This is a genomic window from bacterium (genome assembly GCA_026129405.1).
Classification (GTDB): domain Bacteria; phylum Desulfobacterota; class Binatia; order DP-6; family DP-6; genus JAHCID01.
Map to the genome: position 1 here is coordinate 112,622 of JAHCID010000003.1, position 55,577 is coordinate 168,198.

The window sequence follows — 55,577 nt, forward strand, 5'->3', positions numbered from 1 at the left end:
AGCAGCGGGACCAGGCTGCGCCCCTGGACGTAGGCGGGCGCCGGCACGCCGACGAGGTCGAGGATCGTGGGCGTGAGGTCGAGGAGGCGCACCGGGGCATCGATGCGCAGGCCCGCCGGCAGGCGGCCCGGCCAGCGCAGCACGAGCGGCACGTGGAGCGTGTGGCGCCAGAGGTCGTCGTGCAGGAAGGCGCCGTGCTCGGCGAACGCCTCGCCGTGGTCGGAGGTGAAGACGACGAGCGTCTCGCGCCGGGGATCGCGCGCCGCGAGGTCGGCGAGCAGACGCGCGAGCGTCAGGTCGTCCATGTGGCGGATGCCGGCCTCGTAGAGGCGGTGCACGAACGCGACCGCGCGCGGGTCGGTGGGGTCGACGTCCTTCCAGAAGAGCGCGTGCGCCTGCTCCCAGTTCTCGGCGCCGCGGCGGATGGCGCGCACGGCGTCGAGGATGGGGCCGCGATAGTCGGGGTCGAACTGGTCGATCCAGCCGGGGGGCGGCGTGTAGGGATCGTGGATCTCGAAGCTGTGGAAGAAGAGGAAGACCGGCCGGCGCCCGCCGGCATTGCCGGCGATCCAGCGCTGGGCGCGGGCTAGAGGCTTCGTGTGCCGGTAGACCTCGAAGCCGTGCTCGAAGCCGCGCGAGGCGTGCATCGGGCCGCCGTCGGTGAAGGCGACGGTGCGCCAGCCGGCGTTGCGCAGCAGCTCGGCGAGCGTGTGCAGGCGCGGGTTCAGCACCGGCTCGGCGGTGGCGCCTTCCCACATGGTGACGCCGTGCACGGCCGGGTAGACGCCGGTCAGCATCGTCATGTGCGACGGCGTCGTCTTCGGCGCCTGGCTGAGGACGTCGCTGAAGAGCACGCCCTCGGCGGCGAGGCGGGCGTCGAAGGTCGGGCTGGTCGGCCGCGGATTGCCGTACGCCCCGAGGCCGTCGGCGCGCAGCGTGTCGATCGAGACGAGGACGACGTTCGGTCCGTCCGGCACCGGCGGCACGATCGCGGCGGCGGCGCGCAGCAGCGCCGCGACCGCAGCACCGCGACCGCGCGCCGCCGCTCGCGGCGGGCGCCGGGCGCGGCCGCGCCACCAGCGCCAGGCCAGCGCGAGCACGACGAGCACGCCGGCGCAGGCCGGCGCGAGGCGGTCGAACCACCACACGCCGGCGTCGAGCGTGAGCCAGCGCAGCCCGTCGCTCCACCAGGCGCCGCGCTCGGCGGCGCGCGCCGCCGCGGCGCCGGCGAGCGGCAGCGCGAGCACGACGCCGGCCGCGGCGGGACGGAGGAGGCCGCGCAGCAGGCCGCGGGACGACGCGCGCGGCCGGCTCACCCCGCCGCCCTCCTCCGCAGCGCGCGCACGAGCGGCGCGGGCAGGACGAGCGCCGCCCACGCGGCCAGCGCAGCCGTTGCCGAGGGCGCTGCCCGGATGCTCGCGCAGCGCCCGCGCCGCCAGCCGCGGCCGGCGCCGCGCGCGGGCTCGGCGGCCGCGGCCCACCAGAGATGCCGTGCGCGCACGGCGGCGCGGCCGATGCCGGCGGCGCGGGCCGTGGTCGGATCCGCCCAGTGCTTGTCGATCACGGCGAGGGCGCTGGCGAGGACGCGCGCGCGCGGCGTGTTCGCGTCGTGGATGCGGTAGCACACCAGATCCTCGTCGACGCCGACGACGGCGCGCCCGCGTGCGAGGCGCAGCCAGAGGTCCCAGTCCTCGCAGCCGAGGACGGGGAGCGTGGCGTCGAAGCCGGCGAGCGCCTCCACGAGGGCGCGCGGGGCGACGACGGAGGCGAGGATCAGCACGTTGCCGCGCGCCAGCTCGGCGAAGGCGTCGCCGGCGAGCGGACGCGGCGGCTTGTGCTCCGGCAGCGGCCGGCCGGCGGCATCGACGAAGCGCGCCCGCGTCCAGCAGAGCGCGGCGCCGGGGACGCGCTCCAGCGCCGCCAGCTGCCGCTCCAGCTTCGCCGGCAACCAGGTGTCGTCGGCGTCGAGGAACGCGAGCCACGGCGCGCGCGCGGCGGCGACGCCGCGATTGCGGGCGCCGGCGCGCTCCAGACGCGGCCCCGGCAGGTGGCGCACGCGCGCGTCGGCGGCGGCGTGGCGTGCGACGATGGTGGGCGTGTCGTCGGTGGAGCCGTCGTCGATCACCAGCAGCTCCCAGTCGGGACGCGTCTGCGCGCGCACGCTGGCGATGGTCTCGTCGAGCCAGCGGCCGCCGTCGTGCGTCGCGAGGACGACGCTCACCGCCGGCGTCACGGCCGCGGCCGTCCCGTGAGGCGGTCGCGCACGTCGAGGGCGAGGCGGACGAACGGGTTGCCGTAGACGCGGTCGAGGAGCGTCGAGACGGTGGCGAGCTCGGCGTGCACGCCGGCGACCGCGGCGGCGACGTGCTCGCGGTAGAGCGCCTCGTGCTTGTGGACGAGCCGGGTCACCAGGCCCGCGGTGCGCCCGCTCGCGCGCACGCCCGCCTCGCGGCTGTCGGGCCGGCGGTTGTACCAGCACAGCACCTCCGGGACGGCCTGGCCGCGCCAGCCGCGCGCCGCGGCGCGGATCCAGAAGTCCCAGTCCTCGCCGGTCTCGTGGAACGCGGGGTCGAAGCCGCCGACCTCCTCCCAGAGCTCGCGGCGGAAGAGGGTCGCGACGTGCACGGTGCAGCGCACGAGGAGGTCCGGGATGGCGAAGGCGCCGGTGCGCCAGACGCCGCGATGCGCGCCCGTGAGGCCGACCCAGGGATGGACGACGCCGAGGCTCGGGTCGGCGGCGAGGACGGGGACGGTGCGCTCGAGGTAGCGGGGCTCGAGCCAGTCGTCGGCGTCGAGCGGCAGGATGAAGCGGCCGCGGGCCTCGGCGATGGCGCGGTTGCGGGCGGCGGACGGCCCCGCGTTCTCCTGGCGCACGAGACGCACGCCGGGCCCGGCCGCGGCGGCGTCGAGCCGGCGGCGGGTCTCGTCGCGACGCGAGCCGTCGTCGACGATGACGAGCTCGCGGTCGGCGAAGGTCTGGGCGGCGACGCTGCCGAGCGCGCGCGCGAGCGCGGGGCCGGGATCGAGCACCGGCATGACGATCGACACGGTGGGCGCGCTCACGCCGCGCTCCGCAGCGCGCGCAGGCGCGGCATCGCGCGCAGCAGCCCGCGCAGGTAGCCCCATGCCTCGCGGCGGCGGCACTCGCGCGCGAAGCGGCCCGCGTCGATCGGCTCGCGCGGCGCGTACGGCAGGGTGAGGAAGCTCGCGCCGTAGAGCCAGCGCAGGCGCCAGAGCGCCCGCAGGACGCCGCGGTTGCGCAGGATGAAGACGGCGGCCGACTGTCCGCCGGTGCTGGCGCGGCGGAGCATCCAGGCCGGCGAGATGCGCTCGGGCAGCACGACGTGGTCGACGACCGCGTCGGGCAGGTAGAGGATCGTGCCGCCCGCGTGCTCGAGGCGGTAGCAGAGGTCGGTCTCGTCGTGCACGAGCTGATGGCGGCCGCGTGGGCCGACGAGACGCGAGAAGCCCCCGCGCGCGCGGGCGGCGTCGGCACGGAAGGCGATGTTCGCGCCGTAGGGGTAGTCGGCCTGGCCGTAGCGGATCGGGTGGGCGGCGGGCCCCTGGTCGTAGGCGCTCAGCTGGCCGTGCAGCGTCGGATCGAGCCAGGCGGGCGCTGCGCCGGGAAAGCGGAGGACGATGCGGCCGCCGGCGGCGACGACGTCCGGGTCGTCGAACCCGGCGAGCAGGGCGGCGAGCCAGCCGGGCCGCGGGACGGCGTCGTCGTCGAGGTAGACGACGACGGCGCCGCGTGCCTCGGCGAGGCCGCGGTTGCGCGCCGCGGAGAGGCCGAGCTCGGGCTCGTGGACGCTGCGTAGGCCGGCGCCGAGGCGGCGGCCGAGGTCGGCGAGGAGGGCCGGCGTGCCGTCGGTCGAGGCGTTGTCGACGACGAGCACCTCGGCGCCGAGCGCGCGCGCCTGTGCGTGGGCATGGGTGACGGCCGTCGCCAGCACGTCGGCGCGGTCGTGGGTGCAGACGACGACGGTGGCCCGGGGAACGCTCATGCGGCGCGCAGACGGCGAAGGTGCCAGGCGACGCCGCGCGCCGCCAGCAGCCCGAACCCGGCGCCGATGGCTGCCCAGCCGCGAAGCGACCCGATCGGGGCGGCGGTGCCGGCGTCGGGGCGGGCGCCGCGGGGCGGCTGCGCCAGCACGCGCTCGTAGATGGCGTCGTGCCCGGCGGCGACCGCGTCCCAGTCGAAACGCTCCTGGACCAGCTGGCGGCCGGCGTTGCCGAGCCGCAGCGCGAGGGCGGGATCGTCGAGGAGGCGCTGCGCGGCGCCGGCGACGTCGGCGCCGCCGTCGGCGATGGCGAGGTGCTTCCAGGACTCGGCGCCGAGGCCCTCGGCGCCGATCGTGGTCGTCACCAGCGGGCGGGCCATGGCGAGGGCCTCGAGCACCTTGCCGCGCATGCCGGTCCCGAAGCGCACGGGGGCGACGACGACGCGCGCGGTGGCGAGATGCGGGCGCAGATCGGCGACGCTGCCCAGCACCTCGACGCGGCCCTGCTGCGCGAGCCCGCCGACGGCGCGCTCGGCGTCGCGGCCGAGCACGCGCAGCGTGACCGAGCGGGCCATGCGCGGAAGCACGTCGCGCACCAGGAAGCGGACGGCGTCGGCGTTGGGCGGATGGCCGAAGTTGCCGACGAAGAGGAGGTCGGTGGTCGGTGTGCCGCGCACGGGCGACGGCCGGAACTCGGCGCAGTCGACCCCGACCGGGCTGACCGACAGCGCGAGCCCGGGGCGGAAGCGTCGCAGGCGGGCGGCGTCCTCGGGCGACATGGCGATCACGTGGTCGGCGGCGGCGACCGCGCGCAGCTCGAAGTCGAGCTCGCGCAGATAGCGGTGCAGGAGCACCGCGCCGAAGCGGGGAGGGCGTCCGAGCGCCCGCCACAGCGGCCCCTCCTGCGCGAACGCGATCTGGTGCACGGTGAGGATCGTCGGCACCGGCGAGGGCGGCATCAGGTTGCCCATCTCGCTGTACTCGTACTGCACCAGATCGAAGGCGTCGGCCGCGAGGCGCGCCGCGATCGCGTCGCGCAGCGCCGGGTCCGCGAAGCCGCCGGCGACCGTCTGCGGCAGCAGCGCCCAGGGGTCGTCGGGCGCATAGGGCGTCTTCGCGATCCGGTGGACCGCCGCGAGCCCGGGCGGCAGCACGGCGTCGGCGGCGCCCGCGTCCTCGGGGTCGACGAACGCGAGCAGGGTCACGCGATGCCGGGTCGCGAGCCGCGCGAGCAGCGCCCAGAAACGCTCGCGCGCGGCCGAGACGCCACGCCGCGGGAGGTTGGGCGTCACCCAGAGGAGACGGAGTTCCCGGGGCATCGGGCGCAGCGAAGGTAGCGGAGGGGCCCGAGGGCGGCAAACCGCGGGGCGCCGGCGCGGCCACGCTCGGGGCGGTGGGATGCCGGTTGCGTGCGCGCGGCGCGGATACTAGATGCGCCTCGGCCGCGCGCCGCACGCGCGGCCGAGGGGTGCATGGGCGGGCGTCTTCTGCGGGCGACGGTCGGACTCTTCGTGGTGTTCGCGACCGCGCTGGCCCTGGTCGTCCCGCCGTTCGAGATGCCCGACGAGCCGGCCCACGTCGCCTACGTGAGCTTCGTCGGCACGCGGCTCGCGTTGCCGAACCAGGGGGATCCGGCGGCACGTGTCGAAGGGCAGGGGCACCAGGCGCCGCTCTACTACGTCCTCGCGAGCACGCTCGTCTGGCTGGCGACCGGCGACGGACGGCTGGAGGTCGTGCGCGCCGAGAACGTCGCGCACGCGTGGCACGGCGGCGCGCGCTACGACGTGCCCCTCTACCGCAGCGACGACACGAATCGCTTCCCCTCGCCGCGGGACCGGCTGGCGTTCTACGGGCTGCGCCTCGTGTCGGTCGCGCTCGGGGCGGCGACGGTGGCCTGCGTGGGCCTCGCGGCGGGGCTGATGCTCGGCGCGGAGGCCGGCGCCGTCGCCGCGCTCCTCGTCGCCACGCTGCCGCAGTTCGCCGCCGTCGCCGCGGCCGTCACCGCCGACGACCTCGCCCAGCTGCTCGCGGCGCTGTTCGCCTGGCAGCTGCTCGTGGGGCTCTCCCGGGGCGGCGACCCGCGCGCGGGTACGCGGGCAGGCGTGTTCCTCGGGCTCGCGCTGCTCACCAAGAAGACGGCGCTCTGTCTCGTGCCTGGCGTTCCGCTCGCGCTGGCCGGCGGCGTCGTGCTCGGCCGGCTCGACGGCAGGGCGGCGCTGCGTCTCGGCCTCCGCGTGCTCGCGATAGGCCTCGTCGTGGTGGCGCCATGGTTGGCCCGCAACCAGCTCCTCTACGGCGATCCGCTCGGCAGCGCGATGGAGCGGGCGACGCTGCATGCGCTCGTCGACGAGAAGGCGTTCGGCGATCCGTGGTGGTGGACGACGTTCGCCCCGTGGACGGCGGCGTCGTTCGTCGGCGTCCTCGGCTGGCTGAACCTGTGGCTGCCGCGGCCGGTCTACTGGGGCTACGCGGGCCTCGCGCTCGTCGCCGTCGTCGGGCTCGCCCTGCGTGCGGCGCGCCCGCGGCGGGAGGACGTCGCCCTCGCCGTCGCGGCGGGGTTCGTGCTCCTCAGCGTCGCCGGCGTGGTGCACTTGAATCGCACCTTCCCGCAGCCGCAGGGACGCTACCTCTTCGTCGTCATGCCGTTCCTCGCGACGCTGGCCGCCGCCGGTCTCGTCGAGGTGGGGCGGCGGGTGCGGCTCGACGCGACGGCGCTGTGGTGCCTCCTGCTCGGGCCGCTCCTCGTCGTCGACGCGGTGACGGTCTGGCGGGTGGTGCGCTTCTTCGCGCCGGCTTGACCGCGCGGGAGACCGATCGTAGGACACTCGCCCGGTGTACGACTTCACGGCGGCGTACGCGGTGGCCGAGGGCATCCCCGGGTGGCTGATGCCGAACGAGGCAGAAGCGCTCTATCGCCTCGGCTTCGAGTCGACCGGCGATCTGGTCGAGGTGGGCAGCTACTTCGGCAAGTCGACGTTCCTGATCGCCCGCGGCATGGCCGACGCCGGGCGCGACGACCATCGCCTCGTCTCCATCGACGTCCACTATCGCGGCGTCGATGCGGCCACGCAGCGGCCCCAGGTGTTCGCGGAGGACGCGCCCACCTACCTCCTGCGCACCATGCGCGAGCAGCGGCTCGACCACATCGTGATGCACCTGGTGGGCTGGTCGCACGTCGCCGTCACCTACGTCGACTTCGCGACCGTCGACGCGGTCTTCATCGACGGCGGGCACGAGTACGAGGACGTGCGACGCGACTTCCTCGCGGTGCGTGCCCGCGTGCGCGCCGGGACGCGCATCCTCTTCCACGACTACAATCCCGAGTTCCCCGGCGTGGTGCGCGCGGTCGATGAGGCGGTGCGCACCGATCCGGGCTTCGAGTACCTCGGGCTCACGCACTCGTTGTTCGACTGCCGCATGCGGACGGGGGCGGAACGGGGCGAGCGGGGCGTGCTCGCCGTGCTCGAGCAGCGCGTCTGGGCGGCCGAGGGCGCGGAGCGCCGCCTGCGCGACGCGCTCGAGGTCGAGCAGCAGTCGCATCGCGACACCCGCGCGGCGTTCGACGCCCTGCGCGATTCGACCAGCTGGCGCGTGACGGCGCCGCTGCGCTGGAGCCTGGACCGCCTGCGCGGCCGATGAGCGGGCGGCGCGCGGCGGCGCTCCGGGTGGCCATCGGCGTCGCGGCCCTCGCCTACGTCGCCCACGTCACGACGCTCGCCGGCGGCGGCGATCTCTGGCGCTATCCGTACGTCCACGCGGACTCGTGGGACTGGCTCGCGAACGGGCTGCGGTGGAGCGGGGTGCCCGTCCACTCGACCTGGCGCGCACCGCTCAACCCGCTCGTCTACGCCGCGCTGTGGAGCCACGGGCTCGAGCACGCGATCCCCTGGCTGGCGCCGCTCGGCTTCGCGGCGATCCTGGTCGGCCTGCTGACGATCGGCTGGGCGGCGCTGGGACCCGCGGCGGCGGCGGGGGCGCTGCTGGTCGCGAGCAACCACCTGCTCCTCGCGCACGCGCTCACGATCGGCAGCGACGTCCTCTCGGCAGGTCTCGGCCTGCTCGGCCTGCTCGCGCTGTGCGTGGCGATGGAGCGTCGCGCGGCGGGGTGGCTCTACGTCGCCTCGGCGGGGCTCGTGCTCGGGTTCCTCACCCAGCCGTCGACGCCGTTCCTCGCGCCGGCGTGCGCCGCCGTCGTGCTCTACGACGCGCGGGCGCGGCGGTGGGTCGGTCTCGACGGCGTGCGCTGGCTGCTGCGGCGCCGGCACGCGTGGGGCGCGCTGGCGCTGGGGGTCGGCCTGCTCGCCGCCGTGGCGTGCCTGCGGCGGCTGCTCATCGGCACGTGGACGACGCCGAGCTCGATCGGGCGACCGGTGGTCTTCGGGCTCGATCACGCGGCGTTCTACGGCTGGTGCACGCTCGGGGCCCTCGGCATCCCGGCGGCCGTGCTGGCCGGGTTCGGCGTCGTCTCCGGCCTGCGCCACGCGGAGCGCCGCCGGGCGACGTTGGCGCTGGTGGGCGCGGTGGCGGGCATGGTCGCGCTCTTCGGCTTCGCGTACGACTGGCGCGACAACCGCTTCGTCGTCTACTGGGCCGCGCCGGGCCTCCTCCTCGCCGGGCTCGGCGTCACGCGGCTGCCGCTCGCGGCGGCGCTGCCCGCCCTGGCCGCGGCCGTCGTCTGGGGCAACCTGACGGCACGCGCCGCCGGCGGCCCTCCGGGGCATGCGGCGGCGATCGTGCTCGCGCCGCATCGGGTCTGGGAGATCGCCTATCATGCGACCGGGACGACGACGGCGGTGGTGGCGACCGACCGTCCCGCGTACCCGTTCGCGCGCCGCGTGCGGCGCTGGGTGCGTCGCCAGCAGCGCCGGTTCGCGAATCCCGCGCGCGACGGGATCGTCTTCGCGGAGCGCCGGTACGCGGTCGCGGCCGGCGCGGCGCGGCATCTGGGGCCGAACCAGACGCTCTTCCTGCACGTCGGCCCCGACGAGGATCCGACCTACGTCTACGTGCTGCAGAACCAGATGGCGCTGTGGAGCGGCCACCCGGCGCAGGCCACGCGCCTCGGCGTGCCGGCGGCGGCGGCGGTGCTCGCCGATCCGACCGCGATCGTCGTCCTGCGGCGGGCGGAGCTCGACCGCCTGCGCGCCGAGCATATCGTGGCACCGGACGTGACCGTGCTCGACGACGGCGCGGCCTGGATGCTGATCGGCCTCGGTCCCGGCCGCGGGGCTCAGGGGCGGGCGCGGAACTCGCGCACGATGTCGTCGAGCGAGCGCGTGATCCCCCAGCCCGGATAGTCGGCCTGGAGGCGGCGCAGGTCGCTGATGTAGCAGACGTGGTCGCCGACGCGGTTCTGGTCGACGTACTCGACGGCGAGCTTGCGGCCGTAGAGATCCTCGAAGCGCGCGATCGCCTCGCGCATCGAGACGCTGTTCCCGCGGCCGCCCCCGAGGTTGTAGACCGCGGCGACCCGCGGCTTCTCGTAGAAGGCGAGGAACGCGGTGCACACGTCGTAGGAGTGGATGTTGTCGCGGACCTGCTTCCCCGCGTAGCCGTAGATGCGGTACGGCCGGCCCTCGCGCACGCAACGGGCGAGGTAGGCGAGAAAGCCGTGCAGCTCGGCACCGGAGTGGTTCGGACCGGTGAGGCAGCCGCCGCGGTAGCAGACGGTCGGGATGCCGAAGTAGCGGCCGTACTCCTGCACCATGACGTCGGCGGCGAGCTTCGAGGCGCCGAACAGGCTGTGCAGGCAGGCATCGACGCGGCACGACTCGGCGATGCCGTGCCGGTCTTCCGCGCGCGCGTAGTCCCAGCGCGTGTCGAGCTCGACGAGCGGCAGCTCGTTCGGCGCGTCGCCGTACACCTTGTTCGTCGACATGAAGACGAACGGCGATTCGGGACAGCTGCGGCGCACGGCCTCGAGCAGGTTCAGCGTGCCCGTGGCGTTGGTCTCGAAGTCGTCGAAGGGGCGGTCCTTGGCGAGGTCGTGCGACGGCTGGGCGGCGGCGTGGATCACCAGCGCGGGACGCAGCGCCGCCACCAGAGCGGCGATGGCGGCGCGGTCGCGGATGTCGAGGGCGTGGTGCGTGAAGCGGGTGGTGACGGCGCGCAGGCGCTCGAGGTTCCAGGTCGTGTCGCCGTCGGGGCCGAAGAACTCGCGGCGCATGTTGTTGTCGACGCCGTGGACCTCCCATCCGCGCGCATCGAAGAACGCCACGGCCTCGGAGCCGATGAGGCCGCTGCTGCCGGTGATGAGTGCCCGCCGCATGTGCCGCCAGCCTGTACCGGAGCCTCGCCCGGGCGGGCAACCGCGGCGCGCATCGTCAGGGCGCGAGCGGCTCGACCCGGACCCAGTCGGCGAGGCGCTCGCGCCGGCGCGTGCCGGTCGCATCGCGTGCGGTCAGCCACACGCCGCCGGCCGCGCCGTCGGGGAGCCGGGGCGAGACGTCGCCGCGCGTGCGCACGAGGAGGTAGGTGCCTGCCGGACGCAAGATCACCGCGTCGTCCTCCACGCCGGCCTCGAGGGCGGCGGCGCCGCCGAGCGCGACGACGGCACGCGCGCGCCAGCGCGCGCGTCGCGGCGTCGCCAGCCCGCAGGGGCGCGTCGGGCGCGACGCTCAGCACCGCACGCAGGGCGGCGGTGCAGACGACGACGCGGGCGAGCGCGAGCGTGCGTCCGACCGGGACCACGGCGAGCGCCTCGCGTCGATTCCCGGCGACCGCCTCCGCCGCCGGCGGGGCGCTCGACGCCGCGCTGACGAAGACGGCGTCGGGAAGGGGCGTGGCGGCGTCGGCGACCAGGGCGACGAGCCAGCGCGCGTCCGGCGGCAGCCGGCGGCGGGGGCGCAGCTTGCCGCCGGTGGACGTGCTCACCACCTCGCCGACGGCGCGGTCGTCGAGCGCGATCGCGAGCTCGTCGAGCGTGCCGACGGGGATCGCGGCGGCGGGCACGTCCGGCGGTGAGGTCGCGACCAGGCGCAGGGGCGGCGGCGACGGCGGAGCGCCGGTGAGGAGGTCTGCGACCCGCACGGCCAGCCAGCGATTGCCGAACGGGCTCAGGTGGCCGCCGGGTGCGAAGTACGGGAAGCCGGGCGGCAGGACGATCGGGGTGGTGCGCACGTCCGGCCACGCGGAATCGGCGACCGCGGCGAAGACCCCGCCGGTGTGGAGCAGGTCGAGCGGGCGCTCGGGCGTCGCGAGCCGCCGGAGCAGCGGCGGGTAGGTTACGCGCGCCTCCGCATCGGCGGTCGCGGCGCCGGCGAAGAACGGATTCGGGAGCGTGCGCCCGGCGGGCACGAGGGCGCGCAGGAACGCGGGCGGGCGTCGAAGCGGAGATAGCGCCAGGTCGGCAGGAACGCCTGGTAGCGGGCGATGCGCTCGGCGAGCGTGGCGCCCGGCGGATCGACGATGCGCACGTCGTCGCCGTCGGCGACGAAGCGCGCGTGGACGGCACGGTCGGCGTCCCACGGCGGCGTGAACGCCCAGTCGCGCTCGGGCCAGAACCAGTGGGCGAAGAGGACGGTGCGCCCGACCTGCCAGCGGGCGGCGGTCGCCGCGTGCAGGATCGCGGTCTGATGGAGGCCGTAGCCCGGGACGCCGAAGTCGAGCACCTCGACGTCGCGCACGCCGCGCGCGTGCAGCTCCGCCCCGAGCTGGGCGGGGAACTCGAACCCGTCCGCGACCTCCGTTCCCCACGTGAGGGAGTCGCCGTAGCAGCCGATCCGGCGTACGCCCGCCGGCGGGACGGGCGGGAAGTTCGCGAAGGACGACGCCCGACGGGCCGGCGCGTGCAGCCACCCGAGCCGCGCCACCGTGGCGTCGTCGATCCCGGCGATAGTGCGGTCGGCAGGCGGGCGGGCGGGGCGCACCCGGCCGAGCCAGCGCCGGTGCAGGCACCAGACGACGGCGACGACGACGCACAGCCATGCCGCGTAGACGAGGTGCGCCGGCAGCCGACGGCCGAAGCCCACGGCTCAGCCCTCGGGCCCCCGCAGCGGCCCGCTCACGAGGCCGCGTGCCGCGAGCTCGCTCTGCGCCTTGCCGAAGCCGTCCGCCGTCTGCGCCGTCCGGCACCACGCGAGCAGCTCGCGCAGGCCGTCCTCCCAGGAGACGCGCGGGGCGAAGCCGAGCAGCGCCCGCGCGCGTCCGACGTCGGCGGTGCAGTGGCGGACGTCGCCGCTGCGGAACTGGCCGGTGACGTCCGGCTGGAGGTCGTCGCGCCCGGTGAGGGTCGCGAGCTCGCGGGCGATCGCGGCGATCGGATGGGCGCCGCCGCCGCCGAGGTTCAGCACGGTGCCGTCGGCGGCGTCGGTGCCCAGCACCTGGAGCACCGTCGCGACGACGTCGTGGACCGAGATGAAGTCGCGCGACTGGCCGCCGTCCTCGTAGACGACCGGCCGCTGCCCGGCGAGCAGGCGGGCGAGGAAGATCGCGAGCACGCCGGTGTAGGGGTTCGCGAGCGACTGGCGCGGGCCGTAGACGTTGAAGAGGCGCAGGCAGACGGCGGGGAAGCCGTAGGTGGAAGCGAGCGAGAGGATCAGCTCCTCCTGCCAGCGCTTGGTGAGCGCATAGACGTTGCGCGCGAGGAGGGCGGCGTCCTCGGGCGTCGGCGCGGGCTCGAGGCGCTCGCCGGTCTCCGGACAGACGGGCTCCCAGCCGCGCCGCGCGATGTCGTCCTCGGTGCGGATCGGCACGCGCAGCCGGCGGCCGTCGGACGCCCGGCGGTAGCAGCCCTCGCCGTAGCCGGTCATCGAGGTGAAGCACACGAGCTTGCGCAGCGGACGCTTCGCGTCCGCGATGCATTGCAGCAGCGTGGCCGTGCCGCGCACGTTCACGTCGACGTAGTGCTCGACGCGATAGAGCGACTGCCCGACGCCGACGGCGGCGGCGGCATGGAGGACGGCGTCGACGCCGGCGAGCGCGCGGGCGCAGGCGTCCCGGTCGCGGACGTCGCCGACCTGGAGCTCCGCCGCCTTCGGCAGCCACGGCGGCGGCCCGTCCGGGTGCACCTGCGGATCGAGGACGTCGAGGATGCGGACGTCGTGTCCGGCGGCGAGGAAGCGGTCGACGGCGAAGGAGCCGATGAAGCCGGCGCCGCCGGTGACGAGGATGCGCATGGTCGAGCGCGGGTCTACCGCGCCGCGTCCGCGCGTCGCAACGCCATGCGGGCCTGATTCGGATTTGCAAACCACGGGGGGCTCGTCTAGCGAAGCCGGCGATGCGCCTGTCCGTGGTGATCCCGGCGCGGAACGAGGCCGGGAACCTCGGACCGACGCTCGACGCGATCCGTGCGCGCCTGCGCCAGGAGGGCATCGCCTACGAGCTCGTGGTGGTCGACGACGGCAGCACCGACCCGACGGGCGACGAGGTGGCGGCGCGCGCCGCCGACGATCCCGGCGTCCGGCTGGTGCGCAACGCCGGCCCGCACGGCTTCGGCTACGCCGTGCGCTGCGGGCTCGACGCCTTCACCGGCGACGCCGTCGCGATCATGATGGCCGACGGTTCCGACAGCCCCGACGACCTCGTGCGCTACTACTACGTCCTGCGCGACCGCGCCGAGTGCGCCTTCGGGTCACGCTTCGTGCGGGGGGGACGGGTCGAGGGCTATCCCCGGCACAAGCTGATCGTGAACCGGGCGGCGAACTGGTTCATCAAGGTGCTGTTCCGCCTGCCGTACAACGACGTCACCAACGCCTTCAAAGGCTACCGGGCGAACGTGATCCACGGCTGCCGGCCGCTGCTCTCGCCGCACTTCAACCTCACCGTGGAGCTGCCGCTGAAGGCGGTCGTGCGCGGCTACTCGTTCGCGACGCTCCCGATCTCGTGGCGGCAGCGCAGGCTCGGCGTGTCGAGCCTGAAGCTCCAGGAGCAAGGCAGCCGCTATCTCTTCATCGTCCTCTCGGTGTGGCTCGAGAAGATGCTGACGCGCGGCGACTATCGGCGCGCCGACGGCGGGCGCGTGGCGCCGGCGCCGGGTGCCGCGTCGCCGTTGCCGGACCCGGACGCGTCTGATACCCCCGCTCGCACGTGAAGCCGTCGCTGCTGCGCGCGGTGCGCGAGCTGGTCCAGTACCGCAGCCTGCTCGGGGTGCTGGTCGCACGCGATCTGAAGGTGCGTTACAAGCGCTCCGTCCTCGGCGTCGCCTGGACGATGCTGAACCCGCTGCTGATGATGATCGTGTTCGCGATCGTCTTCGCGCACGTGTTCCGCTTCTCGATCGAGCACTTCACGATCTACTTCCTGTCGGCCTACATCCTCTGGAACTTCGTCTCCCAGACGACGTCCTGGTCGACGGCGTGCCTGATCGGCAACGCGTCGCTGATCCGCAAGATATACGTCCCCAAGGCGATCTTCATCCTGGCGACGGTGCTCTCGGGGCTCGTGAACCTGGTCGTCTCCCTGATCCCGCTGGCGGCGATCATGCTCTGGGTGCAGCACCCGATCACCCCGGCCGTGCTGTTCCTCCCGGTGGCGATCGTGCTCGCCACCGCCTTCGCGCTCGGCATCTCGTTCCTGCTCGCGCCGATCTGCATGGAGTTCAACGACGCGGTGCAGATCTACGCCGCGCTCCTGATGGTGTGGATGTACCTGACGCCCATCATCTACCCGATCGACGTCGTCCCCGAGCAGTATCGCTGGCTCATGTACGCGAACCCGCTCTACCCGATCGTCGAGATCTTCCGCCGGCCGATCTTCGACGGCGCGCTGCCTTCGATCGCGCTGGTGGCGCGCTCGGCGGCGTGGAGCTTCGGACTGCTCGTCTTCGGCTGGTGGGTGTTCGAACGCCGGTCCGATCGCATCGCCTACCTGGTCTGAGCCGTGGACGCGCCCGTCGTCGTCTCCGTCGAGAACGTCTCGGTGCGCTACGTCGTGCCGCACCAGCGCATCCCGACGCTGAAGGAGTTCGCCATCCGCTGGCTGCGCGGACAGGTGGAGTGGCGTGAGCACCGCGCGCTCGACGAGGTGTCGCTCACGGTCCGGCAGGGCGAGGCGGTCGCGATCCTCGGACGCAACGGCGCCGGCAAGACGACGCTGCTGAAGGTCGTCGCGCGCGTGCTGCGGCCGCGCCAGGGCACGGTGTCCGTTCGCGGTCGCCTGGTGCCGCTCCTCGAGCTGGGGGCCGGCTTCGATCCGGAGCTGTCGGGGCGGGAGAACGTCTTCCTGAACGGCGCCATGCTCGGGCACTCGCGCCGCTACATGGCCGAGCGCTACCGCGACATCGTCCAGTTCGCGGAGCTCGAGGAGTTCATCGACGCGCCCCTGCGCACGTACTCGACCGGCATGGTCACGCGGCTCGGCTTCGCGATCGCCACCGACGTCGACCCCGACGTCCTGCTGCTCGACGAGGTGCTCTCGGTGGGCGACGTCGGCTTCCAGCAGAAGTGCATGGACCGCATGAACGGCTTTCGCCGCCAGGGCGTGACGTTCATCCTCGTGTCGCACGCGCTCGCCACGGTGCGCGAGCTCTGCCAGCGCGCGGTGTGGATCGACGCGGGCCGCATCGTCATGGACGGCCCGGTGCGCGAGGTGACGGACGCGTTCGCGGCGCACATGCACGCGGCCCAGGGGCGCGAGGTGCCCGTGGGCGCGACGCGCGCGAGCGGCTGACGCCGTCGGCGCAGGGCGGCCGCGCGCATGCAGGGTCGGATCGCGGCGCCGATCGCCCCCCGCGTCTTGCGCAATACCCGCGTTTCCGGTTTTTCCCCCGCATGCCCACCTACACGACGACGACCGTCCCCGCCGGCGACCCGATCCGCATCCGCGACGGGAAGCTCGAGGTGCCCGACCGCCCCATCATTCCCTTCATCGAGGGCGACGGCACCGGGCCGGACATCTGGCGTGCGAGCCAGCTCGTCTTCGACGCGGCGGTCGAGAAGGCGTTCGGCGGCAAGAAGAAGATCGCCTGGATGGAGGTGCTGGCGGGCGAGAAGGCGTTCAACCGGCACGACGACTGGCTGCCGGAGGACACCGTCGCCGCGTTCAAGGAGTTCCTCGTCGGCATCAAGGGTCCGCTGACGACGCCCGTCGGCGGCGGCATCCGCTCGCTCAACGTGACGCTGCGCCAGGTGCTCGACCTCTACGTCTGCCTGCGCCCGGTGCGTTGGTTCACCGGCGTGCCGAGCCCGGTGAAGCGGCCCGACCAGGTCGACATGGTGATCTTCCGCGAGAACACCGAGGACATCTATGCCGGCGTCGAGTGGGCGGCGGACACGGCGGAGGTGAGGAAGGTCATCGCGTTCCTGCAGAACGAGATGGGCGTCACGAAGATCCGCTTCCCCGAGACCAGCGGCATCGGCGTGAAGCCGATCTCGCGCGAGGGGACGGAGCGCCTGGCCCGGGCCGCGATCGAGTACGCCCTGCGCCACGACCGGCGGAGCGTGACCTTCGTCCACAAGGGCAACATCATGAAGTTCACCGAGGGCGCGTTCCGCGACTGGGGCTACGGCCTCGCGGTGCGCGAGTACCGCGACCGCTGCGTCACCGAGCGGGAGAGCTGGATCCTCGGCAACAAGGAGGGGAAGGCCGACCTCTCGGTCGAGGCGAACGCCAAGGAGATCGACCCCGGCTACGACATGATGACGCCGGACCAGCAGGCGAAGGTCCGCAAGGACGTCGAGGCCGCGCTGGCGCTCTGGCCGACGCACGGCGAGGGCCAGTGGAAGCGGAAGCTCCTCGTGCGCGACGCCATCGCCGACATCACGCTCCAGCAGGTGCTGACGCGGCCGAAGGAGTTCGACGTCATCGCGACGCCGAATCTGAACGGCGACTACCTCTCCGACGCGCTCGCCGCGCAGGTCGGCGGCATCGGCATCGCGCCGGGCGGCAACATCAACTACGTCACCGGGCACGCGATCTTCGAGGCGACGCACGGTACGGCGCCGAAGTACGCGAACCTCGACAAGGTGAACCCGGGCTCGGTGATCCTCTCCGGCGAGATGATGTTCCGTCACCTCGGCTGGGACGGCGTCGCCGACCGCATCGTCAAGGGCGTCGAGGGCGCGATCGGCGCCAAGACCGTCACCTACGACTTCCACCGCCTGATGGAGGGTGCGACGCTGGCCTCGTGCTCCGGCTTCGCGAAGGAGATCGTGAAGCACATGTGAGCGCGCGGGTGCGGGCGGCGCCCGCGCCCGGCGGCGTCACGGCTGCGGCGTCAGCGTCGCCTGCACCGAGACGGTGCAGCCGATGCCGGTGGTGACGTGGTGGAAGCCGGTGAGCGTCGCCGCCGTCCCGCCCGTCGTCGGGTGGACGCGCAGCACCCAGTAGCCGGGGCTGCTCCCGGTCTGGTTGTAGAAGAGATCGGGCGTCGAGATCGGGTCCGCCGCCGCCGCGACCCCCTGGTGCACCGACGGCGTGCCGCCGCCGGGCGGCGTGCGCACGGCGTAGACGCGCTGGGCGACGTTCTGCGTGTTCTGCCACGACAGGGCGACGCCCTCCGCGCCGAGCAACGCCGAGCAGGTCTCGACGCTGAGCTTGCCGAAAGCGGGCAGGTCGAGGACGACCGGACGCTGGCCGTGCGTCGGCGTCGCCAGGGCGGCGCGGGAGATGGTCACCGTGCTGCCCGCGGGCCCCTCCGGCCCCTGGGGTCCGACGACGCCGAATCCGGACATGTCGACCTCGCGCTCGCGGCCGCGGCAGTAGAGGTCGCGTACCTTCACCGCGCCCTTGGGCGTGCGGCAGAACACCTGGAGGCTGGTCTGGGCGTCGGCGGGGGCGGGACGCCCGGAAGCGAGGAGCAGGGCGGCGAGGAGGAGCAACGGCATCGCTCCTGTCTGACCGGGACGGGGTTCCGCATGCAAGCACGATCCGCTCGGTGCGGCGCACGGAGCGCAGATGCCCGGGAGGCAGCCACGCGCTTCGCCCGGTCGCGCGCGCCGACCGGGCCGCACCGCGCCGGAGATGCCTCCGCGCCCGGTTCGGGCTAGAGTGCGATCGCGATGGCTGGACGGTGGGGTGGCAGGGCGGTGGGGGCCGGAGTGCTGGCGGTCATGGCGGTGGGATGCGGGACGCCCGCCCCGAAACGCGTCGCGGTCGGCGTGCCGGACGAGCCGACGGCGGCAGCGGTCGCCGACGCCATGGATCCGGCGGTCGATCCGTGCAGGGACTTCTGGCGCTACGCCTGTGGCGGCTGGATCGACCGCACGCCGATCCCGCCCGACGAGGCGCGCTGGTTCCGCAGCTTCTCGGAGGTCCAGCAGCGCAACCGCGAGGTCCTGCGCGCGGTGATGGAGGAAGCCGCGAACGCCGGCGGCGACGCCGACCGCCAGCGCGTCGGTGCGTTCTGGGCGAGCTGCATGGACGAGCCCGCCATCGAGGCCGCCGGCGCGCGGCCGCTCGAGCCGGCGCTCGGCACGATCGCGGCGATGACCGATCCGGCGGCCCTCATGACCATCGTCGGGCTGCTCCAGCGCGAGGGCGTGCCGGCGCTCTTCAGCCTGGGCGTCGGACCGGACCCGCGCGACCCGTCGCGCGTCATCGCCAGCGTCGGGCAGGGCGGCCTCGGCCTCCCGGACCGCGAGTACTACATGGGCAGCGATCCGCGCACGCGGCAGATCCTCCCGGTGTACGAGCGGCACGTGGCCGGCATGCTGACGCTGCTCGGCGACGCGCCCGGCGACGCCGTGCGCAGCGCCCGGCGCATCCTCTCGCTCGAGAGCCAGCTGGCGCGTGCGGCGCGCCCGCGCGCGGCGCTGCGCGACCCGGAGGCGACGTACCATCGCGTCGACCGCGCCACGCTGGCGGGCCTCGCGCCGATCCTCGACTGGGACGGCTACTTCGCGGCCGCGGGCTATCCGCGCATCCGCGACATCAACGTCACCACGCCGGAGTACTTCCGCGCCCTCGAGCGCATCGTGCGCAGCACGCCGCCGGACGTCTGGCGCGACTATCTGCGCTGGGCGCTCGTGCGCACGCGGGCGAGCCAGCTGCCGGCGACGTTCGACCAGGCCAACTTCGCCTTCTACGGCACCTTCCTCTCCGGCCGCCGCGAGCAGCCGCCGCGCTGGAAGCGCTGCGTGGACACCACCTCGGCGGGGCTCGAGGACCTCGTCGGCAAGCTCTACGTCGCGCGCGCGTTCTCGCCCGAGAGCCGCGCGGCCGCGCGCGAGATGGTCGACGACGTCACCGCCGCCTTCGACGAGCTGCTCCCGGGCGTCGCCTGGATGGACGCGGCGACGCGCGCGGTCGCGCTCGGCAAGGCGCTCGCGGTGAACAAGAAGATCGGCTACCCGGACACGCTGCGCGACTATGCGCGGCTGCGCCTGCGCCCGACGGCGTACTACGACAACTTCGTGGCCGTCAGCACGTTCGACTTCGACGACGAGCTGGCGCGGGTCGGCGGTCCGACGGATCGTGCCCGCTGGGAGCTCGGGCCGCAGGTGGTGAACGCCTACTACAACCCGGTGCTGAACGAGATCGTCTTTCCCGCCGGCATCCTCCAGCCGCCGTTCTTCGAGGAGCCGCGTCACCCGGCGCTCAACTACGGCGCGATCGGCGCGGTCGTCGGCCACGAGCTGACCCACGGCTTCGACGATCAGGGCCGCAAGTACGACGCGCAGGGCGTCCTGCGTCCGTGGTGGGCGCCGCAGGTCGCGCAGGGCTTCGTGCAGGCGGCGGCGTGCGTGAACACGGCCTGGAGCGCGTACGAGATCGAGCCCGGCCTGCACGTGAACGGGCCGCTCACCCTCGGCGAGGACATCGCCGATCTCGCCGGCGTGAAGCTCGCGCACCGCGCCTACGACCTGCGGCGCGCGCGCGGCGTGCCGCCGTCGCCGGTGCCGGGCCTCACCGACGAGCAGCTGTTCTTCGTCGCCTATGCGCAGGTGTGGTGCAGCGTGGCGACGCCCGAGGCGGAGCGCATGCTGGCGCTGACCGATCCGCATGCCCCGGCGCGGGTGCGCGTCCTCGCGACGCTGGCGCACACGCCGTCGTTCGCGGAGGCCTTCCAGTGCAGGGCCGGCGCACCGATGCGTGCGAACCCCGTCTGCACCGTCTGGTAGCCGCGCGCCCGCATGGGGGCCCGCATGCCCCGTGGGATGGAACGCCGCTCGCAACCCTCCGCCCGCAGCGCGCCGGACCCCAGCCGGCGCGGGCGCGCGGGCGCGGCGCGGTGACGCTTTACCGTCACCGGCGGCCACTCCTGCACGCGACGGGAGGACGACGTGGCTCAGGCGGTACGGCGGTGGACGCAACGGCGGTGGACGGTGGCGGTCGCCGGCCTGGTGCTGGCGCACGGCGCCTGCAGCGGCCCGGCGGCGCAGGCGGCAGAGAGCATCGCACCCAAGGACGTGGCGGTGGCGGCGGGCGGCGGGCTGCTCGTCGGCAACGCCGTGCGCGTGGTCGTCGGCGGCACCGCGGTGAACGCCCCGATCGCGGCGCGCGGCAGCGTGGTCCTCGACGAACGGGCCGTCGTCGGCGACGTGCACGCCGGCATGGGCTTCAAGGCGAAGCTCCTCGCGCGCGTGAGCGGCGACGTCGTCGTGCGCCGCGGCGGGCTCCAGATCTCGAACCAGGTCCAGGTGAGCGGCGCGCTCCTGGTGAGCGGCCCCGTCGTCCTCGGCCTCGGGGCCCGCGTCGCCGGTGCGGTGGTGTCCGCGGACGGCAGCGTGAAGATCGGCCGCCTGGCGGACGTCGACGGCGACGTCTACGCCGGCGGCGATCTGCGCGGCGACAAGGACGCGCGCGTCGGCAGCGCCGGCACCGTCGTCGCGGTGCGGGGCGACGCCGTGATCCGCGATCGCTCCGACTGGTGGGGGACGATCCGTCATGCGGGGAGCCTCAGGTTCCTCGGCGGGCGCCCGCGGCTCCACGGCGGCGTCGAGCCGGTGGCCGCGAGCATGCTTCCCGCGCCCGCCGATCCGGACTGGACGTTCGCGGGCAGCGAGCTGCGCGTCGCGCCGCCGGGACGGGACGACGTCGTGGTCGCGTCCGGCACGACGCGGACGCTGGAGCCCGGCGCGTGGGGCACGCTCACGCTCGCGCAGCGGGCCACGGTCCGCCTGCAGCCGGGTGCCTATGCCTTCGCGGGAATCGCCGCCGCCTCGGACGCGCGGGTCGTCGTCGACCCGGGCGTCGCGCCGGCGCGCGTGACCATCGACGTGCGCGGCGCGGCGCAGCTCGGCCGCCGGGTGCGCATGACGCTCGTCGCGGGCACACCGCTCGAGGCTGCGTCACGCATCGTGACCCGTAGCGGCGGGCCGTTCCGGCTCGACCAGGACGGGGTCTGGATCGGCACCGTGCGGGCGCGGACAGGCCTCGTCTTCGGGAAGCACGTGAGCCTCACGGGCGCGGCGTGGAGCGCCTCGTCGGTGCAGGTCGGCCGCGACAGCGTGGTGGCCTGGGTGCCGAACCCGGACGCCTGGTAGGCGCCGGTCTCGACCTCCGTCGGGGAACGCCCGGTCGGCCTTGCGCCGCCCGGGCGTTTCTTGTTTGAGGTGTCGATTCACCCCGCGTCCGGGGCGCTCGTGCGTCCGGGACCGACCACACCGGAGACGAGGAGCGGAAGCATGGCTCGCAAGAAGATCGCACTGATCGGCGCCGGCATGATCGGCGGCACCCTCGCGCACCTGTGCGCGCTGAAGGGCCTCGGCGACGTCGTCCTCTTCGACGTGGTGGAGGGCCTCCCGCAGGGGAAGGCGCTCGACCTCGCCGCGGCGGGCCCCGTCGAGGGCTTCGACTGCACCCTTACGGGCACCAACGACTACGCCGACATCGCGGGCGCCGACGTCTGCATCGTCACCGCCGGCGTGGCGCGCAAGCCCGGCATGAGCCGCGACGATCTCCTCGGCATCAACGCCAAGATCATCAAGACCGTCGCCGAGAGCATCAAGCAGCATGCGCCGAACGCGTTCGTGATCGTGGTCTCGAACCCGCTCGACGCGATGGTGACGCTGATGAAGCGCCTGACGGGTTTCCCCAAGCACCGCGTCGTCGGCATGGCCGGCGTGCTCGACTCGGGCCGCTACCGCACCTTCCTCGCGTGGGAGCTCGGCGTCTCGGTGCAGAGCGTGCAGGCGATGGTCCTCGGCGGTCACGGCGACGACATGGTGCCGATCCGCAGCCACACCACGGTGAACGGCATCCCGATCGCGTCGCTCGTCGAGGCGGGCCGTCTCGACGCGATCGAGAAGCGCGTGCGCGGCGCCGGCGGCGAGGTCGTGGCGCTCCTCAAGACCGGCTCGGCGTACTACTCGCCGGCGCACTCGGCGATCCAGATGGCCGAGGCGTATCTCTTCGACAAGAAGCAGGTCCTGCCGGCCGCGGCGCTGCTCGAGGGCGAGTACGGCCTCCAGGGCCTCTACGTCGGCGTGCCGGTGCAGATCGGCGCGGGCGGGGTCGAGAAGGTGTTCGAGATCCAGCTCACCGCCGACGAGAGGAAGGCGCTCGACGTCTCTGCGTCGCACGTCGCGGAGCTGGTGGAGGCGACCGACAAGGTGCTGGCCCAGGCATGAACATCCACGAGCATCAGGCGAAGGAGATCCTGCGGCGCTACGGCGTCGCGACGTTGAAGGGCACGCCGGCCTTCAGCGTCGACGAGGCGGTGGCGGCGGCGAAGGAGCTGGGTTTCCCCTGCGTGGTGAAGGCGCAGATCCACGCCGGCGGCCGCGGCAAGGCGGGCGGCGTCAAGGTGTGCAGGGACGAGGCGTCGGTGAAGGCCGTCGCCACCGAGCTGCTCGGCAAGACGCTGGTCACGCACCAGACCGGTCCGCAGGGGCGCGTCGTCCGGCGGCTCTTCGTCGAGCAGGGCTGCGACATCGCGCGCGAGCTCTACGTCGGCATGGTCGTCGACCGCGGCAGCGGGCGCGTCACGCTGATGGCGTCGACGGAAGGCGGCGTCGAGATCGAGGAGGTCGCCGCGAGGGCGCCGGAGAAGATCCTGCGCGAGACCATCGACCCGCTCCTCGGCCTCACCGGCTTCCAGGCGCGGCGCGTGGCGTTCGCGCTCGGCCTCGGCGCCAAGGAGCACCTCGGCAAGGCCGTCGCCTTCCTGCAGGGGCTCGGCAAGGCCTTCGTCGACAGCGACTGCTCGATGGCCGAGATCAATCCGCTCGTCGTGACCAGGGGCGGCGACGTCGTCGCGCTCGACGCCAAGATCGGCTTCGATCCCAACGCGCTCTTCCGCCACCCCGACCTGAAGGCGCTGAACGATCCGAACGAGCAGGACCCGCGCGAGCTCGAGGCCGCGAAGTTCGACCTCAGCTACATCGCGCTCGACGGCAACATCGGCTGCATGGTGAACGGCGCGGGTCTCGCGATGGCCACCATGGACTCGGTGAAGGCCGCGGGCGGCGAGCCGGCGAACTTCCTCGACGTCGGCGGCGGCGCCAACACCGAGAAGGTGAAGGCGGCGTTCAAGATCATCCTCTCCGACGCCGCGGTGAGGGCGATCTTCATCAACATCTTCGGCGGCATCCTGCGCTGCGACGTCCTCGCCGAGGGCGTGGTCGCGGCGGCGAAGGAGGTGGGGCTGAAGGTCCCGCTGGTCGTCCGCATGGAAGGCACGAACGTGGATCAGGGCAGGAAGATCCTGGCCGAGTCCGGCCTCGACATCATCAACGCCGCCGACATGAAGGAAGGCGCCGAGAAGGCCGTGGCGGCCCTTCGGAGGGCCTCCTGATGTCGGTCCTCGTCTCCAAGGCGACGCGCGTCCTCACCCAGGGCATCACCGGAGCCACCGGCCAGCTGCATACGCGGCTGTGCAAGGAGTACGGCACGCAGATGGTCGCGGGCGTCACGCCCGGCCGCGGCGGCACCGACTTCGAGGGCATCCCGATCTTCGACACCGTCGCGCAGGCGGTGCGGGAGACCGGCGCCGACGCCTCGGTGATCTACGTCCCGCCGGCCGGCGCCGCCGACGCCATCCTCGAGGCCGCCGACGCCGGCATCCCACTCGTCATCTGCATCACCGAGGGCGTGCCGGTGCTCGACATGGTGCGCGTCGATCGTGCGCTTCGGGGCGGCAAGACCCGCCTCATCGGGCCGAACTGCCCCGGCGTCATCACGCCCGGCGAGTGCAAGATCGGCATCATGCCGGGCTACATCCACGAGCCCGGCCGCGTCGGCGTGGTGTCGCGCAGCGGTACGCTCACGTACGAGGCCGTCTACCAGCTGAGCCAGCTCGGCATCGGCCAGTCGACCTGCATCGGCATCGGCGGCGATCCCATCATCGGCACCGGCTTCATCGACGCGCTCACCCTCTTCAACGGCGACCCGGGCACCGACGGCATCATCATGATCGGCGAGATCGGCGGCTCGGCGGAGGAGGAGGCCGCGGCCTTCATCCAGGCCAACGTGAAGAAGCCGGTCGTCAGCTTCATCGCCGGCCAGACCGCGCCGAAGGGCAAGCGGATGGGCCATGCCGGCGCCATCATCGCCGGGGGCAAGGGCACGGCGGCCGAGAAGATGGCCGCGCTCGAGGCCGCCGGCGTCACCATGTCGACGAGCCCTGCGCGTCTCGGGGCGACCATGCAGGACGCACTCCGAAAGGCAGGAAAGCTGTGATGGAACGGACCTTCTTCATCGTGAAGCCCGACGCGGTCCGCAAGCGCGTCCTCGGCAAGGTGCTGGCCATGATCGAGGACAGCGGCCTCACCATCGTCGGCGGGCGCATGACCCGGCTCTCCGAGGATCAGGCGCAGCGCTTCTACTACGTCCACCGCGAGCGGCCGTTCTACGGCGACCTCGTTCGGTTCATGACCTCGGGCCCGGTGTTCGTCGGCGTGCTCGAGGGCGAGGGCGCGATCAAGCGCTGGCGCGACCTCATGGGGCCGACCGACTCGCAGAAGGCGCCCAAGGGGACCATCCGCGGCGAGTTCGGTACCGACGTCGAGCAGAACGCGTCGCACGGCTCGGATGCCCCGGAGACCGCGAAGGTCGAGATCGCCTTCTTCTTCCCGGGACACGAGCTGGCAGGCGCGACCGCCGCGCCCTGACGCCTGTCCACCTTCTTCCTCGCCGCGGCCCTGTTCGGGGCGATGGCGGTGTGCGTGCGCCTCGCCGTACCCGCCCTCACCCCGATGCAGGTGGCGTTCGTCCGCTTCGCGGGGTCGTTCGTGGTGCTCGTCCTGGCGGCGCGCGGGCGGGCGCTGCTGCCGCGGCGGGCGAGCTGGCCGCCGCTCGTCCTGCGTGCGCTCCTCGGGGCGACGGCGATCACCTGCTACTATGTCGGCATCGAGCGCGCCGGGGCGGGGCTCGCGACGCTGCTGCACGCGACCTATCCGGTGTGGACGGCGCTGCTCGCGGCGGCGTTCCTGCGCGAGCCGTTCACGGGGCGGATCGCCGTCGCGCTGGCGCTGAACCTCGTGGGTGCGGCGCTCGCGATCCGCGGCGAGGCGGTGCTGCGGCCGGAGGCCTTCGTCGGCGGCCTCATGGCGCTCGTCGGCGGCGTGCTCGCGGGCGGCGCGGTCGCGACCGCGAGCGGGCTTCGGCGCACGGAGAGCGCGTCCGTCATCACGGTGTGGTTCATGGCGGTGGGTGCGGCGATGACCGCGCCGTCGCTCGCGTCGGGCATCCCGGAGCTCGCCCCGGACGTCATGCTCGCGCTCGTCGGTGTGGTGCTGACGTCGGCCGCCGGGCAGTGGCTCATGCACCACGGGCTCGGCTTCGTGTCGCCGACGGTGGGCAGCCTCGCCGCCGCGACCAGCGTGGTGACGGCGACGGTGCTGGAGGCGCTGCTGCTCGGCGACGGGGTGGCGGGCATCCACGCGAACGTCGTCCTCGGTGCGGTCCTGATGCTCGCGGCGGTCGCGCTCGCGAGCCGCGCTTCGCCGCGGGCGGCGGTGGCGGAGACGGAGCCGCCGGACTGAAGAAGCGGGCCGGCGTCAGGCGGACGTCTTCGGCAGGATACGCCGGCACCACACGGGCGCGTGCGGCGCCAGATGGGCCAGCCGCCCGCCCCGCGTCCTCGCCACGAGGACGAACGGCCGCGCGGCGTCGCTGTTGTCGAGCACCCAGCCGGCGTCGACGAAGGCGAGCGCCGCGCGCGCGTTCGCGAGCGAGCGTGGCAGGCGGCGCCGCAGCTTCGCGTCGGGCACGTCGTGGCCGCCCTGGGCGACGCGCTGGCAGACGCGTGCCTGGCTGAGCGGCACGCCGTCGAGCCCGACGTAGACGAAGGCGATGCGGTAGCCGCGCGCACGCGCGGCGCGCAGGAAGTCGAGCTTTGCGCCGACGGGATCGGAGAACACGGTCTCGAGCACGAAGGTGTCGCCCCGCTCGACGAGGGCCCGTCGCGCGATCGCCGCCAGCTCGGCCGCGCGGTAGGCGACGTCGGCACGCTCGGGCGCCGGCAGGCTGCGCGCGATCAGGTCGGCGTTGACGAAGCGGAAGCCGCGCTGGCGCAGGAAGACGTCGAAGAAGGTCGACTTGCCGGCGCCGTTGGGTCCCGCGAGGACGACGAGCCACGGCCCGTCGTCGGGCTCACTCATCCGCCGTCGGCACGAACCTGCGGCGCACGAAGCGGCCGCGGGTGCGGCTGCCGTCGGGATCGATCCGGATCACGCCCCCGGGCCGCTCGGGGTCGGTGCCGTAGCGCGGCCCGCCGCGCTTCTGGAGGTGCGCGAGCGCGCGGCGCTGCCCGGCCTCGCTGGACACCCGGCGCATGGCGTCTGCGAACTCGGGCATGCCGGCCTGGCGCTTCAGCGCGGTGAGCTGGTCGTGCCCCAGCACCTGCTCGACGGCGCGGCCGATCCGCGCCCAGTGCTCGACCTGCGCGGCCAGCGAGCGCTCGAAGACCTGGGCCTCGGTGCGGGCCGCGAGCGCGAGCTCCTGGCTGATCTTGATCGGCAGGCCCATGGCTCCGAGGTAGCAGTCTGCTACCCGGCTGTCCATCGCGGTGCGGGCGCCTACGGCGCGCGCAGGCGGGCGGGCGTCGGGCGCGCGTCGGGGAGCAGCGCGGGCCGGTACGGCATCGCGACCCAGAGAACGGCATAGAGGATCAGCCCCATGCCGCCACCGACGAGGGTGCCGAGCACGAAGGCGAGCCGCACGAGCGTGACCGAGATGCCGAACTCGTCGGCCAGCCCGGCGCAGACGCCGGCGATGCGCCGGTGCTCGCGCGACCGGTACCAGCTGCGTTGGAGCGGGCCGCCGCCGAGGTAGCTGCCGCACCAGCGGCACTTCACGGCCTCGATGCGGATCTCCTCCGCACAGTAGGGACACTGCTTGGTGGCGAGAGCCTCAGGCATGGTGGTCTCGCAGCGGGCGCGCCGCCAGGAGGGGGACGGCGGCATAGGTGAGGGTGAGGAGCAGCAGCAGCAAGGCGGCGTAGTGGCCGAGCACGAGCAGGCTCAGGGACGGCGGCAGCAGCGACGAGAGCAGCTCGTGCGCCGTGCGCAGCAGCCACCAGTCGGCGGCGAGCACGAGCGGCAGCGGCACGAGCGCCACGAGGATCGCGGCCGCGACGCGCCACCAGTCGACCGCCGGCGCACGCCGCGCGGCCAGCAGCGGGGCGGCGGCGGCGAGCGTCCGTGCCACCAGCGCCGGGCGGGGCGCGGGCTCGGCATCGGCAGCGAAGGCGCGTGCGACGGCGGCACACGCCGCCGCGTCGGCGCCGCAGGTGGCGCAAGCGGCGACGTGGGCCGCCGCCTCGGACGGCGGGACGGCGGCGGTGAGCAGCGCGGTGCGGGCGTCGTCGCAAGTCATGCGCGCCCTCGCGCGACGGCGAGCAGCCGGCGCATCGCCTGGTGGAGGCGGCTCTTCACCGTGCCGCGGGGGATGTCGAGGATGGTGGCCACGTCGTCTTCGGGGAGATCATGCCAGTAGCGCAGGACGACCGCCGCCCGCTGGGCCTCGGGCAGCGCCTGCAGGAGGCGGCGGGCGTCGATCGCGGCGGCCGCGTCCGGCGGCGGCGCTGCGGCGGTGGCGTCCAGCGCGCTCGGATCGACCGGCTCGGGCGCCGGCCGCCGGGCGCGATCGCGGCAGAGGTTCAGCGCGATCTGGAACAGCCAGGTGGAGAAGCGGCGTTGCGGGTCGAACGCCGCGGCCGCACGCACGACCCGCATCCAGGTCTCCTGGAAGAGGTCCTCCGCGTCGGTCGGGCCCGCCTGGCGCACGAGGAAGCGCAGCAGCGGACGCTCCCAGCGCCGGCACAGCGTCTCGAACGCCGCCGTGTCGCCGCGCGCGACGGCCCCCATGAGCGCCTCGTCCGCCGGGTCCGCCATCCGCCTGCGCGCGCGGATCTAGCACGCTCACGCGGCCGGGCCTCCGGAGCCGGCGTCGGCGTGACGCCAGCGGCGCAGCTCGTCGCGCGCCCGCTCGAGACCGCGCTCGAGCGCCGGCTCGGCGCCGGGGCGACGCGGAATCGCCAGCCACAGGGCGAGATAGGCGAGGGGAGCGACGTGCACGAAGAGCGTGAGCAGCACGAAGGCGACACGCACGAGCGTCACCGGGACCGCGAGCGCGTGCGCCAGGGCGGCGCAGACGCCGGCCAGGCGCCGCTCGGGATGGTCGCGATGCCAGACGGCGGCCTCGAACAGCGCCAGCCGGCTGCGGCAGAACGGGCAGCGCACGGCGGTGACGGCGATGTCCTCGGCGCAGTACGGGCAGGGACGCTTCCCGGGATCGTGGATCATGATGGTCGAGCCCTCCATGCCCGGTGATACGCGCGATCCCGGCGCCGGGTTCATTCGTGGCGCGCGGGGGCCGGCCCGGCTAAGATCGCCCGCCGTGCCGCCGGCGGACATCCAGGACCTGCGCCTCGCCGACCTCGAGGCATGGTGCGCCGAGGCCGGGGAGCCGCCCTTCCGGGCGCGCCAGGTCCTCACCTGGGTGCATCGCAAGGGCGCCCCGGGCTTCGCCGCGATGACCGACGTCTCGCGCCGCCTGCGCGAGCGGCTCGGCGCCGCCTTCCGGCTGGGGCGTCTCACGCCGTCCGCCGTCGCCGACGCCCGCGACGGCACCCGCAAGCTGCTCTTCCAGCTCGACGGCGAGGGCGGCCGCTCGGCCGCCATCGAGAGCGTGCTGATCCCGCAGGTCGAGCGCGCCGGCGGCGCCCGCGACCGCCTGACGCTCTGCATCTCCAGCCAGGCGGGATGCGGCATGGGCTGCGGCTTCTGTGCGACGGCGCGCCTCGGGCTGGTGCGCAACCTGCGGCCCGCGGAGATCGTCGGCCAGGTCCACGCCGGGGCGGCGCTCGCCGCGCCGAAGGCGCTCACCAACATCGTCCTCATGGGCATGGGCGAGCCGCTCGCCAACTACGACGCCGTCGCCACCGCCTGCGAGCTCCTCACCGCCGACTGGGGCTACGCGATCTCGCCCCGGCGCATCACCGTGTCGACGGTCGGGCTCGCGCCGCTGATCCCCCGCTTCATCGCCGAGACCCGCGTCAACCTCGCCGTCTCGCTGCATGCGCCGACCGACGCCCAGCGCGAGCGCATCGTGCCGGTGAACCGGCGCTATCCGCTCGCCGACCTCCTGGCGGCGTGCCGCGCGGTGCCGCTGCCGCGCCGCCAGCGCATCACCTTCGAGTACGTCATGCTCGCCGGCGAGAACGACGCCGACCAGGACGCGCGGGCGCTGGTGCGGCTGCTGCACGGCCTGCGCGCCAAGGTGAACCTGATTCCCTGGAACGCGTTTCCCGGCGCCGCGTTCACGCCCAGCCCGCGCGCGCAGGTGCAGCGCTTCCAGGCGCTCCTGCACGCGCAGGGGATCAACGCCACCATCCGGGAGAGCCGCGGGCAGGACATCCAGGCCGCCTGCGGCCAGCTCGCGACGGCGGCCGCCTGACGTGCCCGGCATCGGCGTCATCATCAACCCCCACGCCAAGGCCAACCGCAACGGGGCGGCCGAGCGCGGGCAGCGCATGAGCGACATCGTCGGCGCCTTCGGCTGGGTGCGCGTCACCCCCACGCTCGCCGCCGTCGACGACGTCGCGCAGGAGTTCCGCGAGCGCGACGTCGACGTGCTCGCCATCTGCGGCGGCGACGGCAGCGACCACTGCACGCTGACGGCGTTCCAGAACGTGTACGGCGGCGCGCGCCTGCCGCTGCTGCTGCCGCTGCGTGCGGGGACGATCAACTACGTCGCCGACGCGACCGGCGGGCGGCGCGGCACGCCCGAGCAGGTGCTGGCGCGCGTCGTGCGCGACTACCGCCGCGGCCACACGCACGTGACCACGGAGCGCGACCTCCTGCGCGTCAACGGGCGCGACGTCGGCTTTCTCCTGAGCTTCGGCACGGCGGTGAACTATCTCCGCGCCTACTACGCGCTCGACCGCCAGGGGCCGTGGCCCGCGGCGAAGCTGCTCGGGCGGCTCATGGCGTCGGCCGTCGCGGGCACGCACATCTCGCGCGCGGTGTTCCAAGCGGTCGAGGCCGACATCGACTGCGACGGCGACCCGCTGCCGTTCCGCCTGTTCACCTTCTTCTTCGCGGGTACCATCGAGCGCATCGCCCTCGGCTTCCAGCCGACGTATCTCGCGACGCGCAAGCGCGGCTACTTCCATGTCGTCGGCGGGCCGATCCCGGCGCGACGCCTGGTGGCGCACGGGATGCGGGTCTACCGCGGCTTCCCCACCAACGACCCGCTGCTCTACGACAGCATCGGCAAGCGCCTGATGATCCGCTTCGCGCGCCCGACGCACATCATGCTCGACGGCGACATCCTCGATGCGGTGGACCGCATCGAGGTCGACGTCGCCTCGCGCGTCGAGCTGATCCGCGGGTGATGGGCGCGCCTCAGAGGGCGCCGCGTTTCCAGGGGCCCGTGATCGCGGCCGTGAAGCCCGGCAGATAGACGTTCACGAAGAGCCAGCGGCGCCAGAAGGTCGCCCCCGCCCACTCCGATCCGCGGAAGTCGCCGCGCCAGCCGTTCACCTGGCCGTTCAGCACTACGGCGTTGCGGGCGAAGGGGAAGACGTCGCCCTGCGGCGTGACCCCGAGGAGGTACTGGCCGACGCGGCTGCCGTCCTCGCACAGCAGGAGGCTGCCCCGCGGCGAGAAGGCGAGGTTGTCGGGGTTGTTCATCACCTCGGCGGAGGGCGACTCGTAGACGCAGCGAAGCTGCTCCCAGCGCGGGCTGTAGGCCCACACCTGTCCGCGTCCCGCGGCGCCTCCGCTCGTGGCCGTGAACCACAGCTCGCGATTGCCGTAGCCGCAGCCCTCGAGGCGGCGGAAGACGGCGCCGCCCGCGGCGAAGCCCTGCGAGAAGACGCCGAGCGTGTCCGTCGTCCCCGGCGAGTGCGCGCGCTCGGGGTCGTCGATGTCGACCCAGGTGACCGGGAAGCGCACGCCGGCGCCGACTGCGCCGCGCAGGTCGGCCTGCGGCTGGCCGGCGACGGCGAGCATCTGCAGCCGCCCGCCGCGCGTGAGCTTGCCGCGCACCATGGGGATCATGCGGTAGAAGCCGGAGGTGCCGCGGTCCTCCGTCTCGTAGACGATGCCGGTGCGGGGATCGACGGCGGCGGCCTCGTGCACGAAGCGGCCGAGCGCGCGCAGCGGCTCGGGGCGCGCGGCGCCGATCGCCGGCACCTCGAAGACCCAGCCGTGGCTCTCGGCGAGCGGCTCGACGTTCTCCTCGCAGGTGAGCCAGGAGCCCCAGGGCGTGACGCCGCCGGCGCAGTTCTGGCGCGTGCCGGCGAGGCCGATGCGCGCGCCGAGGAAGCGCCCGCGGCGCGGATCGAACTCGAGGACCGTGGTGCCGCCCGTCGCGCTCGCGTCGTAGGTGAGCGCGGGCGGCCCGAAGCTGCTGCCCGCAAAGGGCAGCTCGTGGTTGCGCACGAGCCACAGGCGATTGTTGCGCGCCCGCACCACGCCCATGCCGTCCTGTGCCGGGGGCGTCGCCGCGCCGCCGGGCAGCGGATCGCCGGCCCAGCCGAAGGTCGTGTAGGTGAAGCCCGCGGGCAGCTCGAGGAGGGGCAGGCCGGTGTTCGCGTCCGCGACCGGCGCGAGCGGCCCGTAGTCGAGGCCGCGCGGCTTGCGGGCCTGCGCCAGGCTCGCGAGGGGGCCGGGGAGGGCGGAGGCGGCGCACAGGCCGCCCAGGGCGAGGGCGCTGCGACGCAGGAACAGGCGGCGGGTGGGCTCGTGCGGGACGGGCATGGGCGGTCTCCCCCGGGCGACGGGTGACGCGACCGTAGCCCATCGGCGGAGGGGCGGCGAGAGAAAGTCGCGCGACGGCAGCGTGTCGATCCGGCGCGCGCTGGTTCGTCGTCGAGACAGGAGGCGAACGACGATGCGAGTGATGGTCCTGGTGAAGGCGACGCCGGACAGCGAGGCCGGCGCGATGCCGAGCGAGCAGCTGCTCTCGGAGATGGGGCGCTACAACGAGGAGCTCGTCCAGGCCGGCGTCATGCTGGCGGGCGAAGGGCTGCACCCGAGCGCGAAGGGCGTGCGCGTACGTTTCGACGGCGCGGCCCGCACCGTCACCGACGGGCCCTTTGCCGAGACCAGGGAGCTGATCGCAGGCTTCTGGCTCTGGCAGGTGACGTCGATGGCCGAGGCGATCGCCTGGGCGAAGCGCTGTCCGAACCCGATGCCGGGAAGCTCCGAGATCGAGATCCGTCCGGTCTTCGAGGCCGACGACTTCGGTCCCGAGCTGACGCCCGAGCTGCGCGCGCAGGGGGAGCGGCTGCGCGCGGCGACCTCGGCGTCGAACCCGTCCCTGAAGCGTTGATCCACGAAGCCTCGAAAGGAGAGCGACACGATGCACATCCAGCCGTACCTGTTCTTCAACGGCCGCTGTGAGGAGGCGGTCGAGTTCTACCAGCGGACCGTCGGCGCGAAGGCCGGCATGCTGTTGCGCATGAAGGACAGTCCCGAGCCCCCGCCGCCGGGGGCGATGCCGCCGGGCATGGAGAGCAAGATCATGCACGGCGAGCTCCAGATCGGCGACACGACGCTCCTCGTCTCCGACGGGATGAGCGACGGGCCGCCGACGTTCGACGGCTTCCGCCTGGCGCTGCAGGTCGCGGACGTCGCCACCTGCGAACGCCTCTTCGCCGGCCTCGCGGCCGGCGGTCAGGTGCAGCAGGCGCCGGCGAAGACGTTCTTCTCCGCCGCGTTCGGCATGTGCACCGACCGCTTCGGGTTGCCGTGGATGGTCCTCGTCAGCCAGCCGTGACGCGTGCGGAGGTCGCGCGCGCGCCGTTCGCCGCGAGCGGGGCGGCGCGCGCCGGCGTCCGGGCCTGCGACACGATCAGCGCGACCGCGCCGAGGATGACGGCGCCCGCGACGAGCATCCGCGGCGTGATCGGCTCGCCCAGGATGGCCCACCCGAGCAGCACGGCCACGACGGGATTCACGAAGGCGTAAGTCCCGATCAGCGAGGTTGGGGCATGGCCGAGCAGCCAGACGTAGCAGCTGAACGCCAGCAGCGACCCGAACACCACGAGATAGCCGAGGGCGAGCCACGAGCGCGTCGAGGCGGCGGCGAGGTCCATGCGCAAGGGCTCGCCCGCGAGCACGCCGACGACGAGCAGCAGCGCTCCGCCGGCGAGCATTTCCATGCCGGTCGCGAGCGCGGCCCGCGGCGGCAGCGGAGCGCGCCGCGACCACACGGAGCCGACGGCCCACGAGATCGACGCGAGCGTGCAGACGACGACGCCGAGCGGATGCACGCCGCCGGTGTCGACCGGCCCTGCGAGCAGTGCGATGCCCGCGACGCCGAGGCCGAGGCCGAGCACGGTGCGCGGTCGCAGCGGCTCGTCCTGCAGCACGCGCGCCGCGAGCGCCATCCAGACCGGCATCACGGCGACGAGGAGGGCGGCGACGCCGGAGGGGATGTAGTGCTGGGCCCAGACCACGCCGCCGTTGCCGCCGCCGAGCAGCGCGCCGCCGACGATCGCCGTCGCGCGCCATTGTCTCGGGCCGGGACGTTCCCGCGCGCCGCCCCGCCAGCGGGCCCAGGCGTAGAGGATGCCGCCCGCGACCAGGAAGCGCGTGCCGGCGCCGAGGAAGCTGGGGAGGGTCTCGAGCGCGACGTGGATCGCGAGGTAGGTCGAGCCCCACACCACGTAGACGACTCCGAGCGCCGCCCACACGAGCAGCGGCGAAGCGACGGTCGGCGCGGCGGACGGCATGGGGTCGCGTCAGGGAGCCTGCGCCGCCGTGGCGACGCAAGCAGGCCAATCGCCTTGCGCTGCCGCACCTTTTTGGCCAGGGTACGCGCGCCGTACGGGGGCGGCAGCAGATGGCGGAACGTACGCTCGGAGTGATCGGTGGCAGCGGGCTCTACGAGCTCCCGGGGCTGACGGACGTGGAGCGCGTGCGTCCGAAGACGCCGTTCGGCGAGCCGTCGGACGAGATCGTCGTCGGACGGCTCGGCGGCACGCGGCTGTGCTTCCTGCCGCGTCACGGGCGCGGCCACCGCATCCTGCCGTCGGAGCTGCCGTTCCGCGCCAACGTCTACGCGCTGAAGACGCTCGGGGTCGACAGCATCCTCGCCGTCAGCGCCGTCGGCAGCCTGCGCGAGGAGATCGTGCCCGGGCATCTCGTGGTGCCGAACCAGTTCATCGACCGCACGCGCGGGCGCACCGAGGAGAGCACGTTCTTCGGCCGCGGCGTGGTGGCGCACGTGCAGTTCGCCGACCCGTTCTGTCCCGTCTTGTCGCAGGCGCTCCTCGGCGCGGCGCGCGGCGCGGGCGCGACGGTGCACGAGGGCGGAACGTACGTCTGCATGGAGGGCCCCGCCTTCTCGACGCGCGCGGAGTCGCATCTGTACCGGAGCTGGGGCGCGCAGATCATCGGCATGACGAACCTCCAGGAGGCCAAGCTCGCGCGCGAGGCCGAGCTCTGCTTCGCCACGCTCGCGCTGGCGACCGACTACGACTGCTGGCACGCGAGCCACGACGACGTGCACATCGAGGACATCTTGAAGATCATCGCGGCGAACGCGGACCTCGCGCGGCAGACGGTGGCGGGCCTCGCGCCGGCGCTGCCCGAGCGCACCGGCTGCCCCTGTCCCACGGCGCTCGCCACCGCGATCATCACCGATCGCGCGACCATCCCGCCGCAGGTGAAGCGCGACCTCGCGCCGATCGCGGGGAAGTACCTGTGAGCAACACCGGCCGCCGCGTCGTGGTCACGGGCTCCGTGGCCTACGACTACCTGATGGAGTTCCCGGGCAGGTTCCTCGACGTCATGGTGCCCGACCGCATGCACCGCCTGTCGGTGTCGTTCCAGGTGGACGCGATGCGCAAGGTGCGCGGCGGCTGTGCGCCGAACATCGCCTACAGCCTCCGGCTGCTCGGCGCAGAGCCGCTGCTCCTCGCCACCGCCGGCGCCGACGCGGGCGACTACCGCGACTGGCTCGCCGCCGAGGGCATCGACGTCACGCACCTGCGCGTCCTGCCCGACGTCTTCACGGCGTCGTTCTTCTGCAACACCGACACGGAGCAGAACCAGATCGCGAGCTTCTACAGCGGCGCCATGGCGCGCGCCGCGGAGCTCGCCATCGCCGACGTCGACCGCGACGGGCTCGCGTGCGTGGTCGTCTCGCCGAACGATCCGGGCGCGATGGCGAAATACGCGGGCGAGTGCCGCACGCTCGGCATCCCGTTCGTCTACGATCCGAGCCAGCAGGTGGCGCGGCTCGAGGGGCGCGAGCTGCTGGCGTGCCTCGAGGGGGCCTGGATCTTCATCGGCAACGACTACGAGTTCGGGATCATCGAGAAGAAGACGGGGCTGCGCGAGGCCGAGCTGCTGGCGCGCGTCCCCGTCCTGATCGTCACCCACGGCGGCGAGGGCTCCACCATCGCGCTGCGCGGCGGCTCCGACGAGGCGCCCGACGGCATCACCACGATCCGCGTGCCGCCGGCGAAGGTCGAGGCGACGGCGCTCGATCCGACCGGTGTCGGCGACGCGTATCGCGCCGGTCTGCTCGCCGCGCGCCTCGCCGGCCTGCCGTGGGCCGTCGCGGGCCGCGTCGGCAGCATCGCGGCGGTCTACGCCCTGGAGAGCCTCGGCCCGCAACCCCCGCGCTACGATCTGGCGACGTTCCGCGCGCGCTACGAGGCGAACTTCGGGACGGACGATCGGGCGCTGCTCGCACGTCTCGGATGAGTAGACCCACCCTCTCCGTCCTGATCCCGGTCTACAACGAGGTCGGCTGCCTCGAACCGCTGCTGCGCGAGCTGGGGGCGGTCCTCGATACGCTGCCGCACGAAGCGGAGATCGTCGCCGTCGACGACGGCAGCAGCGACGGCAGCTTCGACCGTCTGGTCGCGCTGACGGCGCGCGAGCCGCGCCTGCGCGTCCTGCGCCTCGCGCGCAACTACGGGCAGACGGCGGCGATGGCGGCGGCGATCGAGCACGCGCGCGGCGATCTGCTCGTCTCGCTCGACGCCGACCTGCAGAACGATCCGCGCGACATCCCGACGCTCCTGGCGGCCCTGCGGCCCGACGTCGACGTCGTGAACGGGTGGCGCCAGGACCGCAAGGATCCCTTCATGAGCCGCCGCCTACCGTCGCAGATCGCGAACCGCATCATCTCCGCGGTGACCGGCACGGCGTTGCACGACTACGGCTGCACGCTGCGCGTGATGCGCGCGCCGGTCGCGCGCGAGCTGCGGCTCTACGGCGAGCTGCACCGCTTCATTCCCGCCCTCGCCGCCGACGTGGGGGCGCGCGTGGTCGAGGTCCCGGTGTCGCATCGGCCGCGGACGATCGGCCAGTCGAAGTACGGCATCTCGCGCACGCTGCGCGTGGTGCTCGACCTGCTGACGGTCAAATTCCTGTCCGGCTACGCGACGCGCCCGATCCAGCTGTTCGGGCTCGTGGGGCTGGCGCTGGCGGCGCCGGGGACGCTGCTCATGGGCGTCCTCGGCTTCCAGCGCATCGTGCTCGGCGTGCCGCTCGCCGGACGTCCCGTCGTTCTGCTCGCCATTTTGTTGACCGTGCTCGGCGTGCAGTTCGTTTCCATCGGGCTGCTCGGCGAGATGGTGGTGCGCACGTACCACGAGTCGCAGCGCAAGCCGATCTATCGCGTGCGTGAGATCGTCGCGGGAACCGCGTCCGAATTGACACCCAGGACACCCGCCGCTAAGGGTGAAGAGATATGAAACTCTGCGTAGTTGGGACCGGCTACGTGGGTCTCGTCGCCGGCACCTGCTTCGCTGAGAGCGGTAACGACGTCGTCTGCATCGACAACGTCGCCGAGAAGGTCGAGCGTCTTCGCCGCGGCGAGGTGCCGATCTACGAGCCCGGCCTCGAAGAGCTCATCCGTCGCAACGTCACCGAAGGCCGGCTCGTGTTCGACATGGATCTCGCCGACGCGGTGAAGAAGAGCCGCGTCTGCTTCATCGCGGTCGGTACGCCGGAGAAGGAAGACGGTTCAGCCGATCTCGGTGCGGTGCTCGCGGTGGCGCGGGCGATCGCGGAGTCGATGGACGGGCATCGCGTGATCGTCACGAAGAGCACCGTCCCGGTCGGCACGCACGAGAAGATCCGTGCGGTGATGGAGCCGATCGCGCGGCATCCGTTCGACGTGGTCTCGAATCCCGAGTTCATGAAGGAAGGCGCGGCGATCGAGGACTTCATGAAGCCCGACCGGGTCGTCATCGGCGCGGCCTCGCTCGAAGCCTTCAAGATCATGCGCGAGCTGTACGAGCCGTTCTGCCGCACCGGCGCGCCCATCATCGAGATGGACAACGCGAGCGCCGAGATGACGAAGTACGCGGCCAACGCGCTGCTCGCGACGCGCATCTCGTTCATGAACGAGATCGCCAACCTCTGCGAGCGCGTCGGCGCCGACGTCGACTTCGTGCGGAGGGGCGTCGGCCACGACCGCCGCCTGGGGCATCACTTCCTCTTCCCCGGCGTCGGCTACGGCGGCTCGTGCTTCCCGAAGGACGTGCAGGCGGTCATCCACACCGCGCACGCGGCGGGCATGAAGTTCCCGCTGCTGAACGCGGTCGAGGAGGTGAACGACGCGCAGAAGAAGCGGCTCGTCGAGAAGGTCGTCGAGACCTTCGGCGAGAATCTGCGCGGAAAGAAGTTCGCCATCTGGGGCCTCGCGTTCAAGCCGAAGACCGACGACATGCGCGAGGCGCCGTCGATCGTCGTCATCGAGGGCCTGCTCGAGCGCGGCGCGACCGTCGCGGCCCACGACCCCGAAGCGGAGCACACGGCGCGCGCGGTCTTCGGCGACCGCATCAGCTATCATCGCGTCAACTACGAGGCGCTCGACGGCGCCGACGCGCTCCTCATCGTCACGGAGTGGAACGAGTTCCGCCGGCCCGACTACGCGCGCATGAAGAAGCTCCTGCGGGCGCCGGTCGTGTTCGACGGTCGCAACGTCTACGACCCCGAGGTCATGCGCGAGCACGGCTTCACCTACTACCCGATCGGCCGTCGGCCCGTCGGTGCGAACGCCCGCTAGGCGGGGAGGCGGCAGGATGGCGCGGGTCCTCATCACCGGCGGTGCGGGTTTCATCGGCTCGCACCTGTGCGAGCGGTTCCTCGCGGATGGCGCCGACGTCATCTGCATGGACAACTTCCTCACCGGCTCGCCGGACAACGTCGCGCACCTGCTCGCGAACCCCCGCTTCACGCTGATCCAGCAGGACGTCACGAACTACATCTGGGTGAAGGGCCCGCTCGACGCGATCCTCCACTTCGCGTCGCCGGCCAGCCCGGTCGACTACCTCGAGCTGCCGATCCAGACGCTGAAGGTCGGCTCCCTCGGCACGCACAAGGCGCTCGGCCTCGCCAAGGAGAAGGGCGCCCGGCTTCTGCTCGCCTCGACGTCGGAGTGCTACGGCGATCCGCTCGTCCACCCGCAGAACGAGGACTACTGGGGCAACGTGAACCCCATCGGTCCGCGCGGCGTGTACGACGAGGCGAAGCGCTTCGCGGAGGCCATGACCATGGCCTACCAGCGCTTCCACAAGGTGCAGACGCGCATCGTGCGCATCTTCAACACGCACGGCCCGCGCATGCGCCTCAACGACGGGCGCGTCGTGCCGAACTTCATCGCCCAGGCGCTGCGGGGCGAGCCGATGACCGTCTACGGCGACGGCAGCCAGACGCGCAGCTTCTGCTACGTGTCGGACCTCGTCGAAGGCCTCGTGCGTCTCCTCGAGTCCGGCCATCCCACGCCGGTGAACCTCGGCAACCCGATGGAGGTCTCGATCCTCCAGTTCGCCGAGGTGATCAAGAAGCTCACCGGCTCGAAGAGCGAGATCGTCTACCGCGAGCTGCCCGAAGACGACCCGAAGGTGCGCCAGCCCGACATCACCCGGGCGCGCACGATCCTCGGCTGGGAGCCGAAGGTCGGGCTCGAAGAGGGCCTGTCGAAGACCATCGAGTACTTCCGGAGCAAGGTGTGAAGATCGTCGTCACCGGCGGCGCCGGCTTCATCGGCTCGCACGTCGTCGACGCCTACGTCGGCGCCGGGCACGAGGTGCTGATCGTCGACAACCTCTGCATGGGCAAGCGCGAGAACCTCCACCCGTCGGCGCGCTTCTTCGAGTACGACATCCTCGATCCGAAGACGGCCGCGCTGATCGCGAGCGAGAAGCCGGACGTGATCAACCATCACGCCGCGCAGATGGACGTCCGCCGCTCGGTCGCCGACCCGCAGTTCGACGCCCGGGTGAACATCCTCGGCACCATCGGGCTGCTCGACGCCGCCCGTCAGGCAGGCGTGAAGAAGTTCCTCTTCGTGTCCTCCGGCGGCGCCGCCTACGGCGAGCAGCAGGAGTACCCGGCGCCGGAGACGCATCCGACCTGGCCGGTCAGCCCGTACGGCGTCAGCAAGCGCTCGGGCGAGCTGTACTGCCACTTCTTCATGGCCGAGTACGGCCTGCCGTTCGTCGCCTTCCGCTACGCCAACGTCTACGGCCCGCGCCAGGATCCGCACGGCGAGGCCGGCGTGGTCGCGATCTTCAGCGGCAGGATGCTGCGCGGCGAGCCGGTCACCGTGAACGGCGACGGCACGCAGACGCGCGACTACGTCTTCGTCGGCGACGTCGCGCGCATGAGCCTGCTGGCGCTCGAGCATCCGGCCACGGGCCCCGTCAACGTCGGCACCGGCGTCGAGACCGACGTGAACGTGCTGGCGGAGCACATCCGCAGGGCGGCGGGCAGCACGGCCGAGATCACCCACGGGCCGGCGAAGTCGGGCGAGCAGCGGCGCAGCGTGGTCGCGATCGGGCGCGCCGCCGAGGTGTACGGGTGGAAGCCCGAGGTGTCGCTGGCCGACGGCCTGGCACGCACGGTCGAGTTCTTCCGCGCCAAGCAGGCGCGCTGACGTCGGCGCCGCCGGGCCTGCGGCCGGGCGTCCCTTGCGGTCGCGGGGGGCGCCCCGTAGAGTCCCGGGGCTCGACGAGCCACCGTGGACCAGCAGCGCATCCGCAACTTCTCGATCATCGCCCACATCGACCACGGCAAGTCGACGCTGGCCGATCGCCTCCTCGAGCGCACCGGCACCGTCTCGCAGCGCGAGATGTCGGCGCAGTTCCTCGACGACATGGATCTCGAGCGCGAGCGCGGCATCACCATCAAGGCGCGCACCGTGCGCCTGTCGTACGCGGCCCGGGACGGCAAGGACTACGTCCTGAACCTCATCGACACGCCCGGCCACGTCGACTTCACCTACGAGGTGTCGCGCAGCCTCGCGGCGTGCGAGGGCGCGATCCTCGTCGTCGACGCCTCGCAGGGCGTGCAGGCGCAGACCATGGCCAACGTGTACCTGGCCCTCGAGCACGACCACGCCATCGTGCCGGTGCTGAACAAGATCGACCTGCCGAGCGCGGAGCCGGAGCGCGTGCGCAAGGAGATCGAGGACGCGATCGGTCTCGACGCCTCGAACGCGATCCCCGCGAGCGCGAAGTCGGGCGTCGGCATCGACGAGATACTCGAGGCGATCGTCCGCGACATCCCGCCGCCGCAGGGGGATCCCGCCGCGCCGCCGCGCGGGCTGATCTTCGACTCGTGGTTCGATCCCTACCTCGGCGCCGTCTCGCTGATCCGCATGATGGACGGGACGCTCTCGAAGGGGCAGCGCATCCGGCTCATGGCCGTCGGCAAGGAGTTCACCATCACGCGGCTCGCGGTGCTGGCACCGCGCGCGGTCGAGGTGCAGAGCCTCGGGCCCGGCGAGGTTGGCATGCTGTCGGCGGCGATCAAGGAGGTCGCCGACACGCGCATCGGCGACACCGTGACCAGCGCCGAGCGTCCCGCCGCCGAGGCGCTGCCGGGCTTCCAGCCGGTCAAGCCCATGGTCTTCAGCGGGCTCTATCCGGCCGATTCCGACGACTACGACGCGCTCCGCGACGCGGTCGACAAGCTGCGCCTCAACGACGCCTCGTTCGCCTACGAGCCCGAGACCTCGCTCGCGCTCGGCTTCGGCTTCCGCTGCGGTTTCCTCGGCCTGCTCCACATGGAGATCATCCAGGAGCGGCTCGAGCGCGAGTTCGGCCTGACGCTGGTGACGACCGCGCCGACGGTCGCGTACCGCGTCGTGCGCACGAACGGCGAGGCGTTCGTCATCGACAGCCCCGCGAAGCTCCCGCCGACGATGGAGGTGGAGCACATCGAGGAGCCGTACATCCGGGCGACGATCCACCTGCCCGCGGAGTTCCTCGGCAACGTGATGCAGCTGTGCCAGGACCGGCGCGGCGAGCAGAAGGAGATGCGCTACCTCGGCGAGACCCGCGTCATGATCACCTACGAGCTGCCCCTGGCCGAGGTGGTGCTCGACTTCTACGACAAGCTGAAGTCGATGACGCGCGGCTACGCGTCGATGGACTACGAGTACCTCGACTTCCGCCCGTCGAACCTCGTGAAGCTCGATCTCCTCATCAACGGCGATCCCGTCGACGCGCTCTCCATCATCGTCCACCGCGACAGCGCCTACGTCCGCGGCCGCGACCTCTGCGCCAAGCTGCGCGAGCTGATCCCGCGGCAGATGTTCGAGATCGCGATCCAGGCCGCGATCGGGGCCAAGATCATCGCCCGGGAGACGGTGAAGGCCATCCGCAAGAACGTCACCGCGAAGTGCTACGGCGGCGACATCACCCGCAAGCGCAAGCTCCTCGAGAAGCAGAAGGAGGGCAAGCGGCGCATGAAGCAGGTGGGACGGGTCGAGATCCCGCAGGAAGCGTTCCTGGCGGTCCTGAAGGGTAGCGAGTAGGGGTCGCGTCGACTATGGTGCGCGATCAGATGCCGAATACCGACGCCCAGCGGCAGGAAGCGGTCGCGTACGCTCCGGCCGCGCCGCGCCGCAAGTCGCAGGTCCGTGAGTACGCGGAGGCGCTGCTCGTGGCGCTGCTCCTGGCGCTCGGCATCCGCACCTTCGTGGTCCAGGCGTTCAAGATCCCGTCCGGGTCGATGCTCCCGACGCTCGAGATCGGCGACCACATCCTGGTGAACAAGTTCGTGTTCGGGCCGCGCCTCGAGATACCGCTGACGCAGATCTCGCTCGGGCGCCTGCCCGGCATCCGCGAGCCGCGGCCGGGCGACGTCGTCGTCTTCATCTGGCCGAAGGACCGCTCGAAGGACTTCATCAAGCGCGTGGTCGCCACCGCGGGGCAGACGGTCGAGGTTCGCAGCCGCCAGATCTACGTCGACGGCAAGGCCTGGGAGGATCCGCACGCACACTGGGGCGATCGTAAGGCCACGCAGGCGCCGATGCAGGGCGACGACTTCGGCCCGTTCACGGTGCCGGAGGACAACGTCTTCGTGATGGGCGACAACCGCGACCAGAGCTACGACTCGCGCTTCTGGGGACCGGTGCCGATCGAGGACATCAAAGGTCTCGCGCTCGTCATCTACTGGTCCTGGGACGGCCCCGACCGCTGGGTGCGCTGGGACCGCATCGGCAAGCTGGTGGAGTAGCGACGAGCCGCGGCGATGGGCGGACACGAGCGCGTTCGCGACGAGTGGCAGGCCGTGGCGCAGGGCTGGCGCCGCTGGGAGCCGCTCTTCCAGTCGTTCACCTGGCCGCTCGCACTGCGCATGGCGACGGCGGCCGAGGTGAAGGCGGGCGACCGCGTCCTCGACGTCGGCTGCGGCATCGGCGATCCGACCCTCCAGGTGGCGGTGCTGGTCGGGCCGCACGGCGCCGTCTGCGGCGTCGACCTCGCCGAGGGCATGATCGCGATCGCCCGCGAGCGCGCCACGGCGCTCGGGCTCGCGCATGCGGAGTTTCGCGTCGGCGACGTCGGCACGCTGCCGTTGCCGTCGCAGGGCTTCGACGTGGTGCTCGCGCGCTGGAGCCTCATCTACATGGACGACGTCGCCGCGACCCTGGAGCGCCTGCGGGCGGCGCTCGCCCCGGGGGGCCGCATCGCGGTGACGGCCTGGGCACCGCCGGACGCCAACCCGTGGTTCACCGTGCCGCTCGCGGCGCTGGGGCGCGTGCGGCCGTTGCCGGCGCCCGATCCCGACGCGCCGGGCGTGTTCCACCTCTCGGCCGACGGCGCCCTCGCGCGCGCGCTGGTCGCCGGCGGGTTCCAGGCGGTCGGCCAGGAGCGGGTCGTGCTGTCGCAGTTCGCGCGCGACGCCGCCGAGGTCTGGGGCATGATGAGCGAGATGGCGGGTCCCCTGGCGCCCCTGCTGGCCGATCTCGGGGCCGACGAGCGGGCGCGGCTGGCGGGCGACGTCGCCGCGGGCCTCGAGCGTTTCCGCGCCGGCGACGTGCTGCGCATCCCGGCCCAGGCTCAGCTCGCCTGGGGCCGCGCGTAGCGGGCGAGCGTCAGTCGAGCGCGTGGCGGCCGGGGCCGAGCGTGGTCTCGTGCCCGCGCCAGTGGACCGTGGCCTCGGCCCCGGCCGGCAGCTCGACCCGGGCACCGTCGGCGCTCCAGCGGACGCGGACCGGGCCGTGCGGGGTCGGCACGTCGCCCTCGGCCCACGCGAGGTCGCCCAGCTGCGGCGCGAGGACGAGGCGGGCGCACCCGGGCGCGGCCGGCGCCACGCCGAGGACGTGGGCGGCGAGCGTCCCGGCGATCGCACCGGACCAGCCGTGGCAGAGGCTCACGCCATAGCGACGGCCGTAGAGGTCGAGCTCGGTGGCGCGATCTTCGTCGGGATCGAAGCTCTCCCAGAACGTCGTGGCCCCGCGCGCGAGCATCCCGCCCCAATAGCGGCGGACGAGCGCGAGCGCGGCCTCGGCGCGTCCGCCGCGGAACAGCGCCTCGACGTTGAGCGTCTGGCCGTACCCGGTCGTGGTGGGGCCGAGCCGGCCGCCGGCGGTCGCGAGCGCATCGAGCATCGCGCTGCGCTGGAGCGGGCTGCCGAGGCCGACGAGGACCGCGAGCGCCTGCGTGTAGCGACTCGCCGCCGCGGTGCGCTCGCCGCCGCGCACCCAGTCGACGACCAGCCCGCGCGGGTCGTCCTCGAGGCAGCGCTCGGCGACGTGGGCACGCAGGAGGTCGGCCTGCTCGAGCCAGGCGGCGGCGCCCGTGCCGGTCCAGGCGGCGAGCGCGGCGCCGGCGCGGAAGGCCTCGGCGACGAGCAGCGAGAGTGCGGCGACCTGCCCCTGCTTGTCGACGGGACATCCGAAGGGCTCGCGTCGGTCCCAATCGAGGAACACCCACCAGTCGGTCTCCTCCTCGGGACCGACGAGGCCGTGCGCGCCGATGCGCTCGGCGAGGAACGCGAGCGCGCGCCGCACGACGGGCAGGAGGAGGCGCGCGGTGTCGAGGTCGCCGGAGAGCTCCGTGTAGCGGGCCGCCGCGCGCACGAATTGCGGCACGTAGTCGGCGACGACGAGGTCGCTCGGATGCGGGCCCACGCCGGGGAGGGCGCCGTTGCGGAGCTGCGTCGCCGCGGCGAGCAGCAGCGAACGCCGGAACGGGCGCAGGTCGCCGATGGCCAGGCCGAAGACGTCGGCGACGGCCGCGAGGTCCCCGAGCCAGAGCAGGCGATCGCGCTTCGGGCCGTCCTCGACGTAGTCGTGCGTGCAGCGCAGCACCGTGCGGCGCGCGGTCGTGTAGATCTCGCCGAGCAGCGGATCGCTGCAGGCGAAGCGGCCCGCGGGCGTGACGTCGATCTCGAACGCGTCGAGCGCGAGCAGGACGTCGGCGGGGGCGTCGCCGTCGTTGCGCAGGACGGCCCAGCGCAGGGCGCTGCGCCGCGGGTCGCGCCAGGTGCCGGCCGCGGGCAGCGCGGCAATGCGCAGCGGGTTCTCGGTGCGGTCGTCGAGGTCGCGTGCCTCGGCTTCGGACTCCCCGGGCGAGAGCGTGAAGCGCCCGGCGTCGCCCGCGGTGAGCGCGAGGTGGCCGACGAGCTCTTCGCCGAAGTCGACGACGAGGTGCTCCTTCGGGGCGAGGCGGCGGACGGCCATGGGCTGGTGGCGGCGGTGGCGTACGTGCGGCAGGTCGCGATCGGCCTCGCGCTCGAGACGTCCGCCGCGCCGGGGCAGACGCAGCTGCGGCGACGCCGCCAACGGATGGACGAAGTGTCCCGGCGTCGGCTCCCAGCGCGCCTCCGCCGTGCGCTTGAGGAGCACCTCCCAGGTCGACGACGCCACCGCCGGGCGCATCGGCATCACGCGCTGGAGGCTGGCGCGCCGGCCGGTCGCGATGCGCGCCAGCGGCTGGCCCGGCACCTCGACGTCGGCCTGGCAGAAGACGCCGATCTGGACCGGGAGCGCGAGCCCGACGATCGTCGGCGTGTCGTGGTAGGCCGCCTCGACCGACAGGTCGTTCATGCCGCCGTGCAGCTCGCTCGCGAGGTCGATCTCGAAGGTCTCGCCGCGCACGAGCAGCCGCTGGGGGACGTCGAGCGCGACGCCGTTCACCGTCAGCAGGAGGAGGGGCGGCTGGGCCGCGGCCGAGAGGAAGCCGAGCGGGTGGGCGGTCCAGAGGCCCGCGGCGCACAGCCAGGCGCGCGCGGCGTGCGGCGGGGACTCGAGCGTGAAGCGGGTGCGGGCGAGGAGCGCATGGCACCCCGGTTCGGAGAGGGCCCAACAGGCGTCCCAGTGGTCGGCGAACCGCGCCTCGGGCTCCGGGGGCTCCCACCCACGCACCGCATCCATCTGCGGCCAGGATAGCGGCTGGGCGCCCGAGGCCCAACCGCGGCGCTCAGGCGGGGGCGAAGACGTTGTGGCCGCGGTCGCAGCGCACCGTGCCCGCGACGCCGACGCCCTCCGCCCGCTCGAGGTCCGCGAGGAGCCCCGTGTCGCACGGCAGCTCGGCGATGAAGCGCCGCTGGTCGTGCAGGCGGCCGATGACGACGCCGCGCTCCGGGCCTCCGTCACGCCCGTGGACCACCGTGTAGGCCTCGACGGTCGCACGGCCGTCGGCTTCCGGCGCCAGGGCGGGACGGGGACGGGCGTCGATCCGGGCCTGGAGCGGCGCGCTCGCGACGCGCGTCCAGCCGTACGGCGCCGGCGTCGTCCCGAGGACGACGAGCGCGTGCTTGGTCAGGTTCCAGCCGAGGGCGTGCACCAGCCCGAGCCCGCCGCCGTCGGCGAGCAGGCGTGCGCGCATCGCGGCGAGGGCGTGCGTCGCGTAGTCGTTGCCGGCGCCGCCGAACCAGGGCAGGCCGCCGGTGACGGTGAGCGGGCGATCGGCGTCCGGCGCCAGCCCGAGCATGTCGGCCGTGAGCCGCGCGGCGATCGGGAAGCACGAGTAGAGGTCGAGGTGCGCGATGGCGTCGAGGGACGTGTCGGCGGCGGCGAGCAACGCCGCGCCCGCCCGGCGCAGGCCGGGAAGGGTGTGGTAGTTCTCGCGCTCGGTGAGGAACCAGTGCTCGGCGACGTCGACTCCGGCGCGCGGATAGACCATGCCCGAGCGGGCGACGCCGAGGCGGCGCGCGGCCTCCTCGCTCGCCACCAGGAGCGCGGCACCCTGGTTCACCTCGAGGATGGCGTTCAAGCGCTTCGGGTAGGGGAACGCGACCATGCGGTTCACGGGCGTCACGGCGGTGAGCGCGGCGGCGTCGCGTGCCACGGGGAACCAGGCGTGCGGGTTCTCGGCGGCGACCCGCGTGCAGCGCGCCGCGTAGGCGCCGAGCTCGGCGCGGTGGGCGTCGAGGGAGAGGCCGCGCGCCGCGCGGTAGGCGTTCTCGACCAGCGCGTAGGTGACGGTCGCTTCGCGCGCGCCATGGCGCGCCTCGAGGTCGCTCGTGCCCTGGCGGGTGTCGCCCCAGCGCGGTGCGGGCGTGTCGGCGGGCGGCGTCCACGGCGACGGGATGCCGGCTTTGCCGAGCGCGCGCATGGTGTGGAAGGCCTCGCCGCCGGCGATGAGCGCGATCGCGCTGCGCCCGGCGGCGATCTCGTCGCAGCAGTGCGCCAGGAGCGAGATCGGCGTATTGCCGCCCCAGGTCGAGAGCAGGCGGCGTCCGGGCCGGCAGCCGAGGCGGGCGGCGAGCATGCTCGCGGTGTCGAGGTAGTCGTGGAAGACGTTGGTGACCACGGCGACGGTGTCGACCGCGTCGCGCAGCGCCGCCGCGGGGCCTGCGTCGGCCAGTGCGGCGCGCGCGGCGGCCTCCATGAGGGCGAGCGGCTCGAGCCCCGCGCGGGGATCGGCGGGGCGGTCGGTCACCTGGCCGGCGCCGACGAGGACGGGAAGCGGAAGGGCCATCGCGGGTCTCCGGTGAGGGGCGCGCTCCTTGACTGACGCGGATCGCGCCGCCCAGAGTCCTGACCATGCCCGCGCTCGAGCCGTCAAACGTGCCCCCCCGTCTGCGCACGCCGATCTGCGATCTGTTCGGGATCGAGGTGCCGATCTGTCTCGCCGGGATGGGCGGCGTCTCGATGGCGCCCCTGGTGGCGGCGGTCTCGAACGGCGGCGGGCTCGGCATCATGGGCGCCGCGAACCTGGTTCCCGACGGCCTGCGGGCGGAGATCCGCCGCACGCGCGAGCTGACGACGCGGCCGTTCGCGGTCGATCTGCTGGCGCCGATCCCGGAGATGATCGAGCCGTTCCTCCCCGTGTTGTTCGACGAGGGCGTGGAGCTCTTCGTCGCCGGGCTCGCGGTGCCGGGGAAGCACGTCGCCGAGATGAAGCGTCGGGGGATGAAGGTCGTCGTCATGTGCGGCAAGGTCTCGCACGCACGCCACGCGCAGGAGGCGGGGGCCGACGTCGTCGTGGCGCAGGGCGGCGAGGCGGGCGGGCACACCGGCGAGATCGGCACGCTGGCGCTCGTGCCCCAGGTCGTCGACGCGGTCCGCATCCCGGTGCTCGCCGCGGGCGGCATCGTCGACGGGCGCGGCGTGGTGGCGGCGCTGGCGCTCGGCGCCCAGGGCGCCGTCATCGGTACGCGCTTCATCGCCACCCCCGAGGCGACCGCCGCGCGTCAGTATCGTGAGGCGCTGGTGGCGGCGCGGCAGGACGACACGGTCCGCACGCGCTGCTACTCCGGCAAGCCGCTGCGCACCCTGCGCAACCCGTACGTCGCCGAGTACGAGGCGCACCCCGAGACCATCGCGCGCTTCCCGGAGCAGCTCCTCGTCTCCACGCAGCGCGGGGTGATGGCCTACTGGGACCCGGAGATCGACCCGGAGCGGAACTGCATGCCGGCGGGGCAGGGCGTCGGCGGGTTTCGCGAGATCCGGCCGGCGGGCGACGTGCTGCGCGACGTCGTCGCGCAGGCCGAGGGCATCCTCGCGCGCGGGCTCGTCACCGCGGCGTGAGCCGCGCCCGCCAGCGGTCAGCCTTCGCCGGCGCGCGTCCGGTCGACGATCACGATCGACGGCTCGACGTAGAGATCGCGGTAGATGTCGACGAACGACAGCAGCGCCGCCACGATCACCGGGGCGACGAACGCACCCACGAAGCCGTACACGTGGACGCCGCCCAGGATCGAGAAGAGGAGGATGAACGTGGGCAGGCGAGCCCGCCCGCCGATGAGCAGCGGGCGCAGCACGTTGTCCATCATGCTGACGACGCCGACGCCCCAGGCCGTCAGCAGGAGCGCGCGCCACGGGTAGCCGGTGACGAGGAGGTAGAGCGCCGCCGGCGCCCAGACGGCCGCCGCCCCGGCCATCGGGATGAACGCCGCGATGCCGGTGAGGAAGCCGAGGAAGACGGCGAACGACATCGCCCCGATGAGCCAGTAGCCGAGCCCGCCGAGCACGCCCTGCACGACCGCGATGACGACCATGCTCTGCACCACGGCGGCGAGCGTCTCGTAGAGGCGCGTGAAGATCTCGTCCTTGTGGGCGCGCTCCATGGGGATCAGGTCGCGCAGGCGGGCGGCCATGCGCTCGCCGTCGCGGAAGAAGAAGAACAGGGCGACGAGCATGAGGCTGCCGTTGAGCAGGCTGAGGAGGGCGTTCTTGGCGACCGCGCCGGCCTGGCCGGCGATGGCCCCGGAGACCCAGCTCGTGGCCGAGACGAGGAGGGTCTGCGCGTCGAGCTGGAGGCGCTCCTGGATCGGACCCAGGAGGCGTTGGACGAACATGCCCGGCCGGGAGGTGCGCAGGTCGTTGAAGAGGCGGGTCAGCTCGCCGTCCTTCGTCGCCTGCTGGACCCACTCGTAGGCCCCGCCGGCCTCGCGCACGAGCAGCGAGCCCAGGAACAGCGAGGGCAGGATGGCCAGCAGCAGAACGCCGAAGACGAGCACGCCGGCGGCGGCGTCGCGGTTCCCGCGAAAGGCCCGCACCAGCCAGGTGGTCAGCGGGTAGAAGGTGAGGGCCAGGATCGCAGCCCAGACGAGCGGAGCCGCGAAAGGCACCAGGAGGACGAAGAGCTGGTACAGGAGGGCGAAGAAGACGACGAAGAAGAACGCCGCAAACAGTCGCTCCCTCGACACGGGGGGACTCTAGTCGCCGGCCCGCTCGCCCACAAGTCGCGCGGGGACCGGGCGCTTGCCTTGACAGGCAGGAGGGCCGTCGGTATCACTCGGCGTCTTATCGAGGACTTACGCAGGCACGTAGCTCAGTGGCTAGAGCGCTTCCCTGACACGGAAGAGGCCGGCGGTTCAATCCCGCCCGTGCCTATTTCCCACCCCAACCGCACCCACACCCCACAGACTCTTCCCGTGTAGCGCCGGATGGCCGAGATCACCGTGACGTTCGAGGACGGCGCCAGCGTGCGCCTTCCCACGGGGACCAGTGCCGGCGACGCGCTGCGGGCCCATGTCGAGGAGAGCGGCGGGAGCAAGAAGCTCCTGCGGCGCGCCGTGGCGGCCCGGGTCGAGAACGGGACCGGCGCCCACCTCGTCGATCTGTCGCGCGGGCTCGAGAGCGACTGCCGGGTCGCGGCGGTGATGCCGGAGACTGCGGACGGGCTCGAGGTTCTGCGCCACTCGACGGCGCACCTCATGGCGCATGCCGTCCAGCGCCTGTACCCCGGCACCGAGATCACCATCGGTCCGGTGATCGACAACGGCTTCTACTACGATTTCAAGCGTCCGGAGGGATTCACGCCCGAGGACCTGGCGCGTATCGAGGAGACCATGCGCGCCATCGCGCGCGAGAACCTCGCCGTCAGCCGCGAGACGATGCTGCGCGACGAGGCGATCCGCCTCTTCGACGCGATGGGCGAGCGCTACAAGGTCGAGATCATCGACGGCATCCCCGAGCCCACCGTCTCGCTGTACCGCCAGGGCGATTTCGTCGACCTGTGCCGAGGCCCGCACGTACCCTCGACCGGGCACCTGGTCGCCTTCAAGCTGACCAGCGTCGCCGGTGCCTACTGGCGCGGCGACTCGCGCAACGAGATGCTCCAGCGCATCTACGGGACGGCGTGGGCGAGCCAGAAGGACCTCGACGCGTATCTGAAGCGCATCGAGGAGGCGAAGCAGCGCGACCATCGCCGGCTCGGCCAGCAGCTCGACCTCTTCTCGCTGCACCCGATCGCGCCCGGCGCGCCGTTCTTCCACCCGAAGGGCGCGCTCGTCTTCAACACGCTGGTCGACTGGGTGCGCGGTCTGCACCGCAAGTACGGCTACACCGAGGTCATCACGCCGCTGGTCTACAAGACCGAGCTCTGGAAGACCTCCGGACACTACGACGCCTTCCGCGACGGCATGTTCCTCATGGCCGCCGACGACGAGGAGTACGGCGTCAAGCCGATGAACTGCCCGGGGCACTGCTACTACTTCGCCAGCCGCAAGCACTCGTACCGCGACCTGCCGATCCGACTCGCCGACTTCAGCCGCCTGCACCGCTTCGAGCCGTCCGGCACGCTGACGGGGCTCACGCGCGTGCGCGCCTTCACGCAGGACGACGCCCACATCTACTGCACCCCCGATCAGCTCGACGCGGAGATCGACGCGTTCATCGCCATGGTGAACGAGGTCTACGCCGCGTTCGGCTTCGACCGCATCGAGGTCTCGGTGCAGACGCGCCCCGACAACTTCCTCGGCCGGATCGAGCTGTGGGACGCCGCCGAGGCGGCGCTCGACCGGGCCGCGCGCAAGACCGGTCATGCGGTCACGGTGCTCCCCGGGGAAGGGGCGTTCTACGGGCCCAAGATCGGCTTCGACTTCCGCGACGTGCTCGAGCGCTCGTGGACCCTCGCCACGATCCAGATCGACTGTGCGATGCCCGAGCGCTTCGGTCTCGCATACGTGACGCCGGACGGCAGCGAGGCCACGCCCGTGATGCTCCATCGCGCCGTGCTCGGCTCGATCGAGCGCTTCATCGCCATCCTGCTCGAGCACACGGCCGGCAAGCTGCCGCTCTGGCTCGCGCCGGAGCAGGTGCGCGTCGTGCCGGTGAGCGAAAAGGTCGAGGCCTGGGCGCAGACCGTGCGCGAGACCTGCGTCCGCGGCGGGCTCCGCGCCGACGCGGATCTGCGCAACGAGAAGCTCGGCTACAAGATCCGCGAGGCCCAGCTCGCGAAGGTCCCGGTGGTCGCCGTCGTCGGCGAGCGCGAGGCGGCCGACGGGCTGGTGGCTCCGCGCATCGCCGGGCAGAACGAGGAGCCGATGGCGCTCGACGCCTTCATCGCCCGGATCGCGGCGGAAGCGAGACTTCCAGGAGGTGCCCCATAGCGAAGCTCGAGGAACGCGTCCGGATCAATCAGCAGATCCGGGCCCGCGAGGTGCGGGTGATCGACGACGACGGCGCGCAGCTCGGGGTGATGACGCCCCAGGAGGCCCAGCGCGTCGCCGATGCGAAGGAGCTCGACCTCGTCGAGGTCGCGCCGACGGCCAATCCGCCGGTCTGCCGGATCATGGATTACGGCAAGTTCCGCTACTCGCAGAAGAAGAAGGCCCAGGAGTCGCGGAAGAAGAACGCCGCGAGCCAGCTGAAGGAGGTGAAGCTGGGCTCGCAGACGGGCGTGCACGACGTCGAGTTCAAGGTCGGGCACATCCGCGAGTTCATCGGCGAGGGCCACCGCGTGAAGGTGACCGTCTTCTTCCGCGGCCGTCAGATCACGCACCCCGAGCTCGGCCGGGCGATGCTCGAACGCATCGCCGAGATGGTCACCGAGATCGCCAGCGTCGAGCAGTCGCCCCGCATGGAGGGGCGCAGCATGTCCATGATGCTGGTGGGCAAGTAGTCCGCAGACCCGCGCGTCACCGCGCCACGAGGAACCGATGCCGAAGCTCAAGACGAACCGCGCCACCGCGAAGCGCTTCACGAAGACCGCGACGGGCAAGATCAAGCGCCGCCGGGCCTTCCTGCGCCACATCAACGGGTACATGACCCGCAAGCGGAAGCGCGCGCTCAGCCGTCCCGCGCTCGTCTCGCCGGCGGACGAGTACAACATCAATCGCCTGCTGCCCTACGCCTGACGGCGGGGGCGACGAGAGGAGCACCCGATGCCACGCGCCAAAGGCGGCCCGAAGACGCGCCGCCGCCACAAGAAGACCATGAAGCTCGCGAAGGGCTACGTCGGCGGGCGTCGCAAGACGTATCGCCAGGCCCGCGAGACCGTCGAGCGCGGTCTCACCTACGCCTATCGCGATCGCAAGCAGAAGAAGCGCGACTTCCGCAGCCTGTGGATCGTGCGCATCGGCGCCGCCGCGCGCCAGAGCGGGCTCTCGTACAGCCGCCTCATGGCCGGTCTCAAGGCCGCGGGCGTGGTCATCGACCGCAAGATCCTCGCGGCGCTGGCGCTCGACGAGCCCAAGGCGTTCGCCGAGCTCGTGGGCCTGGCGAAGAGCCGCCTGCCCGAGCCGACTCCCGCAGCCGCCGGCGCGTAGCTTGGACGCGGAGCTCGCACAGCTCCGCGCGGCGGCGACGGCGGAGGTCGCCGCCGCCGCGGACGCCGAGGCGATCGAAGCGATCCGGCTCCGCTACCTGGGGCGCAAGGGGTCGCTGAACCAGATACTGCGCGGTCTCGGACGGCTCTCCGCCGAGGAGCGGCCGCGCCTCGGCGCGGTCGCCAACGAGGTGAAGGAGGCGATCGCCGGCGCTCTCGACGCGCGCGGCGCCGCGCTCGCGCACGAGGCGATGGCCCGCGCTCTCGCCGAGGAGCGCATCGACGTGACGCTGCCGGGGCGCCGACGCCCGCAGGGCCGCGTCCATCCGCTCCGCCAGACCGAGGACGACATCGTCGACATCTTCCTCTCCATGGGCTTCTCGGTGGCCGAGGGGCCGGAGATCGAAGACGACTTCCACAACTTCGAGGGTCTCAACTTCCCGCCCGACCATCCGGCCCGTGACAGCCAGGACACGTTCTTCGTCGAGGGCGGCCCGGATCTCCTCCTGCGCACGCACACCTCGCCGGTGCAGCTGCGCGTGATGCGCAGCCAACCGCCGCCGGTACGCGCGGTGGTGCCGGGGACGGTCTACCGCCGCGACGACCTCGACGCGACGCACTCGCCGATGTTCCAGCAGGTCGAGGTCTTCATGATCGACGACCGCGTGACCTTCGCCGACTTGAAGGGCGTCCTCGCCGAGTTCGCGCGACGGCTCTTCGGGCCGCAGACACGCGTGCGGTTCCGCTCGAGCTTCTTCCCGTTCACGGAGCCGAGCGCCGAGGTTGACGTCTCGTGCGTGCGCTGCCCGAACGCGCCGGCGGCGCCCGACGCCGACTGCCGCGTGTGCAAGGGCTCCGGATGGCTCGAGATCCTGGGTGCCGGGATGATCCACCCGAACGTGCTGCGCGCCGGCGGCTACGATCCGGAGACGGTGCGCGGCTTCGCGTTCGGGCTCGGCACCGAGCGGGTCGCGATGCTGCGCCACGGGCTCGACGAGCTGCGCGGGTTCTACGACAACGACCTGCGGTTCCTCGAGCAGTTCTGAACGCGGCGAGGCCGACGCATGCGCATCCCTCTCAGCTGGCTCGTGGAGTTCGTGCCCTGGTCCGGATCGCCCGAGGCGCTCGCCGACCATCTCACCATGGCGGGCCTGAAGGTCGAGGCGGTCGAGCGCCACGGCGAGCTCGACGGCGGCATCCGCGTGGGGCGGATCGACGCGGTCGAAGCCCATCCCCATGCCGAGCGGCTCCGCGTCTGCCGTGTCGACCTCGGCGAGGGGTCGCCGGCGACGCTCGTGTCGGGCGCGCCCGGCCTGGTCGCGGGACAGCTCGTGCCCGTGGCGCTGCCGGGGGCGGTGCTCCCCGGCGGAGGCGAGATCGGCGCCGTCACCCTGCGCGGCATCGCGTCCGAGGGCGTGCTCTGCTCGGAGGTCGAGCTCGGCCTCGGCGACGACGCCTCCGGCATCCTCGTCCTGCCCGCCGAGGCGACGGCGGGGACACGCGTCGCCGACCTGCCCGGCGTGCGCGACGTCGTGATCGAGATCGAGGTGACGGCGAACCGCGGCGACTGGCTGTCGATCCTCGGCGTCGCGCGCGAGGTGGCCGCCGTGACCGGGCGCAAGCTGCGCGTCCCGGCGCCGCGGCTGCGCGAGGGCGGCGGCGCCGCCGGCGAGGTGGTCGCCGTGCAGATCGACGATGCGACGCGGTGCGCACGCTACGCCGCCCGCATCGTGCGCGGCGTGCGGGTGGGGCGCTCGCCCTTCGCGACGCGGCTGCGCCTGCTGCGCGCGGGCATGCGCCCGATCAACGACGTCGTCGACGCGACCAACTGGATCATGCTCGAGCGCGGCCAGCCGCTGCACGCCTTCGACCTCGCCCGCCTGCAGGGCGGGCGCGTCGTCGTGCGCGGGGCGCGGCCCGGCGAGACGCTGGTGACGCTCGACGAGGTCACGCGGACGCTCGGCCCCGACGACCTCGTGATCGCCGACGCGGAGAACGCGATCGCGATCGCCGGCGTCATGGGCGGCCGCGACTCCGAGGTGACGGAGGCGACCACGGACCTGCTGCTCGAGAGCGCGTTCTTCTCCCCCGCGGCGGTGCGGCGGACGAGCCGCCGGCTCGGGCTGCCGTCGCAGGCGGCGCACCGCTTCGAGCGGCGCATCGACCCGATGGGTGTGGGCCCGGCGCTCGACGCGGTGGCGGCGCTGATCGCCCGCCACGCCGGGGGCAGCGTCGCGCCCGGGGTCGTCGAGCAGGCGCCGGGGCTGGCGGCGCTGGCGCCGGAGCCCGTGCGGCTGCGTCCGCGCAGGGTGGCTGCGCTTCTCGGCATGCCGCTCCCGCGCGGCGAGGTCACCCGGCGGCTGCGCGCGCTCGGCGCCACCTGGCAGATCGACGGCGACGCGCTGTTCGTCACGCCGCCGTCGTGGCGCGGCGACCTCGTCATCGAGGAGGACCTGGCCGAGGAGCTCGCGCGGCTCGCCGGCTACGACGCCGTGCCGACGACGCTCCCGCAGGCCCCGATCGTCGGCGCCAGCGACAGCCCCGCACGCAGCGCGATGCGGCGGCTGCGCCGGCTGCTGGTGGCGCAGGGGCTCCAGGAGATG

General features: G+C 73.2%; 55 protein-coding genes and 1 tRNA gene (2 of these 56 running past the window's edge). 35 read left to right on the forward strand and 21 right to left on the reverse strand.

The features are described from left to right. The 5 genes in view from KIT14_13010 to KIT14_13030 are tightly spaced (each overlapping or abutting the next) and all read right to left on the reverse strand, a layout consistent with a single transcriptional unit that may run on beyond the window. On the reverse strand, positions 1-1,316 hold the 5' portion of the coding sequence (locus tag KIT14_13010) for a sulfatase (GenBank protein ID MCW5891453.1). Its footprint begins 328 nt before the window's first position; 1,316 of the gene's 1,644 nt are visible here — the first part of the coding sequence; it begins with the start codon at positions 1,314-1,316; its stop codon lies beyond the left edge, outside the window. Next, on the reverse strand, positions 1,313-2,233 hold the full coding sequence (locus KIT14_13015) for a glycosyltransferase (GenBank protein ID MCW5891454.1): 921 nt from the start codon (positions 2,231-2,233) through the stop codon (positions 1,313-1,315). Before KIT14_13015 ends, KIT14_13010 begins: the two co-directional genes overlap by 4 nt. After that, the gene (locus KIT14_13020; GenBank protein ID MCW5891455.1) at positions 2,230-3,063 is read right to left on the reverse strand and encodes a glycosyltransferase family 2 protein; all 834 of its coding nucleotides are present in this window, start codon (positions 3,061-3,063) and stop codon (positions 2,230-2,232) included. Before KIT14_13020 ends, KIT14_13015 begins: the two co-directional genes overlap by 4 nt. Continuing rightward, positions 3,060-4,004, reverse strand: a complete 945-nt coding sequence (locus KIT14_13025) for a glycosyltransferase family 2 protein (GenBank protein ID MCW5891456.1) — start codon at positions 4,002-4,004, stop codon at positions 3,060-3,062. Before KIT14_13025 ends, KIT14_13020 begins: the two co-directional genes overlap by 4 nt. Further along, positions 4,001-5,320 (reverse strand): glycosyltransferase, encoded by a 1,320-nt coding sequence (locus tag KIT14_13030; protein MCW5891457.1) that lies wholly within the window; start codon positions 5,318-5,320, stop codon positions 4,001-4,003. The genes KIT14_13025 and KIT14_13030 overlap by 4 nt, the downstream gene beginning before the upstream one ends. A 153-nt stretch (positions 5,321-5,473) precedes the next feature. Between KIT14_13030 and KIT14_13035 the strand changes: the two genes are divergently transcribed. The 3 genes from KIT14_13035 to KIT14_13045 are packed head-to-tail and all read left to right on the forward strand — an operon-like array spanning position 5,474 to position 9,298. Continuing rightward, positions 5,474-6,799, forward strand: a complete 1,326-nt coding sequence (locus KIT14_13035) for a glycosyltransferase family 39 protein (protein MCW5891458.1) — start codon at positions 5,474-5,476, stop codon at positions 6,797-6,799. Positions 6,800-6,833: 34 nt separating this feature from the next. Then, a complete protein-coding gene (locus KIT14_13040; protein MCW5891459.1) occupies positions 6,834-7,640 on the forward strand; it encodes a class I SAM-dependent methyltransferase in 807 nt (268 codons plus the stop codon). After that, a complete protein-coding gene (locus tag KIT14_13045) occupies positions 7,637-9,298 on the forward strand; it encodes a hypothetical protein (GenBank protein MCW5891460.1) in 1,662 nt (553 codons plus the stop codon). The genes KIT14_13040 and KIT14_13045 overlap by 4 nt, the downstream gene beginning before the upstream one ends. On the opposite strand, the gene KIT14_13050 is transcribed toward KIT14_13045, so the two are convergent. The 4 genes from KIT14_13050 to KIT14_13065 all read right to left on the reverse strand — a co-directional run bounded on the left by KIT14_13050 (position 9,232) and on the right by KIT14_13065 (position 13,117). Then, positions 9,232-10,269 carry an NAD-dependent epimerase/dehydratase family protein gene (locus tag KIT14_13050; GenBank protein ID MCW5891461.1) on the reverse strand — a complete coding sequence of 346 codons (1,038 nt, stop codon included), beginning with the start codon at positions 10,267-10,269 and terminating at the stop codon, positions 9,232-9,234. The two genes, KIT14_13045 and KIT14_13050, sit on opposite strands and share 67 nt — an antisense overlap. A 55-nt stretch (positions 10,270-10,324) precedes the next feature. Beyond that, a complete protein-coding gene (locus KIT14_13055) occupies positions 10,325-10,513 on the reverse strand; it encodes a hypothetical protein (GenBank protein ID MCW5891462.1) in 189 nt (62 codons plus the stop codon). 711 nt (positions 10,514-11,224) lie between these two features. Next, entirely contained in the window at positions 11,225-11,971 is a 747-nt protein-coding gene (locus KIT14_13060; protein MCW5891463.1) for an SGNH/GDSL hydrolase family protein, read from the reverse strand. A gap of 3 nt (positions 11,972-11,974) precedes the next feature. Further along, on the reverse strand, positions 11,975-13,117 hold the full coding sequence (locus KIT14_13065; protein ID MCW5891464.1) for an NAD-dependent epimerase/dehydratase family protein: 1,143 nt from the start codon (positions 13,115-13,117) through the stop codon (positions 11,975-11,977). 101 nt (positions 13,118-13,218) lie between these two features. Between KIT14_13065 and KIT14_13070 the strand changes: the two genes are divergently transcribed. From KIT14_13070 to icd, 4 genes are all read left to right on the forward strand, one after another. Continuing rightward, positions 13,219-14,031 (forward strand): glycosyltransferase family 2 protein, encoded by an 813-nt coding sequence (locus KIT14_13070; GenBank protein ID MCW5891465.1) that lies wholly within the window; start codon positions 13,219-13,221, stop codon positions 14,029-14,031. Continuing rightward, positions 14,028-14,816: an ABC transporter permease gene (locus tag KIT14_13075; protein MCW5891466.1), complete on the forward strand. Its 789-nt coding sequence runs from the start codon at positions 14,028-14,030 to the stop codon at positions 14,814-14,816. Before KIT14_13070 ends, KIT14_13075 begins: the two co-directional genes overlap by 4 nt. A 3-nt stretch (positions 14,817-14,819) precedes the next feature. Continuing rightward, positions 14,820-15,608 (forward strand): ABC transporter ATP-binding protein, encoded by a 789-nt coding sequence (locus tag KIT14_13080; protein MCW5891467.1) that lies wholly within the window; start codon positions 14,820-14,822, stop codon positions 15,606-15,608. A gap of 101 nt (positions 15,609-15,709) precedes the next feature. Beyond that, on the forward strand, positions 15,710-17,104 hold the full coding sequence (icd, locus tag KIT14_13085; GenBank protein ID MCW5891468.1) for an NADP-dependent isocitrate dehydrogenase: 1,395 nt from the start codon (positions 15,710-15,712) through the stop codon (positions 17,102-17,104). Between the two features lie 36 nt (positions 17,105-17,140). Here the strand turns inward: icd and KIT14_13090 are convergent, their stop codons facing one another. Beyond that, positions 17,141-17,764 carry a hypothetical protein gene (locus tag KIT14_13090; protein ID MCW5891469.1) on the reverse strand — a complete coding sequence of 208 codons (624 nt, stop codon included), beginning with the start codon at positions 17,762-17,764 and terminating at the stop codon, positions 17,141-17,143. 174 nt (positions 17,765-17,938) lie between these two features. On the opposite strand from KIT14_13090, the gene KIT14_13095 reads away from it, so the two are divergent. The 7 genes from KIT14_13095 (at position 17,939) to KIT14_13125 (ending at position 25,804) form a co-directional block, all read left to right on the forward strand. Then, positions 17,939-19,999 (forward strand): M13 family metallopeptidase, encoded by a 2,061-nt coding sequence (locus KIT14_13095; protein MCW5891470.1) that lies wholly within the window; start codon positions 17,939-17,941, stop codon positions 19,997-19,999. Positions 20,000-20,203: 204 nt separating this feature from the next. Next, positions 20,204-21,364, forward strand: a complete 1,161-nt coding sequence (locus KIT14_13100) for a hypothetical protein (GenBank protein ID MCW5891471.1) — start codon at positions 20,204-20,206, stop codon at positions 21,362-21,364. A gap of 141 nt (positions 21,365-21,505) precedes the next feature. Continuing rightward, complete coding sequence (mdh, locus tag KIT14_13105; GenBank protein ID MCW5891472.1) at positions 21,506-22,450, forward strand: malate dehydrogenase; 945 nt, start codon at positions 21,506-21,508, stop codon at positions 22,448-22,450. After that, complete coding sequence (gene sucC / locus KIT14_13110) at positions 22,447-23,616, forward strand: ADP-forming succinate--CoA ligase subunit beta (protein MCW5891473.1); 1,170 nt, start codon at positions 22,447-22,449, stop codon at positions 23,614-23,616. Before mdh ends, sucC begins: the two co-directional genes overlap by 4 nt. Beyond that, positions 23,616-24,500, forward strand: a complete 885-nt coding sequence (sucD, locus tag KIT14_13115) for a succinate--CoA ligase subunit alpha (GenBank protein ID MCW5891474.1) — start codon at positions 23,616-23,618, stop codon at positions 24,498-24,500. Before sucC ends, sucD begins: the two co-directional genes overlap by 1 nt. Further along, positions 24,500-24,931: a nucleoside-diphosphate kinase gene (gene ndk / locus KIT14_13120; protein MCW5891475.1), complete on the forward strand. Its 432-nt coding sequence runs from the start codon at positions 24,500-24,502 to the stop codon at positions 24,929-24,931. Before sucD ends, ndk begins: the two co-directional genes overlap by 1 nt. Positions 24,932-24,973: 42 nt before the next feature. Then, entirely contained in the window at positions 24,974-25,804 is an 831-nt protein-coding gene (locus KIT14_13125; GenBank protein MCW5891476.1) for a DMT family transporter, read from the forward strand. 15 nt (positions 25,805-25,819) lie between these two features. Here KIT14_13125 and KIT14_13130 read toward each other — a convergent pair whose 3' ends face one another. Genes KIT14_13130 through KIT14_13155 form a run of 6 tightly spaced genes read right to left on the reverse strand, consistent with a single transcriptional unit; the run spans position 25,820 to position 28,585 of the window. Then, positions 25,820-26,422: an AAA family ATPase gene (locus KIT14_13130; GenBank protein ID MCW5891477.1), complete on the reverse strand. Its 603-nt coding sequence runs from the start codon at positions 26,420-26,422 to the stop codon at positions 25,820-25,822. Further along, entirely contained in the window at positions 26,415-26,789 is a 375-nt protein-coding gene (locus KIT14_13135) for a hypothetical protein (GenBank protein ID MCW5891478.1), read from the reverse strand. Before KIT14_13135 ends, KIT14_13130 begins: the two co-directional genes overlap by 8 nt. Positions 26,790-26,839: 50 nt before the next feature. Next, complete coding sequence (locus KIT14_13140; protein ID MCW5891479.1) at positions 26,840-27,181, reverse strand: PspC domain-containing protein; 342 nt, start codon at positions 27,179-27,181, stop codon at positions 26,840-26,842. Next, positions 27,174-27,638, reverse strand: coding sequence for a hypothetical protein (locus KIT14_13145; GenBank protein MCW5891480.1), 465 nt, complete (start codon positions 27,636-27,638; stop codon positions 27,174-27,176). The genes KIT14_13140 and KIT14_13145 overlap by 8 nt, the downstream gene beginning before the upstream one ends. Further along, positions 27,635-28,156: a sigma-70 family RNA polymerase sigma factor gene (locus tag KIT14_13150; GenBank protein ID MCW5891481.1), complete on the reverse strand. Its 522-nt coding sequence runs from the start codon at positions 28,154-28,156 to the stop codon at positions 27,635-27,637. Before KIT14_13150 ends, KIT14_13145 begins: the two co-directional genes overlap by 4 nt. A gap of 27 nt (positions 28,157-28,183) precedes the next feature. After that, positions 28,184-28,585 (reverse strand): PspC domain-containing protein, encoded by a 402-nt coding sequence (locus KIT14_13155; protein ID MCW5891482.1) that lies wholly within the window; start codon positions 28,583-28,585, stop codon positions 28,184-28,186. Positions 28,586-28,661: 76 nt separating this feature from the next. On the opposite strand from KIT14_13155, the gene rlmN reads away from it, so the two are divergent. After that, positions 28,662-29,720, forward strand: a complete 1,059-nt coding sequence (rlmN, locus tag KIT14_13160) for a 23S rRNA (adenine(2503)-C(2))-methyltransferase RlmN (GenBank protein MCW5891483.1) — start codon at positions 28,662-28,664, stop codon at positions 29,718-29,720. A 1-nt stretch (position 29,721) separates the two neighbouring features. Further along, positions 29,722-30,660: a hypothetical protein gene (locus KIT14_13165; protein MCW5891484.1), complete on the forward strand. Its 939-nt coding sequence runs from the start codon at positions 29,722-29,724 to the stop codon at positions 30,658-30,660. Positions 30,661-30,670: 10 nt separating this feature from the next. On the opposite strand, the gene KIT14_13170 is transcribed toward KIT14_13165, so the two are convergent. After that, positions 30,671-32,029 carry a DUF839 domain-containing protein gene (locus KIT14_13170; protein ID MCW5891485.1) on the reverse strand — a complete coding sequence of 453 codons (1,359 nt, stop codon included), beginning with the start codon at positions 32,027-32,029 and terminating at the stop codon, positions 30,671-30,673. A 133-nt stretch (positions 32,030-32,162) separates the two neighbouring features. Here KIT14_13170 and KIT14_13175 point away from each other — a divergent pair, with 133 nt between their 5' ends. After that, the gene (locus KIT14_13175) at positions 32,163-32,603 is read left to right on the forward strand and encodes a YciI family protein (GenBank protein MCW5891486.1); all 441 of its coding nucleotides are present in this window, start codon (positions 32,163-32,165) and stop codon (positions 32,601-32,603) included. 30 nt (positions 32,604-32,633) lie between these two features. Next, positions 32,634-33,050, forward strand: coding sequence for a VOC family protein (locus KIT14_13180; GenBank protein ID MCW5891487.1), 417 nt, complete (start codon positions 32,634-32,636; stop codon positions 33,048-33,050). Here KIT14_13180 and KIT14_13185 read toward each other — a convergent pair. Continuing rightward, positions 33,037-34,008, reverse strand: a complete 972-nt coding sequence (locus KIT14_13185; protein MCW5891488.1) for an EamA family transporter — start codon at positions 34,006-34,008, stop codon at positions 33,037-33,039. The genes KIT14_13180 and KIT14_13185 overlap by 14 nt on opposite strands. A gap of 110 nt (positions 34,009-34,118) precedes the next feature. On the opposite strand from KIT14_13185, the gene mtnP reads away from it, so the two are divergent. From mtnP to KIT14_13230, 9 genes are all read left to right on the forward strand, one after another. Next, a complete protein-coding gene (mtnP, locus tag KIT14_13190) occupies positions 34,119-34,985 on the forward strand; it encodes an S-methyl-5'-thioadenosine phosphorylase (GenBank protein MCW5891489.1) in 867 nt (288 codons plus the stop codon). Further along, on the forward strand, positions 34,982-35,989 hold the full coding sequence (locus tag KIT14_13195; GenBank protein ID MCW5891490.1) for a carbohydrate kinase family protein: 1,008 nt from the start codon (positions 34,982-34,984) through the stop codon (positions 35,987-35,989). The genes mtnP and KIT14_13195 overlap by 4 nt, the downstream gene beginning before the upstream one ends. Beyond that, positions 35,986-36,987 (forward strand): glycosyltransferase family 2 protein, encoded by a 1,002-nt coding sequence (locus tag KIT14_13200; protein MCW5891491.1) that lies wholly within the window; start codon positions 35,986-35,988, stop codon positions 36,985-36,987. Before KIT14_13195 ends, KIT14_13200 begins: the two co-directional genes overlap by 4 nt. Beyond that, entirely contained in the window at positions 36,984-38,306 is a 1,323-nt protein-coding gene (locus tag KIT14_13205; GenBank protein ID MCW5891492.1) for a UDP-glucose/GDP-mannose dehydrogenase family protein, read from the forward strand. Before KIT14_13200 ends, KIT14_13205 begins: the two co-directional genes overlap by 4 nt. Positions 38,307-38,322: 16 nt before the next feature. Beyond that, complete coding sequence (locus KIT14_13210; protein MCW5891493.1) at positions 38,323-39,255, forward strand: SDR family oxidoreductase; 933 nt, start codon at positions 38,323-38,325, stop codon at positions 39,253-39,255. Further along, positions 39,252-40,178 (forward strand): NAD-dependent epimerase/dehydratase family protein, encoded by a 927-nt coding sequence (locus KIT14_13215; GenBank protein ID MCW5891494.1) that lies wholly within the window; start codon positions 39,252-39,254, stop codon positions 40,176-40,178. Before KIT14_13210 ends, KIT14_13215 begins: the two co-directional genes overlap by 4 nt. A gap of 84 nt (positions 40,179-40,262) precedes the next feature. Beyond that, a complete protein-coding gene (lepA, locus tag KIT14_13220; GenBank protein MCW5891495.1) occupies positions 40,263-42,062 on the forward strand; it encodes a translation elongation factor 4 in 1,800 nt (599 codons plus the stop codon). Between the two features lie 29 nt (positions 42,063-42,091). Further along, positions 42,092-42,766 carry a signal peptidase I gene (gene lepB / locus KIT14_13225; GenBank protein ID MCW5891496.1) on the forward strand — a complete coding sequence of 225 codons (675 nt, stop codon included), beginning with the start codon at positions 42,092-42,094 and terminating at the stop codon, positions 42,764-42,766. 15 nt (positions 42,767-42,781) lie between these two features. After that, positions 42,782-43,615 carry a class I SAM-dependent methyltransferase gene (locus KIT14_13230; GenBank protein ID MCW5891497.1) on the forward strand — a complete coding sequence of 278 codons (834 nt, stop codon included), beginning with the start codon at positions 42,782-42,784 and terminating at the stop codon, positions 43,613-43,615. Positions 43,616-43,625: 10 nt separating this feature from the next. On the opposite strand, the gene KIT14_13235 is transcribed toward KIT14_13230, so the two are convergent. After that, positions 43,626-45,908: a hypothetical protein gene (locus KIT14_13235; protein ID MCW5891498.1), complete on the reverse strand. Its 2,283-nt coding sequence runs from the start codon at positions 45,906-45,908 to the stop codon at positions 43,626-43,628. A gap of 46 nt (positions 45,909-45,954) precedes the next feature. Further along, a complete protein-coding gene (locus KIT14_13240) occupies positions 45,955-47,457 on the reverse strand; it encodes an acetyl-CoA acetyltransferase (GenBank protein ID MCW5891499.1) in 1,503 nt (500 codons plus the stop codon). 65 nt (positions 47,458-47,522) lie between these two features. Between KIT14_13240 and KIT14_13245 the strand changes: the two genes are divergently transcribed. Continuing rightward, entirely contained in the window at positions 47,523-48,509 is a 987-nt protein-coding gene (locus KIT14_13245) for a nitronate monooxygenase (protein MCW5891500.1), read from the forward strand. 17 nt (positions 48,510-48,526) lie between these two features. Here KIT14_13245 and KIT14_13250 read toward each other — a convergent pair whose 3' ends face one another. Then, positions 48,527-49,630, reverse strand: a complete 1,104-nt coding sequence (locus KIT14_13250; GenBank protein MCW5891501.1) for an AI-2E family transporter — start codon at positions 49,628-49,630, stop codon at positions 48,527-48,529. A 114-nt stretch (positions 49,631-49,744) separates the two neighbouring features. Between KIT14_13250 and KIT14_13255 the strand changes: the two genes are divergently transcribed. The 7 genes from KIT14_13255 to pheT all read left to right on the forward strand — a co-directional run. Then, positions 49,745-49,817 (forward strand) — tRNA-Val (locus tag KIT14_13255). 53 nt (positions 49,818-49,870) lie between these two features. Then, positions 49,871-51,817 (forward strand): threonine--tRNA ligase, encoded by a 1,947-nt coding sequence (gene thrS / locus KIT14_13260; GenBank protein ID MCW5891502.1) that lies wholly within the window; start codon positions 49,871-49,873, stop codon positions 51,815-51,817. Continuing rightward, complete coding sequence (infC, locus tag KIT14_13265; GenBank protein MCW5891503.1) at positions 51,814-52,329, forward strand: translation initiation factor IF-3; 516 nt, start codon at positions 51,814-51,816, stop codon at positions 52,327-52,329. Before thrS ends, infC begins: the two co-directional genes overlap by 4 nt. A gap of 37 nt (positions 52,330-52,366) precedes the next feature. Then, the gene (rpmI, locus tag KIT14_13270; GenBank protein MCW5891504.1) at positions 52,367-52,564 is read left to right on the forward strand and encodes a 50S ribosomal protein L35; all 198 of its coding nucleotides are present in this window, start codon (positions 52,367-52,369) and stop codon (positions 52,562-52,564) included. Positions 52,565-52,591: 27 nt separating this feature from the next. Next, on the forward strand, positions 52,592-52,975 hold the full coding sequence (gene rplT / locus KIT14_13275; protein ID MCW5891505.1) for a 50S ribosomal protein L20: 384 nt from the start codon (positions 52,592-52,594) through the stop codon (positions 52,973-52,975). 1 nt (position 52,976) lies between these two features. Next, positions 52,977-54,020, forward strand: a complete 1,044-nt coding sequence (locus KIT14_13280) for a phenylalanine--tRNA ligase subunit alpha (protein MCW5891506.1) — start codon at positions 52,977-52,979, stop codon at positions 54,018-54,020. Positions 54,021-54,038: 18 nt separating this feature from the next. After that, a protein-coding gene (gene pheT / locus KIT14_13285; GenBank protein MCW5891507.1) for a phenylalanine--tRNA ligase subunit beta crosses the window boundary here: on the forward strand, positions 54,039-55,577 show its 5' portion. The gene runs 876 nt beyond the window's last position; 1,539 of the gene's 2,415 nt are visible here — the first part of the coding sequence; the start codon lies at positions 54,039-54,041; its stop codon lies beyond the right edge, outside the window.

Excerpts from the sequence above, each read along its gene's own strand:
- KIT14_13155 (MCW5891482.1), bottom strand. The coding sequence starts at position 28,585 with ATGGAGGGCTCGACCATCATGATCCACGATCCCGGGAAGCGTCCCTGC.
- rpmI (MCW5891504.1), top strand. The coding sequence starts at position 52,367 with ATGCCGAAGCTCAAGACGAACCGCGCCACCGCGAAGCGCTTCACGAAG.
- KIT14_13095 (MCW5891470.1), top strand. The coding sequence starts at position 17,939 with ATGGCTGGACGGTGGGGTGGCAGGGCGGTGGGGGCCGGAGTGCTGGCG.
- icd (MCW5891468.1), top strand. The coding sequence starts at position 15,710 with ATGCCCACCTACACGACGACGACCGTCCCCGCCGGCGACCCGATCCGC.
- KIT14_13235 (MCW5891498.1), bottom strand. The coding sequence starts at position 45,908 with ATGGATGCGGTGCGTGGGTGGGAGCCCCCGGAGCCCGAGGCGCGGTTC.
- KIT14_13180 (MCW5891487.1), top strand. The coding sequence starts at position 32,634 with ATGCACATCCAGCCGTACCTGTTCTTCAACGGCCGCTGTGAGGAGGCG.
- KIT14_13185 (MCW5891488.1), bottom strand. The coding sequence starts at position 34,008 with ATGCCGTCCGCCGCGCCGACCGTCGCTTCGCCGCTGCTCGTGTGGGCG.
- KIT14_13230 (MCW5891497.1), top strand. The coding sequence starts at position 42,782 with ATGGGCGGACACGAGCGCGTTCGCGACGAGTGGCAGGCCGTGGCGCAG.
- sucD (MCW5891474.1), top strand. The coding sequence starts at position 23,616 with ATGTCGGTCCTCGTCTCCAAGGCGACGCGCGTCCTCACCCAGGGCATC.
- mdh (MCW5891472.1), top strand. The coding sequence starts at position 21,506 with ATGGCTCGCAAGAAGATCGCACTGATCGGCGCCGGCATGATCGGCGGC.
- KIT14_13140 (MCW5891479.1), bottom strand. The coding sequence starts at position 27,181 with ATGCCTGAGGCTCTCGCCACCAAGCAGTGTCCCTACTGTGCGGAGGAG.
- KIT14_13135 (MCW5891478.1), bottom strand. The coding sequence starts at position 26,789 with ATGGGCCTGCCGATCAAGATCAGCCAGGAGCTCGCGCTCGCGGCCCGC.
- KIT14_13065 (MCW5891464.1), bottom strand. The coding sequence starts at position 13,117 with ATGCGCATCCTCGTCACCGGCGGCGCCGGCTTCATCGGCTCCTTCGCC.
- lepB (MCW5891496.1), top strand. The coding sequence starts at position 42,092 with ATGCCGAATACCGACGCCCAGCGGCAGGAAGCGGTCGCGTACGCTCCG.
- KIT14_13030 (MCW5891457.1), bottom strand. The coding sequence starts at position 5,320 with ATGCCCCGGGAACTCCGTCTCCTCTGGGTGACGCCCAACCTCCCGCGG.
- KIT14_13025 (MCW5891456.1), bottom strand. The coding sequence starts at position 4,004 with ATGAGCGTTCCCCGGGCCACCGTCGTCGTCTGCACCCACGACCGCGCC.
- KIT14_13205 (MCW5891492.1), top strand. The coding sequence starts at position 36,984 with ATGAAACTCTGCGTAGTTGGGACCGGCTACGTGGGTCTCGTCGCCGGC.
- KIT14_13045 (MCW5891460.1), top strand. The coding sequence starts at position 7,637 with ATGAGCGGGCGGCGCGCGGCGGCGCTCCGGGTGGCCATCGGCGTCGCG.
- rplT (MCW5891505.1), top strand. The coding sequence starts at position 52,592 with ATGCCACGCGCCAAAGGCGGCCCGAAGACGCGCCGCCGCCACAAGAAG.
- KIT14_13145 (MCW5891480.1), bottom strand. The coding sequence starts at position 27,638 with ATGACTTGCGACGACGCCCGCACCGCGCTGCTCACCGCCGCCGTCCCG.
- ndk (MCW5891475.1), top strand. The coding sequence starts at position 24,500 with ATGGAACGGACCTTCTTCATCGTGAAGCCCGACGCGGTCCGCAAGCGC.
- KIT14_13125 (MCW5891476.1), top strand. The coding sequence starts at position 24,974 with ATGGCGGTGTGCGTGCGCCTCGCCGTACCCGCCCTCACCCCGATGCAG.
- thrS (MCW5891502.1), top strand. The coding sequence starts at position 49,871 with ATGGCCGAGATCACCGTGACGTTCGAGGACGGCGCCAGCGTGCGCCTT.
- KIT14_13175 (MCW5891486.1), top strand. The coding sequence starts at position 32,163 with ATGCGAGTGATGGTCCTGGTGAAGGCGACGCCGGACAGCGAGGCCGGC.
- mtnP (MCW5891489.1), top strand. The coding sequence starts at position 34,119 with ATGGCGGAACGTACGCTCGGAGTGATCGGTGGCAGCGGGCTCTACGAG.
- KIT14_13245 (MCW5891500.1), top strand. The coding sequence starts at position 47,523 with ATGCCCGCGCTCGAGCCGTCAAACGTGCCCCCCCGTCTGCGCACGCCG.
- KIT14_13070 (MCW5891465.1), top strand. The coding sequence starts at position 13,219 with ATGCGCCTGTCCGTGGTGATCCCGGCGCGGAACGAGGCCGGGAACCTC.
- KIT14_13170 (MCW5891485.1), bottom strand. The coding sequence starts at position 32,029 with ATGCCCGTCCCGCACGAGCCCACCCGCCGCCTGTTCCTGCGTCGCAGC.
- KIT14_13150 (MCW5891481.1), bottom strand. The coding sequence starts at position 28,156 with ATGGCGGACCCGGCGGACGAGGCGCTCATGGGGGCCGTCGCGCGCGGC.
- KIT14_13240 (MCW5891499.1), bottom strand. The coding sequence starts at position 47,457 with ATGGCCCTTCCGCTTCCCGTCCTCGTCGGCGCCGGCCAGGTGACCGAC.
- KIT14_13050 (MCW5891461.1), bottom strand. The coding sequence starts at position 10,269 with ATGCGGCGGGCACTCATCACCGGCAGCAGCGGCCTCATCGGCTCCGAG.
- KIT14_13130 (MCW5891477.1), bottom strand. The coding sequence starts at position 26,422 with ATGAGTGAGCCCGACGACGGGCCGTGGCTCGTCGTCCTCGCGGGACCC.
- KIT14_13210 (MCW5891493.1), top strand. The coding sequence starts at position 38,323 with ATGGCGCGGGTCCTCATCACCGGCGGTGCGGGTTTCATCGGCTCGCAC.
- KIT14_13200 (MCW5891491.1), top strand. The coding sequence starts at position 35,986 with ATGAGTAGACCCACCCTCTCCGTCCTGATCCCGGTCTACAACGAGGTC.
- sucC (MCW5891473.1), top strand. The coding sequence starts at position 22,447 with ATGAACATCCACGAGCATCAGGCGAAGGAGATCCTGCGGCGCTACGGC.
- KIT14_13090 (MCW5891469.1), bottom strand. The coding sequence starts at position 17,764 with ATGCCGTTGCTCCTCCTCGCCGCCCTGCTCCTCGCTTCCGGGCGTCCC.
- KIT14_13035 (MCW5891458.1), top strand. The coding sequence starts at position 5,474 with ATGGGCGGGCGTCTTCTGCGGGCGACGGTCGGACTCTTCGTGGTGTTC.